Here is a 42107-nt window from a genome sequence, read left to right on the forward strand (position 1 = left end):
GTCTGCAGTAGTTAAGAGTTGATTAAAAACACTGATTTTACGCTGGGCAACATCATCTAATAAGATGTCTTCTAACATATTTAGTCTCCCTTCAATAAATAATTATACTTTTTTGATTAAAAGTTATTCTTTTCACAAAAATGAATATATCATAAAAAACATTTACTATTTACATAATAACCATTTAATCGATAGATTTCAATTGAAAATAAAAAGAAAATAAAAAACCTAATAATTATTTAAAGTTACATTAATAATATTTTTTTGTTTTAAAGTATTAATATATCAGGAGTTTCCTGATATATTTTTTATATTAATTAAACAATAGATGTTATTTATTTTTAGTGGTTTTATTTTCATGTATGTGGTTATTTTATTTTGTGACTGGTCAAAAGAATGAATGGCGTTCATTATTATTCTGTCACAGAGATGTGTTATAATGACAAAAGAATACGTTTCTTGGAGGAAATTTCATGCTATCTATTATTGTTCCTTGTTACAACGAAGAGGAGGCAATTCCGCTGTTTTTTGAAGAAGTGGAAAAAGTAAGTTTAAATATCAAACAGAACATAGAATACATTTTTATTAATGATGGATCAAAAGATCATACGTTGGATGCACTGAGAACTTTGTATAAAGAACATCCGAGCAAAGTTCGCTATCTTTCCTTTTCTAGAAATTTTGGAAAAGAAGCTGGCTTGTATGCAGGACTTAAAGAAGCTAAAGGTGATTTGATCACAGTTATGGATGTGGATTTACAAGACCCGCCAGAATTGTTGCCTCAAATGATTCAAATGTTAGAAAAAAATAAAGAATTAGATTGTATTGGCACAAGACGTGGTGATCGAGATGGGGAACCGCCGATACGTAGCTTCTTTGCTAACATGTTTTATCGATTAGTAAATAGAATTGGCGAAACTGAAATGGTTGATGGTGCCAGAGATTTTCGTCTGATGACACGTCAGATGGTGGATGCTATTTTAGAACTGACAGAGTACAATCGTTTTTCAAAAGGGATTTTCAGCTGGGTTGGTTTTAATACAGAATATCTTTCTTATGAAAATCGTGAGCGAGTAGCTGGTGCTACTTCATGGTCTTTTTGGAGTTTGTTAAGTTATTCGATCGATGGAATCGTCAATTTTTCAGAAGCGCCTTTAAATCTAGCATCATATGTAGGTGCTTTTTCATGTGTAGGCTCAGTTATTGCGATGCTTGTTATTTTTTTTAGAACGATCATCCAAGGAGATCCTACTAGCGGTTGGCCATCAATGGTTTGTATTATTCTTTTTGTTGGTGGCTTGCAGTTGCTTTGCCTGGGAATTATTGGTAAATATATCGGGAAAATTTTCTTGGAAACAAAGAAACGTCCGATCTATCTGGTAAAGGAAACAGAAAAAGATCAAAAATAATAAAAAATACTGGCTGAAACCTTTTCATTAAGGATCCAGTCAGTATTTTTTTTAGTTATTTTGTTCAGTAACCTTGATTTAAAGCTATTTCATTTTTTGTTATCGTTTTATCTTTTAGAAATTGTCGAAGATTTTGCATAAATATCGTCATTAGTTTTGTTTTAAATTCAGGTGTTAAACCAGAAATGTGGGGAGTGAGTAAAACATTGTCCATGCTCCATAACGGGCTGTCAGTAGGCAACGGCTCCTCTTCAAAAACATCTAAAGCAGCAAAGCTTAGCTGTCCTGTATTTAATGCATGAATCAAATCCTTCGTGTTAACAGAAGGACCACGACCAACATTAACAAAAACAGTTCCAGGTTTCATAGCAAGAAACATTGATTCATTATACATTTGATAAGTAACATCAGTTAATGGCAGAATATTGACGACAATATCCATTTCATTAACGATTCGACTCATATTTTTATGTGAATAGCATTCGATAAAACCATCTGTTACGTGACCGGAAGTATTAACGCCATAAGTTTGTATACCTAAACCTTGTGCAAAAACCGCAAGCCGCTGTCCGATATGGCCAGTTCCCACAATCAACATTTTTTGTGCAGATAATTGTCTGTAGGAAATATTATTCCTAGTCCATTCTTTTTTTGATTGATTATTAATACTTGTACGAATACCTCTAAACTCGGCTAATAAAACACCTAAAACATGCTCTGAGATCGATATGCTATGAATGCCACTAGCGTTAGAAAGTAAGACTTTCTTTTCAGCAAATCGGTTTAAATCATACGTGTCCACACCAGCAGAAATAGATTGAACCCACTTTAAGCGGCTCGTTTCAGAATCTAGTAAACGTTGTCCCAATTTTTTATCCCAGCCTAACATGATCTCAATATCGTCTTCAATCACTTGTGGTGATTCTCTTTTGGCATCAATAACAAGATACTCAGAAGCGCTTTGTCTGATTGACTCAACTTGTTCTTCTTTCATTTGTTCATAAAGATAGATAATAGGTTGTCCCATATTGATTCCCTCCTCGCTAGTCCATTGTAACAAAAAATAACTTCAAACAAAAAAAGATTGAACTATTAGCTAGTTTCAATCTTTTTTATAAAGTAGATTCTTATATTTTTTCTCCGCGTGCATAAGCTTCAGCTAGAAGATCGACTTCTTTTTTTAATTCATCAACCATAATTTCTTCTGGAACTGTCCGAATGATTTTACCTTTTTTGAAAAGCATTCCTTTACCATTTCCGCCAGCAATTCCGATATCAGCTTCACGAGCTTCACCAGGACCATTAACAGCACAGCCTAAAACAGCAACTTTGATTGGTGCTTTGATTTTTTCAATATACTCTTCGATTTCATTAGCAATCGGAATCAAATCGATTTCGATTCGTCCACAAGTCGGACAAGAAATCAATGTAGCAGCATTACTTGCTAAACCAAAAGCTTTCAAGACTTCTTTAGCAACTTTGATTTCTTCGACTGGATCAGCAGACAATGAAACGCGACAAGTATTTCCGATACCGCGGGAAAGCAATGCGCCAAGCCCTGCTGCTGATTTCATTCCGCCGGAAAATTTGGTTCCAGCTTCAGTGATCCCTAAATGTAAAGGATAATCAAATGTTTGAGCTGCTAAAGAGTAGGCTTCAATAGCTAAGTTAACATCGCTAGCTTTCAATGAAACAATGATATCGTAAAAGTCTAAATCTTCAAGTATTTTAATGTGTTCAACCGCACTAGCAACCATCGCTTCCGCTGTTGGATAGCCGTATTGTTGTAAGAATTTCTTTTCTAAAGAACCAGCATTCACACCGATTCGGATCGGGATACCTTTAGCTTTACAGGCTGTAACTACTTTTTCTACACGGTCTTTACGTCCAATGTTTCCAGGGTTGATTCTGATTTTATCAACACCTTGTTCGATTGCTTTTAGTGCTAGTCGGTAATCAAAATGAATATCAGCAACTAATGGAATCGAAATTTGACTTTTAATGGCACCTAAAGCTTCAGCAGCAGCTTCATCCGGAACGGCCACACGAACAATTTGACACCCTGCGTCTTCTAAGCGCTTGATTTGAGCAACAGTACCTTCAACATCATGTGTTTTTGTTGTGCACATACTTTGAATAAATAATTCATCGCTACCGCCAATAGTTAAATCGCCAACTTTGACTTGCCGCGTATTTTTCCGATGGGTCAATTTTCCCATAATCTTTTCGCTCCTTAATTACTGTACTATTATTTGTAGTTTACTTATCAACAAATATAATTCATGGTCTATCTTAACACATAACTACAAAGCTGAGAATGTAAGAAATGTTTAAGATTCACTTAAACCAGAGGTGGCTCCTGCTGTTTTTCCTTACGAATCGCAAAGAAAAAGATCAATAGGGAAACAAAAACAATCAAAAAATTATCATCGAAAGAGCGACTGATAAAATGGAGCAAACTGCTGAGAATCACAGGGAGTGTAGCACAATAGGTTGTGATCTTTAAGCAATCTAAAAAACGTAGTTTATACAAACGAACCTTACTATATAAATTAGCGCCAACGGCAATCATAAGTAAATTGATGATCAAATTGATAAATGTTGGGTATAAAGTAAAAATAAAAGCGATCAATCTGATCCAAAATGGCAAGCTAGCAGTGTCTAACCCTTTTTTTATATTTTGGCTACTTAAGCCATCTAAAGAGCCTTTTGAATAAGGAATGTCAAACTGGTTAGCACCAAATAATGATACGGCAGCCCCTGAATTTGGGAATACAATAACAAATTCATCCTTTAGTAAACCTAAACTGACAGCTTCACCAACTGAATCAGCAGCAATATCACTAAGTGCCCTTTTTCCTTGAGGATCAAAGGTAAAAATAATTGAATTTGTTTGATAAATAAACCCTTCAGTATTTTTAGCTGTGTGCATTTTTCCAGCATCGATTTTGAAATCGGGCAGTTTCGCTGCTATTTTTTGACCGTCATTTCTAATATCTTTCATGACAGAAAACATTTGTTTAGTAATTGGAAAAGCAAGAACAACACTTAAAAAAGCAATGTATAAAATGACTTTCCAAAAAGGCATATTTTTAGCAGAACGCAGATCAGAAAATCGAAAAAGTGAAGATTTAAAAAGCGTAAATGTATTCATAGATTCTCTCCTGACTTGATTTTAAGTACACACGTCATTTTAAATGAGTTATTAAGGAAAAACAAGTTTAGCTAAAATATTGTAAGCAATTACTTTGAAGGTTGCCATAAAATCTGTTATGCTATGAATGTATGAAACGCTATACTTAATTAATGGAGGGATTTTTTATGACTTACACTTTACCAGATTTACCATATGCTTATGACGCATTAGAACCTTATATTGATGTAGAAACAATGCATTTACATCACGACAAACACCACAACACTTATGTGACAAACTTAAATGCAGCAATTGAAAAACACCCTGAGCTTGGGACTAAATCAGTAGAAGAGTTGATCGCTGATATGGATAGTATTCCTGAAGACATTCGTACAGCTGTACGTAATAATGGCGGCGGACATGCCAATCATTCATTCTTCTGGGAAATCCTAGCACCTAATGCAGGTGGCGCACCAACTGGTGATATCAAGGAAGCAATCGATGCTGCTTTTGGTAGTTTTGATAAATTAAAAGAAGAATTTAAAACAGCTGCAACTGGACGTTTTGGTTCAGGTTGGGCATGGCTGGTTTTAAATGATGGCAAATTACAAATTACTTCAACACCTAACCAAGATTCTCCTTTAATGGATGGTCAAACACCAGTTTTAGGTTTAGACGTGTGGGAGCATGCTTACTATCTAAAATATAAAAACGTTCGTCCAGATTACATTGAAGCATTTTGGAATCTTGTGAACTGGGATGAAGTAAACAAACGCTTTTCAGCAGCTAAATAATAGGGAATTAGAAACTTTTTATAAATTTTTTTGAGGAAAACAGTAAATTACTCTGTTTTCCTCTTTTTTTTTGTGGCATACTAATAGGTGTAGGAAAGAGAAATTTGGGTAAAAGTAAAGGAGTCCTTACAATGAATGTAACTATGCAAAAAGTTCATGGATCAGAAAATGATTTCTTTTTGATTGATGAAACTCAATTAGCACGGCCTTTTACAGATAAGGAAATCGATGATCTGCGCATCCGTTTATGCAATAGAAGATCAGGTTTACTTGGTGGTGCGGACGGTCTTTTGCTTGTTGAAGAAGTAGTAAAAGGAGCATCACTAGCTAAAATGCGTGTGATCAATAGTGATGGTAGTGAAGCAAGTATGTGCGGTAATGGCTTACGTACAGTTGCCAGATATTTAGCTGAGAAATACAATCAAGAGCTTTTTACTGTTGAAACGATGTTTGCTGATTTAAAAGTACGGCAAGCAGTTAATCTAGCTGAAAATATAGCAACCTATCAGGTGGAAATTTCACCTGTTCGTTTTGAAGCAGAAGCAATTCCGATGAAGACTAAAAATAAGACGATCATTGACGAGATAATTCCAGAATTATCTAGTACGTTGAAATTTTCTGCGGTAGCGGTCCCTAATCCTCACTTGATTACATTTGTAGATCATCAAACGCTCATGAGTGAAGAATTTGAGCGGATTGCAACGTATGTCAATGAAGAAAATCCTATTTTTCCTGATGGAATCAATGTAAGTTTTGTTGAAATTTTAGGTGAGAATCAACTTTTTGTACGTACCTTTGAACGTGGTGTAGGCTTTACCAGTGCGTGTGGGACAGCGATGTGTGCTAGCAGTTTAATGTATGTATTACTACATAATAACGAATTTGGAGAAACAATTACGGTCAAAAATACAGGTGGTATGGTAAAAACGGTTGTACACGAGGATGATGCAGACGGATATTGGATGGAGCTGATTGGCAATGCAACAATCACCCATAAATTGTCAGGTCACATGTCAGATTTTGTTGATGGAGGATTTGATCAACTGACTATTCAAGAAACAAGTGAGCAAACAGATTATTTGGCTTTTTTGAAAACGATCGAATAATAACAAACGGACTCATCATAAACTTATTATGTAAAAAAATAAAAAGGTTGGTTACAAAATGTTGGTGTATTAAAGGAGTGTAAGAGTGATAAAAAGTTGGTTGGTAGATCGAGGTAAAGTAAAAATAGTCATTTATTTGATTGTGATTAGTTTCTCAATGGGTATTTGTTTTTTGGGAATACGATTGAATGCTAATCAGCAGCACCAGAGAAAACTTGAATATGCTGAAGCGACAGTAAAACATGAAGCTGTTAAGATCAAGCAGCTGAATGAAAAAGTCCGGCAGTTATATCAAAGTGATCAGGAAGAGTTTTTAATAGATCCAATAGAAGAATCTGCAGTCAAGGAAATTGAAGGAAACATAACAGCTATAAAGGCTAATGCAGAAGATTTTGGCTTAAAAAGTAAAGATTTTTCTGCGGACACTTCCGAAGTGTCTCAAAATAAAAAAGAGTTAACTAGTAAGATAAAAGAAATCCAGGACAAAATCAACATCCAAAAACAGGTAACCTTGTTATTAGTTCAAGCACCAGCTGATTGGACAAACAATGGAGATACAGTGGTCATTAATGAAAAGGCAACCGATGAGGAAGTTTTGAAAATACGAAATAAAATTTCTGGATATGCCGGTTCGTGGCACAATGCGATCACAGCTTTATTGAATGAAATGGATACTCAAGTCAAGCAATATAAAGAATTAAACGAATCAATTGATTTAATGATTGATGGTGAAAAATTGACGGATAAGGCGACTTCTGAAAACTTTATAGTTAGCTTTAATCAGCTTGAACTAATTAAAAATGATAGTTTAAGAAAAAAATTAGCAGATAAGTTGGGATTAATTGATCAACTTTTAGGAAACTATTCAGTTAATGACATACCAGCCGTTTTAGAAGAGGGAGTTGAAGTGCCGTCAAACGATTTTTAACAATAACATGAGCTTGATTTATTTTGAAATTGAAATTATTTGTATGTATTAATTGGAGGAAAAAATGGAAGAAACGATCAGTTTACAAGAATTACTTGGAGTGTTGAAGAAACGAGTAGGTTTGATTATTGTCAGCATGTTTTTAGGATTAGGAATTGCCGGAGTATTCACTTATTTTGTGATTACACCTAAATATAGCTCTCAGGCGCAATTGATTGTACGATTGCCTCAAAACGAAACAATGAATGTCAATGATATCAATGGAAATTTGCAGATGATCAATACGTATAAAGATTTGATCAAAAGTGACACGGTAATGAGTGAAGTGCAACAACGAATGAAGGCTGAACATGAAATTGATTTGTCAGTTGAAGAATTAGGGGCGAGTGTTTCTGTGGATCAATCACAGAATTCACAAATGTTTTCGATCGTTTCAAAAGTAACCGATCCAATCATCGCTCAAAATATTGCCAATCAAACAGCATTAGTTTTCCAAGAAAAAGCAAAAGATATGCTGAATGTAGATAAAATTACAATTATATCTTCGGCAACGGCTAATGTTAAACCAGTTTCACCGAATGATAAATTGAACTTAGTTATTGGATTGGCATTAGGAGTAATGTTCGGTATAGCCGCATCCTTTATTTTGGAATTATTCGATAAAACGATTAAAGATGATCGCTTTGTTGAAGAGGAGCTTGGTTTTACTATCTTAGGAGTTGTACCTAATATGACAGCAAAAGAACTAAGTGCAAAAATTGTCCGAGCGGCACCAGTTTCATCTGCTATGGACCAAAGAAATATAAACACAACGATACCAAAAAACATACCAAAAGAAAAAGCTAAGTCAGATGAATCTACGCCAGTACGTAGAAGTCGTCCAAGAGTTTAAAGGAGTAAGAGATGGTAAATAAAATAAGACAACAAAAGAAACAAAAAACTAGAGCAGTCAGTTTGATTACTCTAGCGGATAAATCTTCACCGATTTCAGAACAATATCGAACAATTCGAACCAATATTCAATATGCAATGGTGGATCGTGATTTAAAGACATTAGTTGTTACTTCTTCTGGACCGAGTGAAGGTAAATCTACTACTTCTGCTAATTTAGCCGTTGTTTTTGCTAATTCAGGTAAACGGGTATTATTAGTGGATGCTGATATGCGTAAGCCGACAGTCGCAAAGAGTTTTTCATTAGATAATATACGTGGTTTAAGTACGTTATTAGGTAGTCGTGAAACAGTGTTGCACCAAGTTATTCAATCATCTGGAGTGGACAATTTATCTTTGATGACTAGTGGACCGAAACCACCAAATCCATCTGAATTGTTAGACTCTCGAAGAATGGGAGAATTGTTGCAAGAATTAAAACAACAATATGATTTGATTATCTTTGATATGCCGCCAGTCGTTGCTGTGACTGATGCGCAGATCGTTTCTTCTAAATCTGATGGAACGATTTTAGTTGTCCGTGAGAATGTCTCAAAAAGAGATTCTCTTTTAAAGGCAAAAAGTTTATTAGAGATGGTCGATGCGAATATTCTTGGAGTTGTGTATAACGGATCTAAAAGTATCACAGATCAAGGTTATTACTATGGTTCCTAGAAATTAGAAAGGAATAAACGAATGATTGATTTACATTGCCATATATTACCAGGAATTGATGATGGGGCCCAATCAATTGATGATTCACTTGAAATGGCACGAATGGCTGTTAAACAAGGAATCACTCATATTCTGTGTACGCCCCACCATAATAATGGTAAATATGATAATACGGCAGGAAAAGTTATTTCTTGTGTGTCAGCTCTTCAAGCAGAGTTAGACCATAGGAACATTCCGCTTACATTATTTGAAGGACAAGAAGTACGTATCGGAGGGGATTTGCTAGAGCAAATTCAAAACAATGATATTTTATTCGCAGATCTTGATAATCGGTATATTTTAATTGAGTTTCCAACGAATGAGATTCCGGTTTACGCAGAACAATTATTTATTAAGTTGTTAGAGGCAGGTCATATTCCAATCATTGTTCATCCAGAAAGAAATAGTAAATTCATAGAAGATCCTAATGAGTTGTTGCCGTTTTTAGAAATGGGTGTGTTAACACAGTTAACTGCACCTAGTTATGTTGGTGTTTTTGGAAATAAAATTGAAAAAACGGCAAAACAGATGGTTGCTCATAATATGGTATATATGATGGCATCTGATGCTCATAACGTTGAAAAACGTGGTTTCTTTATGAAGAAGGCATATGATGCTATCGCTAAAGATATGGGAACTGAGCATGTCGAAGCGATGCAGCAGATGACTAAGGATATCTTAAATGGAGATGATATCCAAAGACCAGATTTTAAAGAAATTAAAAAGAAGAAATTCGGCTTGTTTTAGAAAAAGTGTAATTATATATTTTGTTGGTATGCGTTTAGTACATAATGGTTGTTGTATAAAAAATGCATAACTTAGTTGTTGGTATGATAGGAGTTTTAAAAAGGAGTGTTAAATGTGGAGGGAAAGTTTGTAAATGTTGAAAGAAATACACGACCTAAAGAAGGAATAAATCAAATTAATAAAGGTGCTGATTCAAATTTAGGTGAAAATTTTGGACAGCAATCTTTATATTTTTACGTACTCAAAAGATGCTTAGATATTTTAGGCAGTTTGCTAGGTTTGTTTTTACTGAGCCCAGTATTACTTATTGTTGCTGTTTTGATAAAAAAAGAAGACCCCAAAGGGCCTGTTATTTTCTCTCAAAAAAGAGTTGGGAAAGATGGCTCCTTATTTACTATGTACAAATTTCGTTCGATGTGCACAGATGCAGAAGAGCAATTAAGTGATCTGCTTGAACATAATGAAATTGAAGGTGCCATGTTTAAAATAAAAGAAGATCCTAGAGTAACTAAAGTTGGGAAAAGGATTCGGAAAACCAGTATTGATGAACTTCCTCAGCTTCTAAATGTGCTAAAAGGGGATATGACTTTAGTTGGGCCAAGACCACCTTTGCAAAGAGAAGTCGAGGAGTATAGTCAGCGTGATATGTTGCGCTTGAGTGTGAAACCCGGTTGTACTGGTTTATGGCAGGTTAGAGGACGTAATGACGTCCATTTCGATGATATGGTGGATTTTGATTTAGAATATATCGGAAATCAAACGATAGCAAATGATTTGAAGATTATTTTTCAGACAATTAAAGCAATGTTTTTATCTAGAGGAGCATATTGATGAGTAACTTTATACAGCATATTTATATTGTTGGAGCTAAAGGGATTCCAGCAAAATATGGAGGGTTTGAAACTTTTGTTGAAAAACTTACGGAATACAAAAAAAGTGAAAATATTGAGTATCATGTCGCTTGTATGAATAATGGGGATAATTTATATGGGAACGGTCAAAAACATTTTAAACATAATCAATCAGACTGTTTTAACATTGATGTACCTAATCTTGGTCCAGCAAAAGCTATATATTATGACATGAAATCTTTAGATTATTCAATTGAATTGGCTAAAAAAAAACATGTAAACTCCCCTATATTTTATATTTTAGCCTGTCGGATTGGACCCTTTATAAATTACTATAAGAAAAAAATCGAAAAGATTGGTGGGAAACTGTATGTTAATCCTGATGGTCATGAATGGCTTAGAGCCAAGTGGAGCTATCCAGTTCGGAAGTACTGGAAATATTCAGAAAGACTGATGGTTAAGCATGCGGATTTATTGATATGTGATAGTTTAAATATACAAGAGTATATCAAAAAAGATTACTATAAATATATGCCCAAAACCACATATTTGTCTTACGGAACTGAGCTAGAGAAATCACTTCTAACTAGTCGTGATGATTGTGTGAAGAAATGGTTTGAAGAAAATAAAGTTATATCAAATGAATATTATTTAGTGGTAGGAAGGTTTGTTCCCGAAAATAATTATGAAATTATGATTAAGGAATTTATGAAATCAAATACGAAAAAAGATTTTATTTTGATAGCAAATGTTGAAAAAAACAAATTTTATAACATGCTAAAAAAAGAAACAAATTTCGAAATGGACCCACGAATAAAATTTGTGGGAACCGTCTATAATCAAGAGTTGTTGAAATATATAAGAGAAAATGCGTTCGCGTATTTACATGGTCATGAAGTAGGTGGGACAAACCCTTCTCTGTTAGAAGCATTGTCTTCTACCAAATTAAACTTATTGTTAAATGTTGGTTTCAACAGAGAAGTTGCCAAAGAAACTTCTCTGTATTGGGAAAAGGAAGAGAATAATCTTAGTAGCTTAATAGAGCATACTGATCAACTGTGTGAAAATACAATCTTAGAATTATCGAGCTTAGCAAAAAAACGGATTAGAGAATCTTTTCAATGGGAAGCAGTCAGTTTTAATTATGAAAAATTATTTAAGGATTGAATAAATCTATGAAAATTCTTCACTATAGTTTAGGTTATCCTCCAAACAGATCAGGAGGACTAGTTAAATATGCCTTAGATTTAATGCAAGAACAAGCTGTTCAAGGTCATCAAGTGATTTCTTTATATCCTGGAAAGCTTGATCTTGTAAAGAGAAAGTCATATATAAAAAAAGACACAATAAAATCAGGTGATAATACCATTGTATATGAGTTATACAATAGTTTGCCTCTAGCGTTGTTTGGAGGAATAAGGACGCCAAAGGATTTTATGGTTCATGCATCATTAAAAATGTACCATGAATTTTTGATGTTAATTCAGCCAGATGTTATTCACATTCATACATTAATGGGAATTCACAAAGAGTTTTTTGAAAGTGCGAAACAATTGAACATAAAAATTGTTTATACTTCCCATGACTATTTTGGGTTAGCACCAGAACCTAATTTTTTTTTGGATGGTAAATCTTATGATGATAAGAATACTATAGAAAATTGGTTGCAAGCGTCAAAACAGTCTATGTCTACCAATAAGTTAAGGCTTTTTCAGTTTAAGCACTACGCATATCTTAGAAAAATAGTAAATATATTAGATATGAAAAAATCTTTAGTTTTAACTGGAAATAACATTCAAAAAGAGATTATGCTAACCAAAGATGAGTTTGAAGAATATAGACAATTAAAAGAATTCTATTATTCTATATTCTGTATGATCGATCAATTTCATTTTAATAGTACTATTTCTAAAGAAGTATTTATTAAAAATTTACCATGGATCAGAGAAGAAGCTTACAATGTAATTTCAATAACTAATACTTCTATCAGCAAACACAAAGTAGAAAAAATAAAACGTAAAAAGAAAGTAATAGCATATATCGGACCATATCAAGAGTATAAGGGATACTATGAATTTTTAAAATTACCTCAAATTTTAGGAACAACAGACTTTGAATATCGTATATACGGTGATATCAAATCAGAAGAAAATGAGAATATTATAAATGGTAGTAGATATAGTGCTGATCAAATTGCTGCAGTTTATCAGCACATAGATATTTTATTTGTTCCTAGTAAATGGAAAGAAACATTTGGTTTTGTTGTTTTAGAGGCTCTTAGCTACGGGAAAGACGTTATTGTTCATACTAATGTGGGTGCAAAAGATTTGGTTGATCCGGAGTATGTTTATTCAGATATAACTATCGACGTAAAAAGGATTATTGATAAAATTGAAAATCCTCATACAGATAGAAAAATAAAGTCTATGGATAAACATGCAAAAGAAATTATTGATTTTTACAAAATAGGTGAGAAGTTGTCCTGATAGGAAAAGTGTTTGCTGTGTCAACAGAAGTGATCAAAGATAAAATAGTACTACAGAAAAATAAGCTCAGTATAAGTAATATAAGATTTTTCTTGAAAAAGAATTAAAAATATTAATCATAATAAGAGCAATATGGAATTTGCTCGTGTTAGAGAGGTAACAAATTCAGTCGATTAAGCAAAATAAAAGGGAGATTTAATTAGAGAGGGGAAACCATTTCTAATAATAGGGGGACGATGAGTTGGATATTTCAATTATTATTCCATTTTATAAAGGGAACAATTATCTAGAACGATTACTGAATTCTGTAGAATTAGCAATTAAAAAAGCTAATTTAAATGGAATTAAGGTTGAAGTCATTTTAGTTAATGATAGTCCAGAATATAATATTATTATGCCTGTTCATAATCGTTTAGCAATTAATATCATTAAGCATAAACAAAATTTAGGTATCCATCAAGCTAGAATAACTGGACTCAAAAGAGCAGTTGGAAAGTATGTGCAATTTTTGGATCAAGATGATGAACTAACTGTAGGTTCACTAGTATCAAATTATAATAAAGTATCAAATTATGATGTAATTATAGGTAATGGATATTTCAACTTTAATCAAACAATTGTGAGAAAAATTTATTCTTCGGTTGCATACCAAAAAAAGGCAACTCAAGAAAATCCATATTTAAAAGTCCGAGACCTGATAGTGTCACCGGGGCAATGTTTAGTAAAAAAAGAAGCTATTCCAGAGTATTGGGTTATGAATCCAATGCTATCAAATGGAGCTGATGACTATTTGTTATGGCTTCTTATGTTTGACCAAAAAAAGAAATTCGGAATTAACCCAGATTTAGTATATATACACCATGATTCTGGAGAAAATATTTCGTTTGATTTTGAAATTATGAAAAAATCGACGAATAATTTAATATCGATGCTCGAAAAAAATATGGATTTTCCGAAACAGAAAACTAAATTAGTATCTAGAATGCTAAATTACAAGCATAAATTAATTAGCCAGAATAAATTGCAATTTTTTATGGCATCATTACAAAATATGGATCTTTTTATTGTTAATCTTTTTTTTCGATTTAGATATAGTGGAGCAGTTATAAGTAATCAAGAAATGAGAATAAAAAATGAAAAATGAGATCAACAATTATAAGTTGAAAAATTATGAAATGTTTTTAATAGTTTTTTTTATTGCACTGACATATCTATCAATCAATATAAAAATTTTTGTGGGCATTTTGTCGATAATAATACTCTTAGTAAGAAATCGATTTCGACTTCCCTATGATACTATATACTTTCCGATCTTTTTAGTTTTAATAGCTGGATCAATAGCTGGGATAGTTAATCAACAATTAATATATAATTTTTTAAGAGATTTTTCATACTTTATAGGACCCATTGTTTATATAATATTGGGCTCGTTTCTTTATACGGAGTTAAAGTATAAGCCGTCTATTTTTAGATTATTCGTTATTTATATTGCGATGGATACAGTTAAAGTATTTTTGAATATATTTCTTTTTCAAAGAGAACTTCTTGTATCGGGATCGTTTAATGTAATTAGGTCAGCTATATTAGGAGGGGAAACTGTTGTCCCATTAGCACTAGGTGTTCTAGTATTTAAAAGCTATTTTAAGGATGCTGTGTTATTTTCTAAAAAAGTGAATACTTTTTTAGTGGTAATATTATCTATCAGATTAATATTATCTTTTTCAAGAACGATGATTATTAGTTTTTTAGTGACAGGATTCATTTTTTTGTTTTTTCGACCAGAAAAAAAATCGATAAAACCCAAACAAGTGGCCCTTCTAATTGCAATAATTATTGTGTTTTTCATAACAATTCGTTTTTTACCAGATAAAATAATCAACACACTGGTGAATAAATTTCAAAGGATTTTTGTAGAAACGTCTAGTATAGGAAATTGGAGTAATTATGAAACTGTTGTTAATAATTGGAGAGGTTATGAGGTTAGTGTAGGCAAACAATTATATTATTCTGGAACAATTTTACAAAAAATATTTGGATTTGGTTTTGGTCAGTTATTCCCGGTTATGTATTCTGATTTAGTTGGTGTACCACTTTCGGATGGTGGGATAACGATAATTCACAATGGGTACCTTTTTAATTTAATTAAGGGTGGTATTTTTAGTTTAGCAATGTATATATTATTCTTTCTTTTGATTATGATTAAATCACTAAAAGATAAAATTGAAAACAGTATTGTTAGCCCCTTGTTATTTGCATACTCAATGTTAATGACAATTACAACAGCTGTAATCATGGGATTTTTCCAGCGTAACTTTGATGCGGGGATGATTCTCATTTTTTCTATGGCACTTGCATATCAAAGAATGATTCAAAAGGAGAAAAAATAATGATATCTGTGATAATTCCATCCTATAATAGGAGCGACACAATTTTAAGAGCGGTTGATAGTGTTCTCAATCAAACTTATTCTGATATAGAACTGTTGGTCGTTGACGATGGTTCCACGGATGACACTTTAAAAGTTTTATCTGATATAAAAGATTCTCGTTTAACTATAATAAAAACAAAAGAAAATAATGGAGCTACATATGCTAGAAATTTAGGAATTGATCAATCTAAGGGAGAATATATTGCTTTTCAAGATAGTGATGATTTATGGTACCCAAATAAACTACAAAAACAATTGGATTTTATACGATCTAGTAAGGCGGATATAGTTGCTTGTGCAATGAAATCTAAAGAAGTTGGGAAAAATTCTGGAACATGTACTAGAAATTTAGGGAATCATGGGGAATTAATTACTTCAGCAGATTTATTGCCTCAAAATTTTATTAGCACTCAAACAATTCTCGGCAAAAAAAAAGTTTTTTTGGAAGAAAAGTTTGATGAACAGATTCCAAGATACCAAGATTGGGAGCTTATGTTAAGGATTACCAAGAAGTTTAAAGTATATTTTGACAATGAAGTTTTGGTAGATCAGTTTATTCAAAAAGATAGTATTACAAAAAATATGGATAAGAGCTTTTTTTCATTAAACAAAATTATTGAAGCGAATAGAGATATTTTAGATAATGATAAGGCTAAAATGGCAGGTATGCTTTATTGGCTAGGCCTCTCAAAACGTGCCATGAAGGAAAATTCAACCCCTTTTTTTAGAACCTCACTATATTTGAAATGGGACATCATGACATTAGTCCGATTGATAATGTCACTTTATAACATATAGATTAAGTATATTAGGAGAAATAATGAAAAAAAAAATAATCGAACTAAATTTGTTATTGCGGAAGAATGGAGTAAGGAGAGCAAGATATTTAAAGAAAAAAAATATTTTTAAATTTTTTGGAGAGCATGTCTATTACCACCCGACGTCTATTCCGAGTGAACCCGAATTAGTTTCTATTGGAAATAATGTAAATATTGCGTCGAATGTACGGTTTATAACACACGATATTTTTGATTATAGTTGGAATTATCAATCAGAAAAAAAATACAGGAAGAAGTTTGAGTCAGTAACACTAGAAGACAATGTCATTATTGGTGCGGATTCGATTATTAATTATGGCGTAAAAATAGGAAGAGACACAGTAGTAGCTGCTGGTTCAGTTGTTTCAAAAAGTTTTCCGGGAGGAGTCATTATTGGCGGAAATCCAGCCAAAATCATAGGAAAGACTTCTGAATTAAAGTTGAAAAGGGAAATTAAGTCGCTTAGTCTTGAAGAATAATAAGTTTACTATCAAAGGTTGATTTTGTCGGATTGGATAAGGAGAGATAAAGCAGCAAATGATATTCAAGATTTTGGACTTACTTTAGTAATCAAAGAATAATTAGTATTGAACAAATTTCTTATTGCAAAGTATTAGCTATTTTAGAGACATCGTGAGTTCTATTTGAAGTGTTCGATTTACAAATTAAATTCGAAAACATTTATGATTCGTTGTGAAATATTAGGAAGAAAACTAGGATTTGGATTGTCACCCAATGTTTTTGGTTATTGATTAAAACTACCACATATCGGATTCTAGCATAGATCCAAATTACTTGATGTATTCTGATGCTAATATAGATATAAATGGTAGGAATCACAAGTAGCTAGTTCCTAAAATAGGTAGCAATGTTTTTATTAGTTCAGGGATGAAAATTTTTGGAGAAATTTAAATTGCTGATAATATTTCAATTGGACCAAATGCTGTCTTAATAAAAAGCTTTCATGAAGAAGTAATTACTAAAGCTAGGATACTAGAAAAAACTGTAACAATTGGAGGATAAACAAAATGAAAGAACTAATTAAGGTGAGGCTTAATAGCTTTTTTCCAGAATATATGAGTAAAAGAGATTATTTAAAACACTTCAAAAAAAGACTAAGATTGGATTCACCAATAGAGTTTTCTGAAAAAGTACAGTGGGTAAAACTAAAAGTTCTTCCTAAAAGTGAGTTAATTGGCAAAATTTCGGATAAAGTCGGTGTTAGAGAATATCTAGATGAGAAAGGCTTAAATTTTTTAAAAACTCCTGTCATAGGAATCTATGATAAGGTTGATGAAATAAAATGGGATGAACTTCCCAATCAATTTGTTGCCAAAAAATCAAATGCTTCAGGGTATAATATAGTTGTAACAAGTAAAAAAAATATTCAAAAAAAAGTTTTTTTCAAAAAAATGAAACAATTCTTAAAATGGGATTTTGGAAAAAGGTCTCAACAAAAACATTATTCAAAGGGACTAAACAAAATCATTATTGAGCCTTTTATGGAGATGGAAAACGAGTATAAATTTTTTGTGTTTTCAGGTAAAATTCATATGTGTGAGATTACTCAGAGGATATTTGAGGGGATAGAAAAAAATGGTTTTCATATAGGAGCAGGAGAATTTACAAAATCTTATGTTGATAACAACGGTAATGAAATTTTTCCTGTAACGAAAAAAAATGAAAGATTGATTCAATTACCTTTTGAGTATAAAGAAATGTGTAAATATGCAGAACATCTAGCTGATGCATTTCCTTTTGTTAGAGTTGATTTTTATATCGTAAATAATCAAATTTTATTGAGTGAATTAACTTTTACCCCTACAAATGGATTAAATTGGATTTTTACTGATGAATATCAAAAGCTATTAGGGGATAAATTTGATTTATCACACATTGAAAATTATTTTGAATAAAAGAAGTTGTGAGATGTTTTAAATAAAACAAATACTAATTAATTTTTTAAGGAGTAGCATGAAAAAGCTTGCATCAAATTTTATATATCAAAGTTTGTATCAATTAATGTTGATTATTTTACCGATTATAACGGTTCCAGTCGTTTCGCATGCGCTAGGACCTGATGGTTTAGGAATGTTCAATTATATAAATTCTATTACACAATATTTTGTTCTTATTGCCGGACTTGGCTTGGCTAATTATGGGGTACGTGAAATTGCGACTGTACGTAATAATAAGGAAGAGCTATCAAAAAAGTTCTGGGAGTTGCAGATATTTAATATGATTATTGCACTTGGAACATTGATTTTGTATATTATATTTGCATTTTTTATGAAAAATACTCAATATTATCTTATAATGTCTTTAATAGTTTTAGGAGCTTTATTTGATATTTCCTGGTTTTATATTGGAATTGAAGATTTCAAACTTGTAACTTTAGCAAATGGAATTATAAAAATTATCAGTTTTATAGCGATAATAGTTCTAATACACAATTCATCAAATTTGTTAGAGTATTTCTTTATTCAATCTGCAAATATTTTCTTATCGCAATTAGCTTTGTGGTTATTTATTTTTAAAAAGATCACTTTTATAAAAGTGTCGATAAAACAGGCTTTTAGACATTTGAAACCTGCTCTTAATTTTTTTATCGGAAAAATTGCCATTACACTTTATACAAATTTAAATAAAACATTGTTAGGAATTTTGGCAAGTGCAACAGTTGTTGGTTATTATTCGAATTCGTTACAATTAGTAAATATTATAGTTGCTTTAGTTGGGACTATAGATGCTGTTTTGTTACCTAGAATGTCTAATTTATTTGCTAATAAAAAAGAAGATGAGATGCTAAGAGTTATGTCAACAGCTATACATTTAGAATTTTTTATTACTATTCCAGCTATGTTTGGAATTATTTTAACCAACGAAAAGCTGATAAATTGGTTCTTTGGTGAAGAGTTTAGTTATATCAGAAATATCGTTCCCTGGCTTGCACCACTGGTAGTTATTATGCCGTTGGGGGTAGCAATTGTAAGACAATATTTAATGCCGATGAATCATATAAAAGATTTTAATATATCAGTTATTGCTGGTGCAATTATTGGTATCCTTATTAATCTTGTGTTAATTCCAAAGATAGGGATATGGGGGGCAGTGATAGCGACGATTGCATCAGAAGTACTAGTCGCGTACATTCGTGTGATTGATTTAATTAAAAGAACAGCGTTTAAATTTCATGCATTGGAAATATTTTTATATACTATCAGTAGTTTAGTTATGTACATTGTTGTTCATTTTTTTACAAAGAATATGGCATCTTCGCCAAAAACTACACTTATTCAAGGTGTCAGTGGTATAGCGATTTATATGATACTTACACTACTGTTTAGAGTAAATCCTTTGTACATACAATTAAAGAAAAAAAAGGAAAAGTAGCAATTATATTTTAGTGAAGTAGTTGTAGAGGAAGAGTGTTTGTGTCAGTTAAAAATTACCAAAGACTTGCTGATTAAAAAAAGCTTGACGTAATTGACCCAAATCATTTAGTTTTTAAACACTGTTATTTTACAAATACATTAAGATATCATGCCAATTCTCCAAATATGTTGCGACATGTTTCAAATTGTGAGAAAATAAACATCATGAATTATTCTTGCAAAAAATGAGGAAGTGTCTTATGAAACTATGGAAAAAAGTAATATTAACTGTTTTAGGATTGGTTCTTGTTTCAGTTGCTGGTTTTTGTGCGTACGGAATTAAAATGTACTCTGATGCAACTTATACAGTTAAAGGGGTTTATGAGTCGATCGATCGGACTTCTAAAAGAAGAGATACAGCCGTAAATATCGATGCTCAAGAACCATTCTCTGTTTTATTGATGGGAATCGATACTGGGGATCTAGGTCGCACAGAACAAGGTCGCTCGGATACTACGATGGTAGTTACTATTAATCCTAAAGAAAAAAAATCCACAATGATTAGTTTGGATAGAGATATTTTGACAGAAATTGTTGGTAACGGAACAGAAGATAAATTAAATCATGCATATGCATTTGGTGGAGCGAAGATGGCTATTGATACAGTATCTGAGTTATTGGATATTCCAATTGACAACTATGTATCAATCAATATGAAAGGCATGAAAGATTTAATTGATGCTGTTGGAGGAATAGAAGTCAATAATACACTTGGCGAGTTTACGCTAGATGGTATCGTTGTTCCTGCTGGAAAAGTCAAATTAGATGGCGAAACTGGACTAGCTTACGCTCGTATGCGTAAAGAAGATCCAGAAGGCGATATTGGTCGTCAACGTCGTCAAAGAGAAGTTGTTGAAAAAATTGTCAACAAAGTCATAAGTTTAGATGGTGTATCAAAATATAGAAAAATATTAGATGCAGTAAAAGATAATGTGAAAACTGATTTAACATGGGATAATATGGTAGATATTCAAAAGAAATATATGACTGCTTTTAAAGATATTGACTCATTGCAATTGGATGGGGAAGGCACAGAAATCAATAGCATTTACTATCAATTATTAGATCCTACGAAATTATATGAAGTACAAACCAATTTACGTGCTCAATTAGGTCTGGCTAAGAATGAAGAAATGCAAGCAAAGGATAATAGTAACTATAACAGTTATGTTGGTGGTAATGATGCTGCTGCATATGGCGGAGCACCAGCAGACACCACGTATGGCTATGATTCAAGCACTTATGTGGATCCTAATGCCGACGCTACTTATACTGATCCAAATGCAGCAGTCGATGAGAGTCCTTATTCAGGTAATGGCTACTAAGCATATGACATCTATTCTCGAAAGAGAGTAGATGTTTTTTTGTTTTCTAACCATTTTATACTAGAAATCTTTTTTATACGGTGTTATAATTGGACTATACCAAATATAAACATAAGGGAGCAATTTTTCAATGGAAATTATCAAAGTAGCCAACGCCGAAGAAGGCGGAAAAAAAGCATTTGAATTGATTAAAGAAGGCATGAACAACGGCGCAAAAGTTTTAGGTCTTGCTACAGGAAGCACACCAGAAACATTATATAAAGAGATGACTACAAGTGACTTAGATTTTACAGACATGACTTCGGTTAACTTGGATGAGTATGTTGGCTTAGGCGGAGATGATGATCAAAGTTACCGCTACTTCATGAATGATCAACTATTCAACAAAAAACCATTTAAAAACACATACGTACCAAATGGTAAAGCAGAAGACTTAGCTGCTGAATGCAAACACTATGAAAGTATTATCGACAGCAATCCAATCGATATTCAAATCTTAGGTATCGGTCAAAATGGACACATTGGTTTTAACGAACCTGGAACTCCGTTAGATAGTTTAACTCATGTGGTTGAATTAACAGAATCTACAATCAATGCGAATAAACGTAATTTTGAAAAAGTAGAAGATGTACCAACAAGAGCTGTTTCTATGGGAATCGGTTCAATCATGAAAGGTAAAAAAATGATTTTAATGGCGTATGGCGAAGCCAAAGCTGATGCAATCAAAGGGATGATCGATGGACCTGTTTCTGTTGATTTACCAGCAAGTGCATTACAAAATCATGCAGATGTTGTTGTAATTCTAGACGAAGCTGCAGCAAGTAAATTATAAAAAAATAGATTGTGCTTGGGATTTGATAAAAAATCCTAAGCATTTTTTTGTAGAAATGAATATCACTCTATTGATTTGAATTAGTGCTATAATGAAATAAAAGAGTAGTAGGAGGTGGGCGTACGATGGATATAAATTTAACGGTTCCTGAGATTATCATACGACTATGTTTGGCAATGCTGATTGGTGGAGTAATCGGATTCGAACGACAATACAAAAACCGCCCGGCAGGTATGCGGACACATATTTTAGTTTGCATGGGGGCTACGATTATTGCGCTGATTCAAGTTGAAATTGCTGCAAATGCTTTGCAAGATGCAGTCAATCATCCAGAATTGACTGGCGTGATTCGTTCTGACCAAGCTAGATTGATTGCTCAAGTAGTGAGTGGGATCGGTTTTTTAGGTGCCGGAACGATTATTGTCACGAAGCAGTCTGTAACAGGATTAACAACTGCCGCATCATTGTGGGCTATAGCAGGTTTAGGAATTGCGATCGGAATGGGCTATTATGCAATTGCACTCACTAGTTTTATTGGTGTTTTTATTGCGTTAACTTTAGTTAAAAAGGTAATTCATGTACCGACAACCAAAAAATTAGAAATCCGCTATATCCATAAGCAAGAAACGAAAGAATTTATCAATCAATATTTTGAAGAACATAAAATTGAAATTGAAGATGTAAACTTTAATGTGGTATTGGTAGAAGATACACAGATTTATACGAATATTTATACGATCGATTTACCAAAAGGAATGACTTACGCAGAGGTTATAGAAGATTTGTCGATCTATAAAAATATAACAAAGCTGCGTTTGGTCAGTATCTAAGCGGTTTTTATGAGTACAACTAAAAGAAGGTAACCTTGAAATTTCTTGAGGTTACCTTCTTTTTAGTATTACGATTATTGTAGATAAAAAATAATGATCCAACTTAATAAGACAGTCAGGCAACCGCTAAAAAAATTGACCCAATCATTTGTCATCCATGAGAGTCCACTGATTTGTTTCGTTTGTTTTAGATGGTGCTGTGTTTGTTCTGTTAGTTGTCCACAGATGGGACAACGGTATTTTGTTTGGAGTGTTGCACCTAATAAACTATCCACAAGAGAATCAAAGACACCACAAATAAGAGGAACGATCACAAATAAGCTAGTTGGAAGCTGAAAAATAGGATGCCAGCTATAAACTAGCCAGAAAGAAAATGAAATCAATAGGCTGCCAAAGAAAGATGCAATACTTCCGAGTATAGATACACCACCGGACAAACCTGGTTCAATCTGTTTAAATGATAGAATAGAGCGCGGAACCTTCTTACTTAAAATTCCAATCTCAGAACCCCATGTATCAGCAGTTGCTCCAGCGACTCCGCTAACGTAGCCAATCAAGAATAATTGTTTTTCTGTATAATAGAAAAGAACTAAAGAAATAATGGCTGGAAGACTGTTAGCAAGTACTTGCCAAGCATCTCTGGTATGGCCTTTTTCAACAATTGGTTTGGATTTAGTCACAGTCACCTTTTTTTTGACCAAATGAATACATCCTGAACTTGCGAAAAATAAAATAAGTAATCCCAAAGTTGTCCATGATCCAAATCCACAAACCACTGTAGCAACGAAAATCACAGCAAGTGTTCCAGATTTTGTAAGTAAACGGACGATATAAGAAAACAGACCAATTAGGTTTCCTACAATGAAGCCTAGAAGTAATTTATATAATAAAATAGTCACGATACACCTCGTAAAATAATTTCTTTGGTAAAAGCGTGTTAATAAAATAAGTATATCATGTAAAAAGGGATGATTTCTAACTATCGGGGTAAAAAATAAGTCTAGGATAAAAACGCAAACAGTTTCATCCTAGACTTATTTTATTTTTTAGAGAAAGAATTAATCCATACCAATCAAATAATCGTCATCTTTCATTGCTTCAACAGTTCCTAGTAAGTAACCATTACCAACTTGTGAGAAGAAATCATGATTGCTTGTACCAGTAGAGATACCATTCATAACGATTGGGTTGACATCATTCGCCGTATCAGCAAATAATGGATCCATACCAAGGTTCATCAAGGCTTTATTAGCATTATAGCGCAAGAAAGTTTTTACTTCTTCCGTCCAACCTAGCTCATCATATAATTGTTCTGTATAACGTTCTTCATTTTCATATAGTTCATAAAGAAGGTTGTACATCCAATCTTTCATTTCATTTTGTTCTGCTTCAGGTAATTCATTGAAACCTAATTGGAATTTATAGCCAATATAAGTACCATGAACAGATTCATCACGAATAATCAATTTGATAATTTCAGCGACATTTGCTAATTTGTTATTTCCTAAGTAGTAAAGAGGTGTATAGAAACCAGAGTAGAATAAGAAGGTTTCTAAAAATACACTAGCAACTTTTTTTTCTAATGGTGTACCATTCTTATAAATTTCGTTGATTTTTTCGGCTTTTGTTTGTAAGTAGATATTTGTATTTGTCCATTCAAAGATTTCGTCGATTTCTTTTTTAGTATTTAATGTACTAAAAATAGATGAATAACTTTTAGCGTGGACTGATTCCATAAATTGAATGTTGTTTAAAACCGCTTCTTCATGTGGTGTGCGGACATCATTTCTTAGTTGCTCCATACCGCTTTCAGATTGTACTGTATCTAGTAGCGTCAGACCACCAAATACATATCCTACAGTTGTTTTTTCAAGGTCTGAAAGTGTTCTCCAGTCATCTAAATCGTTGGATAAAGGAATGCGTGTATCTAACCAGAATTGTTCTGTTAGTTTTTCCCAAGTTGATTTATCAATCACATCTTCAATGGCGTTCCAGTTAATCGCTTCATAATATGTTGCCATGTATTTTCCTCCTCATTACCTTTACGTTAAAATACAGTAAATCATAGAACAAGGCGACCATAGGACGCCTTGTTTGTTTTTACGAGTTTGTTGGTATCAATTTTTAGATGACACAACTCTCACATTGGTTACTACCGATCTCTTCAGCATCATCTGTAAATGTTCTTACGTAATAAATTGACTTAACACCTTTATGGAACGCATAGTGACGTAAAATATTCAAATCGCGTGTTGTTTGTTTTGGTGAATCTTTCCATTCGTATAAGCCTTCTGGAATTTCAGAACGCATAAACAATGTCAAACTCATTCCTTGATCCACATGTTGTTGTGCTGTTGCATAAACATCGATTACTTTACGCATATCCATATCATAAGCAGATGTGTAATAAGGAATCGTATCATTTGCTAGATGAGGAGCAGGGTAGTAAATTTTACCGATTTTCTTTTCTTGGCGCTCTTCGATCATACGAGTGATTGGATGGATACTAGCACTTGTATCATTGATATAAGAAATAGAGCCATTCGGTGCAACAGCTAAACGATTTTGGTGGTACAAGCCGTCTTTTTTCACTGCATCCCGTAAGTTTGCCCAGTCTTCAGAAGTTGGAACAAAAATATCTTTAAAGATTTCTTTGACTTTATCTGATTGAGGAGTAAAGTCTCCTTCAATATATTTATCGAAATATGAACCATTCGCATAATCAGATTTTTCAAAATTATGGAAGGTTTCATTGTATTGTTTTGCAATGTTGTTACTTTCTACTAAAGTCCAGTAGTTCAATAAAGTAAAGTACACATTTGTAAAATCTAATGAATCCTTAGAACCATATTCCATATGGTTTTTAGCAAAGAAAGTATGCAGCCCCATTGCACCAAGTCCAATCGTATGACTTAGTTTATTGCCGTTTTGAATAGAAGGAACTACATCGATATCTGAAGCATCTGTAACAAAAGTTAACGCACGTGTCATTGCACGAACAGATTTACCAAAATCAGGGCTATCCATCAAGTTGACGATATTTGTTGAACCTAAGTTACAGCTGATGTCTGTACCAAGTATTTCATATTCTTGTTTGCCATTTAAAACAGAAGGTGTTTGAACTTGTAGGATTTCTGAACATAAGTTACTCATAATGATTTTGCCATATGCAGGATTGCTTCTGTTGGCTGTATCGATATTGATGATATATGGGTAGCCAGATTCTTGTTGTAATTTAGAAATTTCATTTTCTAGATCACGTGCTTTGATTTTACGTTTACGAATTTTAGGATTAGCAACTAGATTATCGTATTCTTTGGTAATATCAACGTAAGAGAAAGGCACACCATACTCACGCTCTACGCTATAAGGGCTGAATAAATACATATCTTCATTATTACGTGCTAGTTCATAAAATTTATCAGGAACCACAACGCCTAAAGACAAAGTTTTTACACGAACTTTTTCATCTGCATTTTCTTTTTTCGTTGAAAGAAACATTTCGATATCTGGATGGAAGACGTTTAGGTAAACAACTCCAGCACCTTGACGTTGACCTAATTGATTAGAATAGCTAAAGCTATCTTCGAATAATTTCATAACAGGAACCACGCCGCTAGCAGCTCCTTCGTAGCCTTTGATTGGTGCTCCTGCTTCACGTAAGTTTGCTAATGTGATCCCCACACCGCCGCCAATACGTGATAATTGTAAAGCTGAGTTGATTGAACGGCCGATGCTGTTCATGTCATCTGTCACTTGGATCAAGAAACAAGAAACAAGCTCACCGCGACGTTTACGTCCTGCATTTAAGAAAGAAGGTGTCGCAGGTTGGTAACGTTGATGAATCATTTCGTCTGCCAATACTAAAGCTAATTCTTCGTTGCCATCAGCAAAATACAATGCATTGAAAGCTACACGATCTTCATAGCTTTCTAAGTATTCAGTTCCTTCATTGTTTTTAAGCGCATATTGTGAATAAAACTTGTAAGCTGCCATAAATGATTTGAATTCAAAATTTTGTTCATCAAGAAATGTGTATAATTGTTCAATAAAAGCCATAGAATATTTTTCGATAAATGCAGTTTCTAAATAATCATTGTCGATCAAGTAGTTGATTTTTTCTTCTACAGTATTGAAGGTTCTTGTATTAGGAAGGACATTTTCTTTGAAGAAAGCTTCCAATGCTTCTTTATCCTTGTGCAAAGGAATTTGTCCGTCAACAGGACGGTTGATCTCATTATTCAGCTTAAAATAGCTAACATCTTTAATTTCTTTTAGACTCAAGTTCATTCACTACTTTCTTAAAGGATTCCACGTCTTCGTTCGTGCCGCTAAATTCAAAAGCAAAAAGCATTGGAACGTTGTAATCACGTGCTATGTCTTTGGCTGTATATACATATAATTCTGCGAAATTGAGGTTTCCGCCTCCAGCAACGCCTTGCAAGTATTCTCGATTGTTTTTGTAATCAAGAAAATCGTTCACTACCTCAGTGATTTCTTGGTCATAAGTAGGAACGACTAGGACAAAAGGCTCATTTATCTCAAAAAAAGGATTCGCAGGCTCAATTTCACAAGCTGCTAAATCCAATTTTTTAATGAAGCGTCTGGTTTGTCCGGTAACTGAAAAATAAACAATTTTCATTTTAGCTAGCCAATTGTTTTAATTGATCAGGACGGAATCCTACAACTGTTGTAGCATCAGAAGTGATAACCGGAACACTTTGGAATCCTTGTTCTTTTAACCAGTCGATTGCGTCTGGTTGGATATCGATATTTACTTCTTCAAATGCTATATTATTCTCGCTCAAAAAGCGTTTTGCCATTTTACATTGGATACAATTATTTTTAGAAAAGATTTTTACGTTCATTTTTAATTCCCCCTCAATTAGTTTACTTCACTAGTATAAATCTCTCACGGAAAAAGTCAACACTTAGGCACTACATATTGTGGTTGTTTTTTGATGTAATACCATGTTTTGTGTTTTTGAAAGAAATATGAAAACACGTATTCTCTAGATTTGAGCGACTTTTATTGTCATTTTCGTGTTTAAAAAAGAAATTTATTAAATTTTGGATTGGAATTTTTAATTAAGAAAACACAAGATATAGTGGTCGAAAACGAAGAGACACACTAACCAAACAGGTGCGTTTTTTAGCACGAATTATTTTCTTACTATAGGTAGAAAGAACATTGATTTAAGTATCACAAACAGGTATACTTAATGAGAACGATTATCAATATCAATGGGATTATCCATGAAATTTTTTCACAATTAGTGAGATAGGTTTGAATATATAGCTTCACGAGCTACAACATAAAAAATAGGAGGACAACTCAATGTTGACATTGGCACAGGCAAAGTTGAATAAGGTTTATACAATTGAAGAGATTCAGGCGGAAGGTTTTGCGAAGAAGCATTTGAATAATCTTGGTCTTGTGCCAGGTGGAAAAGTTGTGTTGGTCAATCACTCTAAGGAGAACGGGATTGTTTTGCTACACAATAGCCGGATTGCAATTAATTTATCTGTATTGAAACAAATTATAATAGTAGAAAAAAGTATCGATGAAGAAAATTGGATATCTCTAGATCAATTAACAGTGGGTGAAAAAGCCCGTGTAATTGGGATTCATGGGCAAGGTGCTGTTAAAAGACGATTGATGGATATGGGACTGACAAAGGGTGTGGATTTACTCGTTCGAAAAATGGCTCCATTAGGTGATCCGATTGAGATCAATCTTCGTGGATATGAACTGACGCTAAGAAAAAACGAAGCAGAATTAGTCTTGGTACAGAAAGAAGGATAAAGGATGAAAGAACAGCATATTGCTCTGACAGGAAATCCAAATAGTGGGAAGACAACAGCGTTCAATGCATTGACGGGTGCGAATCAATATGTAGGGAATTGGCCGGGTGTTACGGTTGAACGAAAAGAAGGGAAGCTGAAAAAAAACAAGCAGATAACAATTCAGGATTTACCAGGTATTTATTCTCTTTCTCCATATACACCAGAAGAGGTGGTTGCCAGAGACTATTTATTGAGCGGTGGTCCAGATGTTATTGTAAACATCGTTGATGCGACAAATTTAGAACGAAACTTGTATTTGACGACTCAATTGATGGAGACGGGGATTCCTGTTGTAGTTGGGTTGAATATGATGGATATTCTAGACAAAACTGGCAGAAAAATCAATAGTGAAAAACTTTCTTATGGTTTAGGTGTGGATGTACTGGGCATAAGTGCCTTGAAAAATCGTGGACTTGATGAATTAGTAAAAAAAGCAGTTAAACTAACAGAAGACTTTCCGCCAGAGTTTAGCTATCCGACTTATGATAATCGTTTAGAAGCAGCATTAAATGAAATCATGGATGTTTTAGGAAACAGTGTATTGGAAAAACAAGCACGTTGGTATAGTATCAAATTATTTGAAAGAGATGCTAGAGTCCATACAGAATTAAAATTGAGTACACTACAGCAAAATGAAATAGAAGAAATCATTAAGATCACAGAACAAATCTTTGGAGATGATAGTGAAGCCATCGTAATCAATGAACGATATGAGTTTATCACTCGTTTAACAGCTCTTTGTTCAATTGAGAAAAACGAAATCACATTCAGTACAAGTGATAAAATCGATCGAATCGTGACCAATCGCTGGTTGGCTTTGCCGATTTTTGCATTGATCATGTGGTTTGTTTACTACCTAGCGATTCAGACTGTTGGGACAATGGGAACAGATTGGATTAATGACGAATTGTTTGGAAATCTTGTGCCAAATACAATTGAAGGTCTATTAGTTAGTTGGCAAGTGGCACCTTGGATGCAAAGCTTGATTTTAGATGGAATCATTGCTGGAGTTGGCGCTGTGTTAGGTTTCTTACCTCAGTTAGCTGTTTTATTCTTATGTTTAGGTTTCTTGGAAGATTGTGGCTATATGTCAAGAATTGCCTTTGTGATGGATCGTTTATTTAGAAAATTTGGTTTATCTGGTAAATCGTTTATTCCAATGTTGATAGCGACAGGTTGTGGAGTACCAGGTGTCATGGCTAGCCGTACGATTGAAAACGAAAAAGACCGTAAGATGACGATCATGGTTACAACCTTTATGCCATGTTCAGCAAAATTGCCGATCATTGCATTGATTGCTGGTGCTTTTTTTCCAAAAAGTAGTTGGGTTTCACCATCCGCTTATTTTATTGGGATAGCAGCAATCGTATTATCGGGAATCGCATTGAAAAAGACACGTTCATTTTCAGGAGATCCAGCTCCATTTATCATGGAATTACCAGCGTATCATATGCCGCAATTGCGTGGTGTTCTTCGTCATGCGTATGATCGTAGTAAGTCTTTTGTTAAAAAAGCGGGAACGATTATTTTCGTGATGAGTATCATTATTTGGTTTACATCTACGTATACATTTACATTACAAGAAGCAGGTGCTGATCAAAGTATTTTGGCCAATTTAGGTAAAGTTATCGCGCCGTTATTCGCGCCACTTGGCTGGGGTACATGGCAAGGAGCCGTTGCTACAATTACTGGTTTAGTTGCAAAAGAAAATGTGATTGGCACATTTGGTATTTTGTTCGGACATTTAGGTGAAGTATCTGAGGATGGTGTGGAAGTTTGGTCTGCATTACAAGCTGCCTTTACTCCTGTAGCTGCGTATTCATTTTTAGTCTTTAATTTGTTATGTGCACCATGTTTTGCGGCTATCGGTGCGATTCGTAGAGAAATGGGCGACTGGAAATGGACATGGGGGGCAATCGGATATCAATGCGGTTTAGCTTATGTTGTTAGCTTCATTATCTATCAATTTGGACACGTTATATTTGAGAATGGTCAAGTTGGTGTGGGGATAATGATTGCCACACTGTTATTGATAATCATGGGCTATTATTTAGTTAGAAAACCAAAAGTAAAAGAAGAACCGATTATCACAATAGCAACTTTAGAAAGAGGGTAAAAACATGGCAACGTTTATTTTAGCAGTATTTATTTTTGGCAGTGCTGGATATGTTGTCTATTCTCGTATTAAAAAAGGGAAGAGCTGTGATGATTGTCATACGACATGCCCTGTGAAAAAAGAGCAGGGAGAATAAAAAAGGTCAGATACAATGAGATAAAACAAACGTAATTTATTTCGTTGTGTCTGATGTTTCCTCTTGAATAAACGACTTTCAAGTGCTACAATATTTAAGTACTAGTTATTTGGGTCGTTAGCTCAGTTGGTAGAGCAGCTGACTCTTAATCAGCGGGTCATGGGTTCGAGCCCCTTACGACCCATTGGGTGCCAAACCCACGAGAATGGTATTCTGTCGGCGTCTTCGGACGTTTAGAAGATGGAATATGCGTTCTCTTTTTTGTTTTTGTGAAGAATAAAAGAAAACCTTTAATATCCAATTAACTTTTGTTATACTTAATGTAATAAAAAATGAATGATAGGAGTATGTATGGAGTACGAAAATATTATTTCTCTAGGATTTTTTTGTAGTGTTGCATCTGACTTAGAAAAGTTAGGGGTAAGAAATGCAAGCTATCCTTTTGATTGGCTAATATCTTCATGGAAAAGCGTAGAAGAATTAATAGACAATGAGTTTGAAGATTTTTTATCTGATGAACTAATCTATCAAATTGAGGGAGCTAGATATAAAAATTTGCGCTATGATCTGAATTTTTACCATGATTTTGACGAATATAAAGATTATTATTCACAAATTGATCAGGTTAGAAGTAAATATAATAGAAGGATTCACCGTTTCTATAGGGACATACAAAAACCGACTTTATTTATAAGGTATATAAAAGATCAAGAGGAGTTAGCATATCTTGAAGAAAACTATGATACAGTATGTCAAAAACTATGTAAGTTTAATAAAAATAACAATATTCTTTTTTTAATGAACGAAGGAAACTATCAAACACATTTGCCAATTAACTTTGTATCTATAGATGATGAGGATATAGTGAATCGAAGCCCTCTTCTTATCAAAGGAATTTCTGAGAAATTGGTGAATAAGTACAATAAGGAAATCTTGCAGAGAAACTTAGAAATTTATTTAAATAAGCAAAGAAAAGTTACTTTATTTAAAGTTATAAAAACTAAATTTATAAGAATATTACAAAAGCTATTTTTAAGAAAATACGTACATAGTAAAAGAACAACTGGTTAGCCTCTATCTTAAATAATGAAACAATATTAAAGCTGTTTTTTTTAGATTGGTAGTTGATATGATGAGGTTGGTAAATTAACTACAATAACCCAACTTCAGCACAATAAATGTCTCTTTATCAACTAATGTTGGTGAATAAAATCCAAAGAATTAAATCAATTAGTATGATTCCTAGAGGGAATTTTCTCTAGGTTTTTCTGTTTGGTTGAAAATGAATAAAACCAAAACACGAAGAAGTTCTCAACTTGAAACTGTAAAAATTACGAAATCCATAGGTATTCTTTTCAACACCTTAATATGGTTGTTTAAACATTCCAGTGCTCCATTAGAATAAGTTAATTCAAGTGCATTTTTAATTTCATTTTGAACCTTTTTAAAAGTAGAAATAACTGTTTGATAATTAAGTAGGAAGCATGGAACCCTCTTCGTTCAACAACTCGCTAAATCTCGCATAATCTCTTGTTTGTAGAGCGTAAAGAAAGTCTTGATAACAAGTGTAGTCCTTTTTCAATTTGTCATCATATGAGTGTGAGCTGAATAATCGAGTGTACCTGAGAAGACCTGGTAGATTCGTCCTTTGATCCGTTTTTTTTAAGCAATTTTCGTTAAAAGAGATGTTTAAGTCTAGAATATCTAAAGCCTCTTTGATAATATTTGTATAAGACATCTTGTTTTTCTCCTTTTGATTGGTTTTCGACGACTTAATTCGAAAGGAAAACAGGATGCCTTTTCTATTATTTTGCATTAAAAAAGATGCCGATGATTTCTCATCAACATCAGAAAGTATAGAGCCATTTTGAAATAGCAATGATAAACAGACTAACTTTCGTTTAGTTTCTTTTTTGTTAATTTCCTACCCTAACTACAAATAAATAACCTGTCAAAAATAAGTTTTTGTCCAAACATTAATTATAAATTTTAAGAAACCCATGTAGGAGTTGTATGAACAATAAAACCTCTATAATAACAGACGATTAAATAAGAAACCATAATAAATAAAGTGGAACTAACAGCAATTGTCTGAACTGCCTTTTTTGAGATTTTTAAATTATAGCGATAACTTAAAAATTGCGTGAAAGGTAAAAAGCAAATTATATATGGATGCAAATATCTACCACTTAGATCATCAAAAGCTTTATTTGGTTTGTCAAAAACCAAATAAAATCCTGCGAAAATACCGATCCAGTTTATGAAGAATATCATTATTTCTCCTAAAACAAAACTAATCTTCCAATTATATCTTTCTTCACTTAACATCACAAAGAAAGCAGATAATATCCAAAAAATGTTGAATATCTCAGGAAGAATTGTAGAAACTACACTAAAGATATTTCCTCCTCGTCTTCCCATTGTGACCACATTCAAATAATTATTGATAAAAATTTTAGTGAAATTAATTAATCCAAATTTTTCATTCAAGAATTGAATAAAGAAAAAGGTTAATATAGCCAATATAATCCAAAAAAATATTTTACTTTGTTTTTTTGAACGATTGTAAAAATTAAAAATTGGTGTCGTAAACATTGGTAATATAAATAATGTGAGTAAAATAAATACATAGTTGTTTTTAGATAAGAGAATTAGAATAATGGTAAGTAATGTATATAATATTTGCTTTCGAGTTAAGGTTTTAAAAGATGTTATTTTTGCTAAATTTAACATATTAATAGCAAAAGCTGTTATAGCAACATAAGCAAAAACATCATAACTTGGACTAGCCAGTTTTTGTAAGAAAGGTACTGAAAAAAGCATAACCAATGATCACTTTCCAACGGTACTATATTTGATTACAAAAAAATAAGCAGACAGTAAAAAATAATAAATTTGCAAGTCTGGAGCAAATTAACATAAAACCGTAACTTGGGTATATTAGTCTTCCAAATAATACTCCTAAACATCGGTTAATTTTGTTCTATAAAAGGATTCTATATCAAAATTATTTTCTTCCCTAGTGGCAGAAGTTGTAATTTTTTCAATATCTCGGACAGTTTCCTTTTGTATAGAATTTGGTTTATTTTTAGAAAACATTATATAGCTTCTGCTTAAGTGAAAGCCTTCATTGCCATTAGCCCATGGTAAAGTAAGGAAAGTAGAAAAAATTCCAAATAAAAGTATTGAAATAACAAAAAAAGATTTTGGCGAAATCCTTTTTTTAAAAAAGTAGATTTCATTAGCACTCCTCAAATCTACGTATTTTATTTAATTATAGTATAACAAATTTTTTAAGAACTACAAAGAGGACAAGGTAAAAGCATTTAGTTTTGAGAATAAAAAAACAATGTTTTTTTCAGTTTACATATTTTTTTACGTTTTAAATCCGTTTATATTCATATCAAGTGAGTATTCCGTTATTTAATGATAGACTAAAGAAAAGAAACACATAGGAGGGGAAAAAGATGAAGAAGAAACTTATTTATTCATTTATATTATTAGCAGGACTATCTCTAGCTGCTTGTGGAGGAAAAGGCAAGACAGTTGACAGTTCAACTACAACTAAAAGCAGTGAAAAAACAAGCCAGACAAATACATCAAATAGTAGTACAACAAAATCTAGTACGAGCCAAAGTTCAACAAACGCATCAAAATCTTCAATTACGTCTGAAACAAAAACGAGCGAAAGCCAATCTGCTGTCAAATCAGATAATAATTCACCAGCAAACCAAGCTGAAACTGTATTAAATAATTTGAAAGCAGCATTTCCAAATGATGCTCTACCACAAGCCATATTAACAAGTAAAACAGCAAAATATTTAACAGCTGCAACGACGAGTCCTGCTGATCAAGGGAATTTCAGAGTTTTATATTACGCGGAAGATCACGGGATTGCAGTGAATGATCTTGCAGTCAACGACTTGCGACCGATCGCCTCATTTGAGAAAAAAACGTATGATTCAAATGAATCTGCTGCTAGTGCAGTCAATCAAATCATCGATAACGGGGGAAGCCAAATCGATTTAGGCTATGGAATTACAGGATATCAACAAGGTGCTGCAGGTTCTAGCTATTTATCATGGCAAGAAGGAAATTGGAGTATGGTGGTTAGAGCCTCAAATATTGGCGGTGAAGTTGCTGAACCACTAGCTAAGGAAGTCGTGACTTATTTAGAAAAAGCGATGCTCCCAGCTCCTCAAAACATTGGACAGATTTCTTTAACAGCTAGCATAAGTGATAGCTATCAAAATAATTCAGTCGTTTGGCAAAAAGGGACGACGGTCTACACGATTCAACACTTTGATGCCTTACAAGCACTCAAAATGACTGTATCGACAAATCAATGATTTTAACAATTATTTTCTAACAACCCAAACGAAGTATTAGTCGATTAATAAAAATTTCTACTAATCAAAAAATAATGAGAAAAGCCTTGTACCAGTTATTTGTTTCAAGAAAGATCAATTTCCAATGGAAAAATAAAGCAGAATCATCATTGACGAAACATTCACTCATCTTGTACAATGAGTACATGATAGAAGCAAAATAATAAAATAAAAAGGCACTTCACAATTTGGTGGCCGCCAAATTGCGAAGCCCTGATAAGTCAGCAGACACTGACCAATCAAGTTGCCCTCGTCAATGCAAAAGCACTGACATGATTCATTGTACTCAATTTTTAGGAAAATATCTACCCCTAAAAATACACGAGATGACGAACATGCCAGCGTTTACTTATTGAACGATACAACGGTATTGGAAGTAATTCTGATACCGTTTTTTATTTTTGCTTCTATCTACTGTTATAAATATCCTTGTTAGTTGTACTTAGATATAGGAGCTGGGTATGATTTAACGTTTGGGGATGTATTGGATAAAGTCTATCACTATAGGCATTTGATTTATCTATTGGGGAAGAAAATCAACGACTGAAAAAATGGGTTCATTTAAAATCAGAAGGAACTCTTGTTACCTATAGTGATAGCTTTAAACAAAAGTATAAGTGAATGTCATATACTTTGAACTTATTATAATATAAGAATTACTAATGAAGCAATTGAAACGCTGAAAAATAAAAAATCTTGTTTTAAGAAGGTTGAGACCATATTGCAATAAAAATAGTTATTGTGTGATCCTACTTTTATTAGGTTGAGAATGAGCTAAACGACTAGCCGCAGCTGCAGCAATTGCGCCGACGATATCATCTAAGAAGGTATGGACTTGAGGTCCCTCATGGGAATTCAGTTTGGCTAAGATTCCAGGTTTTACTTTGTCGATATATCCATAGTTAGTAAAACCGATCGAACCATAAACATTAACGATCGAAAGTGCCAAAATTTCATCAATACCATAAAGACCCTCATCTTCTTCCAAAATTTCTTGTAAAGGATGAAGTAATTTCTTTTCTTCAGCTAAAATATCTAACTGAATACCAGTAATGATTGCGTTGTGTACTTCACGTTTAGACAACACACTATCAATATTTTCAATACAAGTCTCTAAATCTAGATCTTCAATATAAGGTTTCTGCAAAAATAAAACTAATTCTGCTAAATCTTTCATCTCAACGCCCCGATCTTTCAAAAGTTGTCGGGCCGTATGCTCTAACGTTTCACCTTTTATCACCAAAATAAAAACCTCCAATGCGTCATTTTTAAACTTAGAATACATCAATGGTATACTATCTAGAGAGAAAAATGCAAGGAGAAGATCTATGAATCCATTAATAGAATGCTGTGAACAAAATTTAGCCAAAGGTGCAGAACTTTTGTTGAATGACCCTTTTATCGAGGAAAACGGTGATGTAATCTCTTATTCCTGTATGAATGAATGTGTCCTTTGTGCTCAAACATTCTTTGTTTTGTTCGAAGGCGAGCGTATTACCGGTGCTACACCAGAAGAATTGGTTGAAAATATAAAAAAAGCCATTTTATTATGGCAGGAAGATATGGGTTAAAAAAATAGAACTTGCCGTTAAAAGGCAGGTTCTATTTTTATTAAAGCATTTTAGCTTCTTTTCCTTCGAATAAGCTAGTACTGTGCATGGGCTGAGTTCTTGTATCTGGTTTAATGTAGTGAAGCGCATTGTTGACAGCAGTTGGTGCTTCACCGAAGCCTGTAGCAATTAGTTTGACTTTACCATCATAATTACAGATATCACCAACAGCGTAAACACCAGGAATATTTGTCGACATATCTGAGTTAACTTCGATTGCATTACGGCTGACATCTAAGCCCCAATCTTTTAAATGTCCTAAAGATGAAGTGAAACCATAATTGATGATCAAAGAATCTAAATCTAGTTTTTCAAAATTATCGGCTTTGGTTTCTTTCAACTGGATTCCTTTGAAAGAGTTATCTTCTACTAATAGTTGATCAATGACATATGGCGTGTAAATAGAGACTTCAGAATTCTTTAAATTATCTACACTGTGTTCATGTCCACGAAATTCTGGACGACGATGGATGATAGAAACTTCTTCTGCGATAGGTTCCAACATCAAAGCCCAATCAATAGCAGAATCACCGCCCCCCGCGATAGCAACTTTTTTCCCAGAAAACTTATTCATATCAGTAACATAATAATGGACATGATTTCCTTCAAGTTCTTCTGCACCATCAATGGTTAAACGTCTAGGCTGAAATGAACCATTTCCGATAGCAAAAATCACTGCTTTAGAATAGTGAACACCTTTTGATGTTTCAATACGTAAGTAGCCATCTTCTTGAACTAAATTTCTCACTTCTTCTTCTAAACAAGTCTCATGAGCAAATGGGGCGATTTGCTTTTCTAGATTTTCAATCAGTTCACTAGCTTTGATTGCAGGAAAGCCAGGAACATCATAAATATATTTTTCAGGGTAAAGCGTAGATAACTGTCCGCCAAGTTGTGGTAGACTATCGATGATTTTAGTTTTGGCTTTTCGAATACCAGCATAAAAAGCGGCGAAAAGACCTACAGGACCTGCGCCAACAATTGTTAAATCATATATATTTTTTGAATCAGACATTGAAATTTCCTCCAGTTTCTATAATAAAAAAGTTTTCATCTATAAAGATAAAATCAAAAAATGATTGTATATCGTTTTTCACAAAATAGCACTTGTAACAGAAAAAAGCAAGTAAGAGTTTGTGAAAAAAAGGTTCCCTTAAAAGATTGGTAAAGATAATGGAATTTTCAAGTGAAGTTGTTTATGATATTATAAGTAAGTAAAAATTAACGAGGAGGAAATAACTATGTCAGAATTTCCACAATTAGATTTAGCAAATGTTAAAGGCCCTAAAGCCGTGATAAAAACCAACCGCGGAGATATTACTGTTCAACTTTTCCCGGAACACGCACCAAAAACAGTTGAAAACTTTGTTCAACTAGCTAAAAAAGGCTATTACGATGGTGTGATCTTCCACCGTGTCATTCCTGATTTCATGATCCAAGGCGGTGACCCTACCGGAACAGGTATGGGCGGCGAAAGTATTTATGGTGAAAAATTTGAAGATGAATTTTCTAAAGACGTGTTCAATTTACGTGGTGCATTGTCAATGGCAAATGCGGGACCGAATACTAACGGCAGCCAATTTTTCATCGTGAACAATCAAAATGTTCCAGCTAACATGATGGGACAATTAGAAGGTGCTGGTTTCCCAGCAGAAGTAATAGAAGCATATAAAAAAGGCGGAACACCATGGTTAGATTTCCGTCATACTGTTTTCGGTCATGTTGTGGAAGGTATGGATGTAGTTGATGAAATTGGCGGTGTACAAAGAGACTCTCAAGATCGCCCAACTTTTGATGTAGTCATTGATAAAGTAGAAATCAACGAATAATAGTCTAGTGACATAAAAAAAGTGAAACATAAACAATTGTTTATGTTTCACTTTTTATTCTATTCAAAAGCCCGTGTGATTCTACGTAAGCCTTCTATTAATGTTTCTTTGGGACAAGCAACATTTAAGCGCATATGTTGTGTTCCTTTTGGACCAAAGGTAATTCCGGCATTTAATACTACTTTTCCTTTGTGAACGAGTTGTTTTTGCAGTTGTGCATCGGTCAGACCCAAAGCTGAAAAATCTAGCCAGATTAGATAAGTACCTTCTGGACGCATCATTTTAACTTGAGGAAGTTCAGTTTCTAAGAACTCGGTCACAGTATCAATATTTTCCTTTAGATAAACTAAGAGCTCTTCTAACCACTTATCCCCATTATTATAAGCGGCCTCTGTACCTACGTAACCGAAGATATTGATCTCATTCTGGAAATTACGTTCTTGTGCATTAACAAATTTAGTTCGTAAATCAGGATTTTCTATAAAAATCATTGAGTTTTTGATACCAGCTAAATTAAACGTTTTTGTTGCAGCCGTCAAAGTAATTGAGAAATCCTTAAATGTTGGATGAACATTCGTGAAGGTTGTAAATACGTGAGGAGCAAAAATCAAGTCTTGATGAATCTCATCACTAATGACAAGCACATCATATTTGGCACATAATTTACCAAAAGCTTCCAATTCACTTTTTGTCCAAACTCGCCCACCAGGATTGTGAGGATTACATAAGATAAACAGACGGATATTTTCTGCGACGATTTGTTTTTCCATCGCATCTAAATCCATTACAAAGTGTTCTTGCTCTATTAATAAAGAACTACGAATAAGTTTCCGATTGTTTTGTTCGACAACTTTAGCAAATGGGGGATACACTGGATCATGGATCAAAATTGCATCACCAGGTTCAGTATATGCTTGAATAGCGATTGAAAGACTCGGAACAACGCCACTATTGAAAAGAATTGCTTCTTTATTGACTGTATAATCATGATGGCGCTTTTGCCAACTCTGTATTGCTTCGTATAATGATGCTGGAGCAGGGGAATAACCCAAGATACCTTGTTCCACAGTTTTCTTTAATGCGTCTAAAACAGGCAAATTTGCCTTGAAATCCATGTCAGCGATCCATAATGGCAGTAAATCCGTTTCTCCATATGTATCTTTAATGGAATCCCATTTAGAACAATTCGTATTGCGGCGATCATAGACTGTATCAAATTTTACCATTCAATTCTTCCTCCCTAATATAAAAGCATTTTTTCGTTAAATACGATTTAACTATAGTATAATGGACTTTCAATAAAATATGAACAAAAAGAATTGTTACTATAGAAGAAATAAATTCATGCACATTTGAATAGAACATGATATCATTTTAAATGAGAAACTCAATTTGATGGAAATAACGAAAAGAGGATAATGTAATGGAGTACAAAATAGGGATGATTCTTAATGGAACAATTACGGGTTTACAACCATATGGCGCATTCGTTTCCTTGAGTGATACGACTCAAGGATTAATTCATGTTTCAGAAGTGCAGGCAGGTTTTACAAAAAATATTCATAGTTTATTGACAGTTGGACAAAAAGTTCAAGTTCAAGTTATAGATATCGATGAATATTCAAAAAAAATCAGCTTATCTTTAAGAACTTTAGAAACACAGAACCAGCAGCCTAATCAACGAAGAAAGAAATATTTCACCAATAAAAATAGGAAAATTGGTTTTGCTACATTAGAAAAAGAGCTTCCTATCTGGACTGAAGAAGCAATGGATGAATTACTTACGAAATAATTCTGTTTTTTTTCAGAAAATGTGGTACAATTCTCCTAGTTTATGAAAACAAAAATTAATTGAGGTGGATGTTTTGTCTAACAAAAAAGTCGCTGGTACTATTATGCTGAATCTAAATGATGGTTCGAAAAAGTTTCTAGTTCATCCAGTTGGTGATTCAATGGAGTTTGTTAAAACAAAAGTTTCTAAGGATATGACAGGTTTAGCGAGTATGTTGCAAGTCTTTAAAGAAGAGATTCAACTAGATGTAACTTCAATTAGTTTAGTCGAGTTAACAAATGCGCATACAGATGCTGAAAATATGCCCTTATTTGTATTTGAAATGAGCGAAGATCATATGGTTCCTGCGATAGATGACAAGTATGTCTGGGAAAAGCCATCTGAATTAAAGACTTTATTAGCTTCTTATGAAATTGAAGGAGTACCGATGTTTTAAAATTAAGCAGATAGATAAAAATAAAAGGTACTACTTTTATATACCTTTTGTTTTCGCATTATGGCAAGAAGCAAAACTAACAATTAGTTTTGCTTCTTTTTTTATAAAGTGTATGTAATAGGAGGAAATCATATTGAGACTAAAACAAGTAACAAAGGATGAAACCCAAATAGCAATGTCGATGCTGAAAGAAACTGCTGAATGGTTAAAAGAAGTAGGAAGTGATCAGTGGTCAGAAATTTTACACGGCGAAGATAAGCATGGTTTAGCAAATGCAGTAGAAAAAGGTGAAGTATTTTTTCTCTATAATAGTAGTAACTTATTAGTTGGAATGGCAGCGGCGTGGAAAACACCTACAATATGGGATGAATTACTTTGGGAAGACTATGGAATTTACCAAGAAGCTTGCTATGTGCATCGTGTACTTATACGCCCAATATATAAAGGAGAGGGATATGGTAAGGAATTATTGAATGCATTAAAAGTGAAGTTTGAAGGTGAAGTATCGGAGTTACGTCTAGATTGCTTAGCAAGTAATTATAAGCTGATACAGTTTTACAAAGAAAATAAGTTCACCAATATTGGAAGTTCAACAGATTCTAATGGGATAAAATTCGAACTATTTTCTTATTCTTTATAAAATCAATCGGAAATATCGAGTATTTCAAAGGGATTGATAAGTCTATACTCTATATAAAGTGTAAAGACGAAAATAGCTAGATAAGTGGTAAAACTTAATGAAAAAAAATATCACTTTTTTTCAAAATAATGGTTGACCAATTAGAGAAAACTTGTTATATTATATCTTGTCGCAAGGCACTGATGAAACACGCCGAACGATACAGATAATATAACATTCCAAGTTTGAAAAAAATTTGGAAATCAGTAAAATTGTTGTTGACAAACAATGATTAACCTGATAAACTAGTGAAGTTGTCACAAAAGAAAGGACAACGAAGCGAGAAGTTAAATAACGTTTCAAATTTGAAAAAAACTTGAAAAATCAGGAAAAAGTTGTTGACAAATAACAAACAACCTGATAAACTAAAGAAGTTGTTGCGAAAGAAACGACAACGCTGGGCAGAAAAAAACTTTTAAAACTTTTGAAAAAAAGTGTTGACATCAAATCGAAGATTCGATATGATATAAAAGTTGCTGCGAGGTAACACGGTAGACCTTTGAAAA

Annotated in this window: 41 protein-coding genes, 1 tRNA gene and 1 pseudogene; 30 read left to right on the top strand and 13 right to left on the bottom strand. The window is 33.3% G+C overall.

Features of this window, described 5'->3' with window-relative positions; genetic code table 11:
* The first annotated feature begins 473 nt into the window (after positions 1-473).
* The gene (locus JZO69_RS08325; protein WP_207112424.1) at positions 474-1409 is read left to right on the top strand and encodes a glycosyltransferase family 2 protein; all 936 of its coding nucleotides are present in this window, start codon (positions 474-476) and stop codon (positions 1407-1409) included.
* A gap of 64 nt (positions 1410-1473) precedes the next feature.
* On the opposite strand, the gene JZO69_RS08330 is transcribed toward JZO69_RS08325, so the two are convergent.
* From JZO69_RS08330 to JZO69_RS08340, 3 genes are all read right to left on the bottom strand, one after another.
* Positions 1474-2436 (bottom strand): phosphoglycerate dehydrogenase, encoded by a 963-nt coding sequence (locus JZO69_RS08330; protein WP_207112425.1) that lies wholly within the window; start codon positions 2434-2436, stop codon positions 1474-1476.
* A 100-nt stretch (positions 2437-2536) separates the two neighbouring features.
* Positions 2537-3628, bottom strand: coding sequence for a flavodoxin-dependent (E)-4-hydroxy-3-methylbut-2-enyl-diphosphate synthase (ispG, locus tag JZO69_RS08335; RefSeq protein WP_207112426.1), 1092 nt, complete (start codon positions 3626-3628; stop codon positions 2537-2539).
* Between the two features lie 122 nt (positions 3629-3750).
* Entirely contained in the window at positions 3751-4563 is an 813-nt protein-coding gene (locus JZO69_RS08340; protein ID WP_207112427.1) for a DUF1189 domain-containing protein, read from the bottom strand.
* A 167-nt stretch (positions 4564-4730) separates the two neighbouring features.
* Here JZO69_RS08340 and JZO69_RS08345 point away from each other — a divergent pair, with 167 nt between their 5' ends.
* The 18 genes from JZO69_RS08345 to JZO69_RS08430 all read left to right on the top strand — a co-directional run bounded on the left by JZO69_RS08345 (position 4731) and on the right by JZO69_RS08430 (position 22768).
* A complete protein-coding gene (locus JZO69_RS08345) occupies positions 4731-5339 on the top strand; it encodes a superoxide dismutase (protein ID WP_207112428.1) in 609 nt (202 codons plus the stop codon).
* A gap of 131 nt (positions 5340-5470) precedes the next feature.
* A complete protein-coding gene (dapF, locus tag JZO69_RS08350) occupies positions 5471-6445 on the top strand; it encodes a diaminopimelate epimerase (RefSeq protein WP_207112429.1) in 975 nt (324 codons plus the stop codon).
* A gap of 85 nt (positions 6446-6530) precedes the next feature.
* Positions 6531-7373 carry a hypothetical protein gene (locus JZO69_RS08355; RefSeq protein WP_207112430.1) on the top strand — a complete coding sequence of 281 codons (843 nt, stop codon included), beginning with the start codon at positions 6531-6533 and terminating at the stop codon, positions 7371-7373.
* 64 nt (positions 7374-7437) lie between these two features.
* A complete protein-coding gene (locus JZO69_RS08360) occupies positions 7438-8265 on the top strand; it encodes a YveK family protein (RefSeq protein WP_207112431.1) in 828 nt (275 codons plus the stop codon).
* An 11-nt stretch (positions 8266-8276) separates the two neighbouring features.
* On the top strand, positions 8277-8978 hold the full coding sequence (locus JZO69_RS08365) for a CpsD/CapB family tyrosine-protein kinase (RefSeq protein ID WP_207112432.1): 702 nt from the start codon (positions 8277-8279) through the stop codon (positions 8976-8978).
* Positions 8979-8999: 21 nt separating this feature from the next.
* Positions 9000-9764 carry a tyrosine-protein phosphatase gene (locus JZO69_RS08370; protein WP_207112433.1) on the top strand — a complete coding sequence of 255 codons (765 nt, stop codon included), beginning with the start codon at positions 9000-9002 and terminating at the stop codon, positions 9762-9764.
* A gap of 174 nt (positions 9765-9938) precedes the next feature.
* Complete coding sequence (locus JZO69_RS08375; RefSeq protein WP_430733256.1) at positions 9939-10595, top strand: sugar transferase; 657 nt, start codon at positions 9939-9941, stop codon at positions 10593-10595.
* Entirely contained in the window at positions 10595-11782 is a 1188-nt protein-coding gene (cps2T, locus tag JZO69_RS08380) for a beta 1-4 rhamnosyltransferase Cps2T (protein ID WP_207112435.1), read from the top strand. Before JZO69_RS08375 ends, cps2T begins: the two co-directional genes overlap by 1 nt.
* An 8-nt stretch (positions 11783-11790) precedes the next feature.
* A complete protein-coding gene (locus JZO69_RS08385) occupies positions 11791-13101 on the top strand; it encodes a glycosyltransferase (protein ID WP_207112436.1) in 1311 nt (436 codons plus the stop codon).
* 241 nt (positions 13102-13342) lie between these two features.
* Positions 13343-14245: a glycosyltransferase family 2 protein gene (locus tag JZO69_RS08390; protein ID WP_207112437.1), complete on the top strand. Its 903-nt coding sequence runs from the start codon at positions 13343-13345 to the stop codon at positions 14243-14245.
* On the top strand, positions 14235-15488 hold the full coding sequence (locus JZO69_RS08395; RefSeq protein ID WP_207112438.1) for an O-antigen ligase family protein: 1254 nt from the start codon (positions 14235-14237) through the stop codon (positions 15486-15488). The genes JZO69_RS08390 and JZO69_RS08395 overlap by 11 nt, the downstream gene beginning before the upstream one ends.
* The gene (locus JZO69_RS08400) at positions 15488-16327 is read left to right on the top strand and encodes a glycosyltransferase family 2 protein (RefSeq protein ID WP_207112439.1); all 840 of its coding nucleotides are present in this window, start codon (positions 15488-15490) and stop codon (positions 16325-16327) included. Before JZO69_RS08395 ends, JZO69_RS08400 begins: the two co-directional genes overlap by 1 nt.
* Before the next feature lie 22 nt (positions 16328-16349).
* Positions 16350-16826 (top strand): acyltransferase, encoded by a 477-nt coding sequence (locus tag JZO69_RS08405; RefSeq protein ID WP_207112440.1) that lies wholly within the window; start codon positions 16350-16352, stop codon positions 16824-16826.
* A 549-nt stretch (positions 16827-17375) separates the two neighbouring features.
* Positions 17376-18263, top strand: a complete 888-nt coding sequence (locus JZO69_RS08410; protein WP_207112441.1) for an ATP-grasp fold amidoligase family protein — start codon at positions 17376-17378, stop codon at positions 18261-18263.
* A gap of 58 nt (positions 18264-18321) precedes the next feature.
* Entirely contained in the window at positions 18322-19740 is a 1419-nt protein-coding gene (locus JZO69_RS08415; protein ID WP_207112442.1) for a flippase, read from the top strand.
* A 241-nt stretch (positions 19741-19981) separates the two neighbouring features.
* Positions 19982-21106, top strand: a complete 1125-nt coding sequence (locus JZO69_RS08420; protein ID WP_207112443.1) for an LCP family glycopolymer transferase — start codon at positions 19982-19984, stop codon at positions 21104-21106.
* Between the two features lie 130 nt (positions 21107-21236).
* Complete coding sequence (nagB, locus tag JZO69_RS08425) at positions 21237-21938, top strand: glucosamine-6-phosphate deaminase (RefSeq protein WP_207112444.1); 702 nt, start codon at positions 21237-21239, stop codon at positions 21936-21938.
* Positions 21939-22063: 125 nt separating this feature from the next.
* Positions 22064-22768 (top strand): MgtC/SapB family protein, encoded by a 705-nt coding sequence (locus tag JZO69_RS08430; RefSeq protein ID WP_207112445.1) that lies wholly within the window; start codon positions 22064-22066, stop codon positions 22766-22768.
* A 74-nt stretch (positions 22769-22842) separates the two neighbouring features.
* Here JZO69_RS08430 and JZO69_RS08435 read toward each other — a convergent pair whose 3' ends face one another.
* From JZO69_RS08435 to nrdH, 5 genes are all read right to left on the bottom strand, one after another.
* Positions 22843-23667, bottom strand: a complete 825-nt coding sequence (locus JZO69_RS08435) for a DUF92 domain-containing protein (RefSeq protein ID WP_207112446.1) — start codon at positions 23665-23667, stop codon at positions 22843-22845.
* Positions 23668-23826: 159 nt separating this feature from the next.
* Positions 23827-24789 carry a class 1b ribonucleoside-diphosphate reductase subunit beta gene (gene nrdF, locus JZO69_RS08440; protein WP_207112447.1) on the bottom strand — a complete coding sequence of 321 codons (963 nt, stop codon included), beginning with the start codon at positions 24787-24789 and terminating at the stop codon, positions 23827-23829.
* Between the two features lie 103 nt (positions 24790-24892).
* Positions 24893-27052 carry a class 1b ribonucleoside-diphosphate reductase subunit alpha gene (nrdE, locus tag JZO69_RS08445; protein WP_207112462.1) on the bottom strand — a complete coding sequence of 720 codons (2160 nt, stop codon included), beginning with the start codon at positions 27050-27052 and terminating at the stop codon, positions 24893-24895.
* Positions 27033-27410 carry a class Ib ribonucleoside-diphosphate reductase assembly flavoprotein NrdI gene (gene nrdI, locus JZO69_RS08450; RefSeq protein WP_207112448.1) on the bottom strand — a complete coding sequence of 126 codons (378 nt, stop codon included), beginning with the start codon at positions 27408-27410 and terminating at the stop codon, positions 27033-27035. Before nrdI ends, nrdE begins: the two co-directional genes overlap by 20 nt.
* A gap of 1 nt (position 27411) precedes the next feature.
* A complete protein-coding gene (nrdH, locus tag JZO69_RS08455) occupies positions 27412-27636 on the bottom strand; it encodes a glutaredoxin-like protein NrdH (RefSeq protein WP_010760423.1) in 225 nt (74 codons plus the stop codon).
* 470 nt (positions 27637-28106) lie between these two features.
* Here nrdH and JZO69_RS08460 point away from each other — a divergent pair, with 470 nt between their 5' ends.
* The 5 genes from JZO69_RS08460 (at position 28107) to JZO69_RS08480 (ending at position 31938) form a co-directional block, all read left to right on the top strand.
* A complete protein-coding gene (locus JZO69_RS08460) occupies positions 28107-28574 on the top strand; it encodes a FeoA family protein (protein ID WP_207112449.1) in 468 nt (155 codons plus the stop codon).
* 3 nt (positions 28575-28577) lie between these two features.
* Positions 28578-30731 carry a ferrous iron transport protein B gene (gene feoB, locus JZO69_RS08465; RefSeq protein WP_207112450.1) on the top strand — a complete coding sequence of 718 codons (2154 nt, stop codon included), beginning with the start codon at positions 28578-28580 and terminating at the stop codon, positions 30729-30731.
* 4 nt (positions 30732-30735) lie between these two features.
* The gene (locus JZO69_RS08470; RefSeq protein WP_207112451.1) at positions 30736-30867 is read left to right on the top strand and encodes a FeoB-associated Cys-rich membrane protein; all 132 of its coding nucleotides are present in this window, start codon (positions 30736-30738) and stop codon (positions 30865-30867) included.
* A gap of 111 nt (positions 30868-30978) precedes the next feature.
* Positions 30979-31051, top strand: a tRNA-Lys gene (locus JZO69_RS08475).
* A gap of 167 nt (positions 31052-31218) precedes the next feature.
* A complete protein-coding gene (locus JZO69_RS08480; RefSeq protein ID WP_207112452.1) occupies positions 31219-31938 on the top strand; it encodes a DUF1796 family putative cysteine peptidase in 720 nt (239 codons plus the stop codon).
* 187 nt (positions 31939-32125) lie between these two features.
* Here the strand turns inward: JZO69_RS08480 and JZO69_RS08485 are convergent.
* Positions 32126-32437 (bottom strand): annotated as a pseudogene (locus JZO69_RS08485) (transposase); the annotation flags it as partial.
* A 419-nt stretch (positions 32438-32856) separates the two neighbouring features.
* Positions 32857-33696, bottom strand: coding sequence for a hypothetical protein (locus JZO69_RS08490; protein WP_207112453.1), 840 nt, complete (start codon positions 33694-33696; stop codon positions 32857-32859).
* A 638-nt stretch (positions 33697-34334) separates the two neighbouring features.
* Between JZO69_RS08490 and JZO69_RS08495 the strand changes: the two genes are divergently transcribed.
* Positions 34335-35216, top strand: coding sequence for a hypothetical protein (locus JZO69_RS08495; RefSeq protein ID WP_207112454.1), 882 nt, complete (start codon positions 34335-34337; stop codon positions 35214-35216).
* A 775-nt stretch (positions 35217-35991) separates the two neighbouring features.
* On the opposite strand, the gene JZO69_RS08500 is transcribed toward JZO69_RS08495, so the two are convergent.
* Positions 35992-36498, bottom strand: a complete 507-nt coding sequence (locus tag JZO69_RS08500; RefSeq protein ID WP_207112455.1) for a phosphatidylglycerophosphatase A family protein — start codon at positions 36496-36498, stop codon at positions 35992-35994.
* Between the two features lie 85 nt (positions 36499-36583).
* Between JZO69_RS08500 and JZO69_RS08505 the strand changes: the two genes are divergently transcribed.
* Positions 36584-36826 carry a DUF1450 domain-containing protein gene (locus JZO69_RS08505; protein ID WP_207112456.1) on the top strand — a complete coding sequence of 81 codons (243 nt, stop codon included), beginning with the start codon at positions 36584-36586 and terminating at the stop codon, positions 36824-36826.
* A gap of 40 nt (positions 36827-36866) precedes the next feature.
* Here the strand turns inward: JZO69_RS08505 and JZO69_RS08510 are convergent, their stop codons facing one another.
* Positions 36867-37880, bottom strand: a complete 1014-nt coding sequence (locus tag JZO69_RS08510; RefSeq protein ID WP_207112457.1) for an NAD(P)/FAD-dependent oxidoreductase — start codon at positions 37878-37880, stop codon at positions 36867-36869.
* Positions 37881-38106: 226 nt separating this feature from the next.
* Here JZO69_RS08510 and JZO69_RS08515 point away from each other — a divergent pair, with 226 nt between their 5' ends.
* A complete protein-coding gene (locus JZO69_RS08515; RefSeq protein ID WP_207112458.1) occupies positions 38107-38694 on the top strand; it encodes a peptidylprolyl isomerase in 588 nt (195 codons plus the stop codon).
* 59 nt (positions 38695-38753) lie between these two features.
* On the opposite strand, the gene JZO69_RS08520 is transcribed toward JZO69_RS08515, so the two are convergent.
* Positions 38754-39920, bottom strand: a complete 1167-nt coding sequence (locus JZO69_RS08520) for a MalY/PatB family protein (RefSeq protein ID WP_207112459.1) — start codon at positions 39918-39920, stop codon at positions 38754-38756.
* A 197-nt stretch (positions 39921-40117) separates the two neighbouring features.
* On the opposite strand from JZO69_RS08520, the gene JZO69_RS08525 reads away from it, so the two are divergent.
* The 3 genes from JZO69_RS08525 to JZO69_RS08535 all read left to right on the top strand — a co-directional run bounded on the left by JZO69_RS08525 (position 40118) and on the right by JZO69_RS08535 (position 41562).
* Complete coding sequence (locus JZO69_RS08525; protein ID WP_207112460.1) at positions 40118-40486, top strand: CvfD/Ygs/GSP13 family RNA-binding post-transcriptional regulator; 369 nt, start codon at positions 40118-40120, stop codon at positions 40484-40486.
* Between the two features lie 64 nt (positions 40487-40550).
* Entirely contained in the window at positions 40551-40922 is a 372-nt protein-coding gene (locus tag JZO69_RS08530; protein ID WP_207112461.1) for a hypothetical protein, read from the top strand.
* A gap of 133 nt (positions 40923-41055) precedes the next feature.
* The gene (locus JZO69_RS08535; RefSeq protein WP_242586656.1) at positions 41056-41562 is read left to right on the top strand and encodes a GNAT family N-acetyltransferase; all 507 of its coding nucleotides are present in this window, start codon (positions 41056-41058) and stop codon (positions 41560-41562) included.
* Positions 41563-42107 lie beyond the last annotated feature (545 nt).

The organism is Candidatus Enterococcus ikei, assembly GCF_017316105.1.
Lineage (GTDB): Bacteria > Bacillota > Bacilli > Lactobacillales > Enterococcaceae > Enterococcus_L > Enterococcus_L ikei.

Excerpts from the sequence above, each read along its gene's own strand:
- JZO69_RS08505 (WP_207112456.1), top strand. The coding sequence starts at position 36,584 with ATGAATCCATTAATAGAATGCTGTGAACAAAATTTAGCCAAAGGTGCA.
- JZO69_RS08480 (WP_207112452.1), top strand. The coding sequence starts at position 31,219 with ATGGAGTACGAAAATATTATTTCTCTAGGATTTTTTTGTAGTGTTGCA.
- JZO69_RS08420 (WP_207112443.1), top strand. The coding sequence starts at position 19,982 with ATGAAACTATGGAAAAAAGTAATATTAACTGTTTTAGGATTGGTTCTT.
- feoB (WP_207112450.1), top strand. The coding sequence starts at position 28,578 with ATGAAAGAACAGCATATTGCTCTGACAGGAAATCCAAATAGTGGGAAG.
- JZO69_RS08330 (WP_207112425.1), bottom strand. The coding sequence starts at position 2,436 with ATGGGACAACCTATTATCTATCTTTATGAACAAATGAAAGAAGAACAA.
- JZO69_RS08430 (WP_207112445.1), top strand. The coding sequence starts at position 22,064 with ATGGATATAAATTTAACGGTTCCTGAGATTATCATACGACTATGTTTG.
- JZO69_RS08370 (WP_207112433.1), top strand. The coding sequence starts at position 9,000 with ATGATTGATTTACATTGCCATATATTACCAGGAATTGATGATGGGGCC.
- JZO69_RS08470 (WP_207112451.1), top strand. The coding sequence starts at position 30,736 with ATGGCAACGTTTATTTTAGCAGTATTTATTTTTGGCAGTGCTGGATAT.
- JZO69_RS08325 (WP_207112424.1), top strand. The coding sequence starts at position 474 with ATGCTATCTATTATTGTTCCTTGTTACAACGAAGAGGAGGCAATTCCG.
- JZO69_RS08345 (WP_207112428.1), top strand. The coding sequence starts at position 4,731 with ATGACTTACACTTTACCAGATTTACCATATGCTTATGACGCATTAGAA.
- JZO69_RS08365 (WP_207112432.1), top strand. The coding sequence starts at position 8,277 with ATGGTAAATAAAATAAGACAACAAAAGAAACAAAAAACTAGAGCAGTC.
- JZO69_RS08400 (WP_207112439.1), top strand. The coding sequence starts at position 15,488 with ATGATATCTGTGATAATTCCATCCTATAATAGGAGCGACACAATTTTA.
- JZO69_RS08385 (WP_207112436.1), top strand. The coding sequence starts at position 11,791 with ATGAAAATTCTTCACTATAGTTTAGGTTATCCTCCAAACAGATCAGGA.
- JZO69_RS08460 (WP_207112449.1), top strand. The coding sequence starts at position 28,107 with ATGTTGACATTGGCACAGGCAAAGTTGAATAAGGTTTATACAATTGAA.
- JZO69_RS08525 (WP_207112460.1), top strand. The coding sequence starts at position 40,118 with ATGGAGTACAAAATAGGGATGATTCTTAATGGAACAATTACGGGTTTA.
- nrdF (WP_207112447.1), bottom strand. The coding sequence starts at position 24,789 with ATGGCAACATATTATGAAGCGATTAACTGGAACGCCATTGAAGATGTG.
- dapF (WP_207112429.1), top strand. The coding sequence starts at position 5,471 with ATGAATGTAACTATGCAAAAAGTTCATGGATCAGAAAATGATTTCTTT.
- JZO69_RS08415 (WP_207112442.1), top strand. The coding sequence starts at position 18,322 with ATGAAAAAGCTTGCATCAAATTTTATATATCAAAGTTTGTATCAATTA.
- JZO69_RS08360 (WP_207112431.1), top strand. The coding sequence starts at position 7,438 with ATGGAAGAAACGATCAGTTTACAAGAATTACTTGGAGTGTTGAAGAAA.
- JZO69_RS08515 (WP_207112458.1), top strand. The coding sequence starts at position 38,107 with ATGTCAGAATTTCCACAATTAGATTTAGCAAATGTTAAAGGCCCTAAA.
- nrdH (WP_010760423.1), bottom strand. The coding sequence starts at position 27,636 with ATGAACGTAAAAATCTTTTCTAAAAATAATTGTATCCAATGTAAAATG.
- JZO69_RS08395 (WP_207112438.1), top strand. The coding sequence starts at position 14,235 with ATGAAAAATGAGATCAACAATTATAAGTTGAAAAATTATGAAATGTTT.
- JZO69_RS08520 (WP_207112459.1), bottom strand. The coding sequence starts at position 39,920 with ATGGTAAAATTTGATACAGTCTATGATCGCCGCAATACGAATTGTTCT.
- ispG (WP_207112426.1), bottom strand. The coding sequence starts at position 3,628 with ATGGGAAAATTGACCCATCGGAAAAATACGCGGCAAGTCAAAGTTGGC.
- JZO69_RS08405 (WP_207112440.1), top strand. The coding sequence starts at position 16,350 with ATGAAAAAAAAAATAATCGAACTAAATTTGTTATTGCGGAAGAATGGA.
- cps2T (WP_207112435.1), top strand. The coding sequence starts at position 10,595 with ATGAGTAACTTTATACAGCATATTTATATTGTTGGAGCTAAAGGGATT.
- JZO69_RS08495 (WP_207112454.1), top strand. The coding sequence starts at position 34,335 with ATGAAGAAGAAACTTATTTATTCATTTATATTATTAGCAGGACTATCT.
- JZO69_RS08510 (WP_207112457.1), bottom strand. The coding sequence starts at position 37,880 with ATGTCTGATTCAAAAAATATATATGATTTAACAATTGTTGGCGCAGGT.
- nagB (WP_207112444.1), top strand. The coding sequence starts at position 21,237 with ATGGAAATTATCAAAGTAGCCAACGCCGAAGAAGGCGGAAAAAAAGCA.
- JZO69_RS08410 (WP_207112441.1), top strand. The coding sequence starts at position 17,376 with ATGAAAGAACTAATTAAGGTGAGGCTTAATAGCTTTTTTCCAGAATAT.
- nrdI (WP_207112448.1), bottom strand. The coding sequence starts at position 27,410 with ATGAAAATTGTTTATTTTTCAGTTACCGGACAAACCAGACGCTTCATT.
- JZO69_RS08340 (WP_207112427.1), bottom strand. The coding sequence starts at position 4,563 with ATGAATACATTTACGCTTTTTAAATCTTCACTTTTTCGATTTTCTGAT.